Origin of the sequence: Halalkalicoccus sp. NIPERK01 (genome assembly GCF_030287405.1) — an archaeon.
Lineage (GTDB): Archaea > Halobacteriota > Halobacteria > Halobacteriales > Halalkalicoccaceae > Halalkalicoccus.
The window spans coordinates 114203-171873 of sequence record NZ_JASVVV010000006.1; the positions used below are offsets into that span (position 1 = coordinate 114203).

At 58.7% G+C, this 57671-nt stretch carries 56 protein-coding genes and 1 pseudogene (2 of these 57 running past the window's edge); 36 read left to right on the top strand and 21 right to left on the bottom strand.

Annotation, left to right across the window (positions count from 1 at the left end; translation table 11 throughout):
• The 11 genes from QRT08_RS15570 to QRT08_RS15620 form a co-directional block, all read left to right on the top strand.
• A protein-coding gene (locus QRT08_RS15570) for a TRAP transporter substrate-binding protein (RefSeq protein WP_286046889.1) crosses the window boundary here: on the top strand, positions 1-533 show its 3' portion. The gene continues 490 nt to the left of window position 1, outside the view; only the last 533 of its 1023 coding nucleotides appear in the window; its start codon lies beyond the left edge, outside the window; its stop codon occupies positions 531-533.
• 54 nt (positions 534-587) lie between these two features.
• Positions 588-1142 carry a TRAP transporter small permease gene (locus tag QRT08_RS15575; RefSeq protein ID WP_286046890.1) on the top strand — a complete coding sequence of 185 codons (555 nt, stop codon included), beginning with the start codon at positions 588-590 and terminating at the stop codon, positions 1140-1142.
• Entirely contained in the window at positions 1135-2439 is a 1305-nt protein-coding gene (locus QRT08_RS15580; RefSeq protein ID WP_286046891.1) for a TRAP transporter large permease, read from the top strand. The genes QRT08_RS15575 and QRT08_RS15580 overlap by 8 nt, the downstream gene beginning before the upstream one ends.
• 169 nt (positions 2440-2608) lie before the next feature.
• Positions 2609-3796 (top strand): UxaA family hydrolase, encoded by a 1188-nt coding sequence (locus tag QRT08_RS15585; protein WP_286046892.1) that lies wholly within the window; start codon positions 2609-2611, stop codon positions 3794-3796.
• Complete coding sequence (locus QRT08_RS15590; RefSeq protein WP_286046893.1) at positions 3793-4107, top strand: UxaA family hydrolase; 315 nt, start codon at positions 3793-3795, stop codon at positions 4105-4107. The genes QRT08_RS15585 and QRT08_RS15590 overlap by 4 nt, the downstream gene beginning before the upstream one ends.
• Positions 4107-5243, top strand: coding sequence for a UxaA family hydrolase (locus tag QRT08_RS15595; RefSeq protein ID WP_286046894.1), 1137 nt, complete (start codon positions 4107-4109; stop codon positions 5241-5243). The genes QRT08_RS15590 and QRT08_RS15595 overlap by 1 nt, the downstream gene beginning before the upstream one ends.
• Positions 5244-5411: 168 nt before the next feature.
• Entirely contained in the window at positions 5412-6437 is a 1026-nt protein-coding gene (locus QRT08_RS15600; protein ID WP_286046895.1) for an NAD(P)-dependent alcohol dehydrogenase, read from the top strand.
• 62 nt (positions 6438-6499) lie between these two features.
• The gene (locus QRT08_RS15605) at positions 6500-6928 is read left to right on the top strand and encodes a universal stress protein (RefSeq protein WP_286046896.1); all 429 of its coding nucleotides are present in this window, start codon (positions 6500-6502) and stop codon (positions 6926-6928) included.
• A gap of 106 nt (positions 6929-7034) precedes the next feature.
• A complete protein-coding gene (locus QRT08_RS15610; protein ID WP_286046897.1) occupies positions 7035-7547 on the top strand; it encodes an LUD domain-containing protein in 513 nt (170 codons plus the stop codon).
• A complete protein-coding gene (locus QRT08_RS15615; RefSeq protein WP_286046898.1) occupies positions 7540-9801 on the top strand; it encodes an LUD domain-containing protein in 2262 nt (753 codons plus the stop codon). The genes QRT08_RS15610 and QRT08_RS15615 overlap by 8 nt, the downstream gene beginning before the upstream one ends.
• Before the next feature lie 35 nt (positions 9802-9836).
• Positions 9837-10937 carry a mandelate racemase/muconate lactonizing enzyme family protein gene (locus tag QRT08_RS15620; protein ID WP_286046899.1) on the top strand — a complete coding sequence of 367 codons (1101 nt, stop codon included), beginning with the start codon at positions 9837-9839 and terminating at the stop codon, positions 10935-10937.
• 765 nt (positions 10938-11702) lie between these two features.
• Here the strand turns inward: QRT08_RS15620 and QRT08_RS15625 are convergent.
• The 9 genes from QRT08_RS15625 to QRT08_RS15665 all read right to left on the bottom strand — a co-directional run bounded on the left by QRT08_RS15625 (position 11703) and on the right by QRT08_RS15665 (position 21351).
• The gene (locus QRT08_RS15625; RefSeq protein ID WP_286046900.1) at positions 11703-12443 is read right to left on the bottom strand and encodes an MBL fold metallo-hydrolase; all 741 of its coding nucleotides are present in this window, start codon (positions 12441-12443) and stop codon (positions 11703-11705) included.
• Positions 12444-12455: 12 nt separating this feature from the next.
• A complete protein-coding gene (locus QRT08_RS15630; protein WP_286046901.1) occupies positions 12456-13193 on the bottom strand; it encodes an MBL fold metallo-hydrolase in 738 nt (245 codons plus the stop codon).
• Between the two features lie 67 nt (positions 13194-13260).
• Positions 13261-14610: a M20/M25/M40 family metallo-hydrolase gene (locus QRT08_RS15635; protein ID WP_286046902.1), complete on the bottom strand. Its 1350-nt coding sequence runs from the start codon at positions 14608-14610 to the stop codon at positions 13261-13263.
• Entirely contained in the window at positions 14603-15364 is a 762-nt protein-coding gene (locus tag QRT08_RS15640) for a creatininase family protein (protein WP_286046903.1), read from the bottom strand. Before QRT08_RS15640 ends, QRT08_RS15635 begins: the two co-directional genes overlap by 8 nt.
• A complete protein-coding gene (locus QRT08_RS15645; protein WP_483299971.1) occupies positions 15361-16425 on the bottom strand; it encodes an ABC transporter ATP-binding protein in 1065 nt (354 codons plus the stop codon). Before QRT08_RS15645 ends, QRT08_RS15640 begins: the two co-directional genes overlap by 4 nt.
• Positions 16406-17464, bottom strand: a complete 1059-nt coding sequence (locus tag QRT08_RS15650; RefSeq protein WP_286046905.1) for an ABC transporter ATP-binding protein — start codon at positions 17462-17464, stop codon at positions 16406-16408. Before QRT08_RS15650 ends, QRT08_RS15645 begins: the two co-directional genes overlap by 20 nt.
• Before the next feature lie 117 nt (positions 17465-17581).
• A complete protein-coding gene (locus QRT08_RS15655; RefSeq protein ID WP_286046906.1) occupies positions 17582-18526 on the bottom strand; it encodes an ABC transporter permease in 945 nt (314 codons plus the stop codon).
• A gap of 89 nt (positions 18527-18615) precedes the next feature.
• Positions 18616-19593 carry an ABC transporter permease gene (locus tag QRT08_RS15660; RefSeq protein ID WP_286046907.1) on the bottom strand — a complete coding sequence of 326 codons (978 nt, stop codon included), beginning with the start codon at positions 19591-19593 and terminating at the stop codon, positions 18616-18618.
• A 108-nt stretch (positions 19594-19701) separates the two neighbouring features.
• Positions 19702-21351 carry an ABC transporter substrate-binding protein gene (locus QRT08_RS15665; RefSeq protein WP_286046908.1) on the bottom strand — a complete coding sequence of 550 codons (1650 nt, stop codon included), beginning with the start codon at positions 21349-21351 and terminating at the stop codon, positions 19702-19704.
• Positions 21352-21567: 216 nt separating this feature from the next.
• Between QRT08_RS15665 and QRT08_RS15670 the strand changes: the two genes are divergently transcribed.
• Positions 21568-22068 (top strand): Lrp/AsnC family transcriptional regulator, encoded by a 501-nt coding sequence (locus QRT08_RS15670; RefSeq protein ID WP_286046909.1) that lies wholly within the window; start codon positions 21568-21570, stop codon positions 22066-22068.
• A 56-nt stretch (positions 22069-22124) separates the two neighbouring features.
• Here the strand turns inward: QRT08_RS15670 and QRT08_RS15675 are convergent, their stop codons facing one another.
• From QRT08_RS15675 to QRT08_RS18925, 3 genes are all read right to left on the bottom strand, one after another.
• Positions 22125-23486 (bottom strand): CapA family protein, encoded by a 1362-nt coding sequence (locus tag QRT08_RS15675; protein WP_286046910.1) that lies wholly within the window; start codon positions 23484-23486, stop codon positions 22125-22127.
• 49 nt (positions 23487-23535) lie between these two features.
• Positions 23536-25137 (bottom strand): N-acyl-D-amino-acid deacylase family protein, encoded by a 1602-nt coding sequence (locus tag QRT08_RS15680; RefSeq protein WP_286046911.1) that lies wholly within the window; start codon positions 25135-25137, stop codon positions 23536-23538.
• 73 nt (positions 25138-25210) lie between these two features.
• Entirely contained in the window at positions 25211-26347 is a 1137-nt protein-coding gene (locus tag QRT08_RS18925; protein WP_286046912.1) for an alanine racemase, read from the bottom strand.
• A 180-nt stretch (positions 26348-26527) separates the two neighbouring features.
• On the opposite strand from QRT08_RS18925, the gene QRT08_RS15690 reads away from it, so the two are divergent.
• Entirely contained in the window at positions 26528-28048 is a 1521-nt protein-coding gene (locus QRT08_RS15690) for a sodium:solute symporter family protein (RefSeq protein ID WP_286046913.1), read from the top strand.
• Positions 28049-28058: 10 nt separating this feature from the next.
• Here the strand turns inward: QRT08_RS15690 and QRT08_RS15695 are convergent, their stop codons facing one another.
• The gene (locus QRT08_RS15695) at positions 28059-28877 is read right to left on the bottom strand and encodes a creatininase family protein (RefSeq protein WP_286046914.1); all 819 of its coding nucleotides are present in this window, start codon (positions 28875-28877) and stop codon (positions 28059-28061) included.
• A 101-nt stretch (positions 28878-28978) separates the two neighbouring features.
• Between QRT08_RS15695 and QRT08_RS15700 the strand changes: the two genes are divergently transcribed.
• Complete coding sequence (locus tag QRT08_RS15700; protein ID WP_286046915.1) at positions 28979-30256, top strand: amidohydrolase; 1278 nt, start codon at positions 28979-28981, stop codon at positions 30254-30256.
• Positions 30257-30422: 166 nt separating this feature from the next.
• Here QRT08_RS15700 and gvpJ read toward each other — a convergent pair whose 3' ends face one another.
• Positions 30423-30644: a gas vesicle protein GvpJ gene (gene gvpJ / locus QRT08_RS15705; protein WP_286046916.1), complete on the bottom strand. Its 222-nt coding sequence runs from the start codon at positions 30642-30644 to the stop codon at positions 30423-30425.
• Between the two features lie 173 nt (positions 30645-30817).
• Here gvpJ and QRT08_RS15710 point away from each other — a divergent pair, with 173 nt between their 5' ends.
• The 4 genes and pseudogenes from QRT08_RS15710 to QRT08_RS15725 all read left to right on the top strand — a co-directional run bounded on the left by QRT08_RS15710 (position 30818) and on the right by QRT08_RS15725 (position 32985).
• Positions 30818-31051 carry a hypothetical protein gene (locus QRT08_RS15710; RefSeq protein ID WP_286046917.1) on the top strand — a complete coding sequence of 78 codons (234 nt, stop codon included), beginning with the start codon at positions 30818-30820 and terminating at the stop codon, positions 31049-31051.
• Between the two features lie 202 nt (positions 31052-31253).
• Entirely contained in the window at positions 31254-31535 is a 282-nt protein-coding gene (locus tag QRT08_RS15715; RefSeq protein ID WP_286046918.1) for a twin-arginine translocation signal domain-containing protein, read from the top strand.
• Between the two features lie 433 nt (positions 31536-31968).
• A pseudogene (locus QRT08_RS15720) lies at positions 31969-32694 on the top strand (Cdc6/Cdc18 family protein); the annotation flags it as partial.
• Between the two features lie 45 nt (positions 32695-32739).
• A complete protein-coding gene (locus tag QRT08_RS15725) occupies positions 32740-32985 on the top strand; it encodes a hypothetical protein (RefSeq protein WP_286046920.1) in 246 nt (81 codons plus the stop codon).
• 504 nt (positions 32986-33489) lie between these two features.
• Here QRT08_RS15725 and QRT08_RS15730 read toward each other — a convergent pair.
• The 3 genes from QRT08_RS15730 to QRT08_RS15740 are packed head-to-tail and all read right to left on the bottom strand — an operon-like array spanning position 33490 to position 34629.
• A complete protein-coding gene (locus QRT08_RS15730) occupies positions 33490-34110 on the bottom strand; it encodes a hypothetical protein (protein WP_286046921.1) in 621 nt (206 codons plus the stop codon).
• Positions 34097-34429 (bottom strand): DUF8112 family protein, encoded by a 333-nt coding sequence (locus tag QRT08_RS15735; RefSeq protein ID WP_286046922.1) that lies wholly within the window; start codon positions 34427-34429, stop codon positions 34097-34099. Before QRT08_RS15735 ends, QRT08_RS15730 begins: the two co-directional genes overlap by 14 nt.
• Complete coding sequence (locus QRT08_RS15740; RefSeq protein ID WP_286046923.1) at positions 34423-34629, bottom strand: DUF8118 domain-containing protein; 207 nt, start codon at positions 34627-34629, stop codon at positions 34423-34425. The genes QRT08_RS15735 and QRT08_RS15740 overlap by 7 nt, the downstream gene beginning before the upstream one ends.
• Before the next feature lie 569 nt (positions 34630-35198).
• Between QRT08_RS15740 and QRT08_RS15745 the strand changes: the two genes are divergently transcribed.
• The 3 genes from QRT08_RS15745 to QRT08_RS15755 all read left to right on the top strand — a co-directional run bounded on the left by QRT08_RS15745 (position 35199) and on the right by QRT08_RS15755 (position 36531).
• Positions 35199-35432, top strand: a complete 234-nt coding sequence (locus tag QRT08_RS15745; RefSeq protein WP_483299972.1) for a hypothetical protein — start codon at positions 35199-35201, stop codon at positions 35430-35432.
• Between the two features lie 180 nt (positions 35433-35612).
• Complete coding sequence (locus tag QRT08_RS15750) at positions 35613-36044, top strand: hypothetical protein (protein ID WP_286046925.1); 432 nt, start codon at positions 35613-35615, stop codon at positions 36042-36044.
• Entirely contained in the window at positions 35995-36531 is a 537-nt protein-coding gene (locus QRT08_RS15755; RefSeq protein ID WP_286046926.1) for a hypothetical protein, read from the top strand. The genes QRT08_RS15750 and QRT08_RS15755 overlap by 50 nt, the downstream gene beginning before the upstream one ends.
• A gap of 322 nt (positions 36532-36853) precedes the next feature.
• Here the strand turns inward: QRT08_RS15755 and QRT08_RS15760 are convergent, their stop codons facing one another.
• On the bottom strand, positions 36854-37840 hold the full coding sequence (locus tag QRT08_RS15760) for an SDR family NAD(P)-dependent oxidoreductase (RefSeq protein WP_286046927.1): 987 nt from the start codon (positions 37838-37840) through the stop codon (positions 36854-36856).
• Positions 37841-38068: 228 nt separating this feature from the next.
• On the opposite strand from QRT08_RS15760, the gene QRT08_RS15765 reads away from it, so the two are divergent.
• Positions 38069-39514 carry a sugar transferase gene (locus tag QRT08_RS15765; protein ID WP_286046928.1) on the top strand — a complete coding sequence of 482 codons (1446 nt, stop codon included), beginning with the start codon at positions 38069-38071 and terminating at the stop codon, positions 39512-39514.
• Between the two features lie 41 nt (positions 39515-39555).
• Positions 39556-40659, top strand: coding sequence for a glycosyltransferase family 4 protein (locus tag QRT08_RS15770; RefSeq protein ID WP_286046929.1), 1104 nt, complete (start codon positions 39556-39558; stop codon positions 40657-40659).
• A gap of 272 nt (positions 40660-40931) precedes the next feature.
• Here QRT08_RS15770 and QRT08_RS15775 read toward each other — a convergent pair whose 3' ends face one another.
• On the bottom strand, positions 40932-41342 hold the full coding sequence (locus tag QRT08_RS15775; RefSeq protein WP_286046930.1) for a helix-turn-helix domain-containing protein: 411 nt from the start codon (positions 41340-41342) through the stop codon (positions 40932-40934).
• Between the two features lie 121 nt (positions 41343-41463).
• Here QRT08_RS15775 and QRT08_RS15780 point away from each other — a divergent pair, with 121 nt between their 5' ends.
• Positions 41464-42036, top strand: coding sequence for a DUF8170 family protein (locus QRT08_RS15780; protein WP_286046931.1), 573 nt, complete (start codon positions 41464-41466; stop codon positions 42034-42036).
• Positions 42037-42270: 234 nt separating this feature from the next.
• On the opposite strand, the gene QRT08_RS15785 is transcribed toward QRT08_RS15780, so the two are convergent.
• On the bottom strand, positions 42271-43713 hold the full coding sequence (locus QRT08_RS15785) for a sulfatase family protein (RefSeq protein WP_286046932.1): 1443 nt from the start codon (positions 43711-43713) through the stop codon (positions 42271-42273).
• Positions 43714-43890: 177 nt separating this feature from the next.
• On the opposite strand from QRT08_RS15785, the gene QRT08_RS15790 reads away from it, so the two are divergent.
• The 8 genes from QRT08_RS15790 (at position 43891) to QRT08_RS15825 (ending at position 55112) form a co-directional block, all read left to right on the top strand.
• Positions 43891-45363 (top strand): sulfatase-like hydrolase/transferase, encoded by a 1473-nt coding sequence (locus tag QRT08_RS15790; RefSeq protein WP_286046933.1) that lies wholly within the window; start codon positions 43891-43893, stop codon positions 45361-45363.
• A gap of 53 nt (positions 45364-45416) precedes the next feature.
• The gene (locus QRT08_RS15795) at positions 45417-46556 is read left to right on the top strand and encodes a glycosyltransferase (protein WP_286046934.1); all 1140 of its coding nucleotides are present in this window, start codon (positions 45417-45419) and stop codon (positions 46554-46556) included.
• A 12-nt stretch (positions 46557-46568) separates the two neighbouring features.
• Positions 46569-48026 (top strand): sulfatase family protein, encoded by a 1458-nt coding sequence (locus QRT08_RS15800; RefSeq protein ID WP_286046935.1) that lies wholly within the window; start codon positions 46569-46571, stop codon positions 48024-48026.
• 84 nt (positions 48027-48110) lie between these two features.
• Positions 48111-49616 carry a hypothetical protein gene (locus QRT08_RS15805; RefSeq protein WP_286046936.1) on the top strand — a complete coding sequence of 502 codons (1506 nt, stop codon included), beginning with the start codon at positions 48111-48113 and terminating at the stop codon, positions 49614-49616.
• Between the two features lie 64 nt (positions 49617-49680).
• On the top strand, positions 49681-51123 hold the full coding sequence (locus QRT08_RS15810) for a flippase (protein WP_286046937.1): 1443 nt from the start codon (positions 49681-49683) through the stop codon (positions 51121-51123).
• Positions 51124-51221: 98 nt separating this feature from the next.
• The gene (locus QRT08_RS18940) at positions 51222-52745 is read left to right on the top strand and encodes an O-antigen ligase family protein (RefSeq protein WP_286046938.1); all 1524 of its coding nucleotides are present in this window, start codon (positions 51222-51224) and stop codon (positions 52743-52745) included.
• Between the two features lie 146 nt (positions 52746-52891).
• Complete coding sequence (locus tag QRT08_RS15820) at positions 52892-54076, top strand: polysaccharide pyruvyl transferase family protein (RefSeq protein WP_286046939.1); 1185 nt, start codon at positions 52892-52894, stop codon at positions 54074-54076.
• A gap of 88 nt (positions 54077-54164) precedes the next feature.
• Positions 54165-55112 (top strand): glycosyltransferase family 2 protein, encoded by a 948-nt coding sequence (locus QRT08_RS15825; RefSeq protein ID WP_286046940.1) that lies wholly within the window; start codon positions 54165-54167, stop codon positions 55110-55112.
• A 126-nt stretch (positions 55113-55238) separates the two neighbouring features.
• Here QRT08_RS15825 and QRT08_RS15830 read toward each other — a convergent pair whose 3' ends face one another.
• Positions 55239-56012: a class I SAM-dependent methyltransferase gene (locus QRT08_RS15830; RefSeq protein ID WP_286046941.1), complete on the bottom strand. Its 774-nt coding sequence runs from the start codon at positions 56010-56012 to the stop codon at positions 55239-55241.
• 264 nt (positions 56013-56276) lie between these two features.
• Between QRT08_RS15830 and QRT08_RS15835 the strand changes: the two genes are divergently transcribed.
• The 4 genes from QRT08_RS15835 to QRT08_RS15850 form a co-directional block, all read left to right on the top strand.
• Positions 56277-56522 carry an antitoxin VapB family protein gene (locus QRT08_RS15835; protein WP_286046942.1) on the top strand — a complete coding sequence of 82 codons (246 nt, stop codon included), beginning with the start codon at positions 56277-56279 and terminating at the stop codon, positions 56520-56522.
• A 252-nt stretch (positions 56523-56774) separates the two neighbouring features.
• Entirely contained in the window at positions 56775-57014 is a 240-nt protein-coding gene (locus QRT08_RS15840) for an antitoxin VapB family protein (protein WP_286046943.1), read from the top strand.
• The gene (locus QRT08_RS15845; protein ID WP_286046944.1) at positions 57011-57421 is read left to right on the top strand and encodes a type II toxin-antitoxin system VapC family toxin; all 411 of its coding nucleotides are present in this window, start codon (positions 57011-57013) and stop codon (positions 57419-57421) included. The genes QRT08_RS15840 and QRT08_RS15845 overlap by 4 nt, the downstream gene beginning before the upstream one ends.
• Before the next feature lie 196 nt (positions 57422-57617).
• Positions 57618-57671: the start of an E3 binding domain-containing protein gene (locus QRT08_RS15850; RefSeq protein WP_286046955.1), read on the top strand. It continues 1308 nt past the right edge of the window; the window shows 54 of its 1362 coding nt (coding positions 1-54); the start codon lies at positions 57618-57620; its stop codon lies beyond the right edge, outside the window.

Here is a 57671-nt window from a genome sequence, read left to right on the forward strand (position 1 = left end):
CTCGCCACTTCACGTCGAACACGCCGGTCCGAACCCCCGACGACGTCGGCGGCCTCGACCTGCGCCTCCCGGAGCTGGACCCGTGGGTCCAGACGTGGGAGTCCGTCGGTGCGTCGCCGACCCCGGTCGCACTGGACGAACTGTACAGCGCGCTCGAACAGGGCGTCGTCGACGCCTCGGAGGGTGGCGCAGAACAGATCAGCTCGTTCAACCTCCACGAGGTCCAGAGCCACCTGAGTCTGACGGGCCACCTGATCGCCAACGGGAACATCTACATCAACGAGACGTTCTACCAGGGCCTCGATCAGTCACAACAGGACATGGTCATGGAGGTCGGCCAGCAGGCGACGCAGGACGCCGCCGAGACGTCCCAGAACCGCGAGCAAGATCTCATCACCGAACTCGGCGATCAGGGCATGGAGATCGTCGAGGACGTGGACGCCGACGCGTTCCAGCAGGCCGCAGCCCCCGGTGTGGAGGAGCTGTTCGAAACCACCTGGGCCTTCGACTGGGAAACCGTCCGGAACATGTGAGACGATCCGAGGGTGTAGAGGTAAGTATCTGTAACCACCACTGGCTCACTGATCATGGAAATCGACCAATCACTCGACCTCGAACGCGATCACCTCTTCGACAGGATCGTCCTCTACAGCGCGACGGGGCTGTTCGCGATCACGATCGTCCTGACCACGATTCAGATCTTCGTTCGCTTGTTGGGCCTCCCCACGTTCGGGGTCCTCCACTGGACCGAACCGGCGGCGCGGTTCATCCTCATCGTCGCGACGTACATCGGCGCCGCCGTCGCCGTCCGAAACAGCGAACACATCTCGATCCAGTTCCTCCTCGAACGGCTCACGGGTTGGAACCCGCGAATCGGCCTGACGATACAGATCCTGGGCGAGCTGATCGTCATCGGGTTCCTCCTGGTCGCCCTCCGGGGGACCATCGGGACGGCCATCGGCAACTGGGCGACGTCGATCGGCGGCATCGGGTTCGTCACCGCGGGGAACCTCTACCTCGGAATCGCCATCGGTATCGCGTTGATGCTGGTCTATGCCGTGATCGACATCGTCACGTTGGCGAAGGGGATCACTGACGACACCGTACGCGGGCGGGTCGAGGAGGGGATGGCCGATGAGTGAGCTGCTCGTCATCGGCGCCCTGTTTCTCGGCACGCTCCTCGTGCTGTACGCGATCGGCGTCCCGGTCGGGATCGCCATGGGCGCGACGTGTGTCCTGGTGATGATGTCCTCCTTCGGCAACGGCATCAACTACGGCGTCATCTCTCAACAGTTGCTCTACGGCCTCAACAGCTTCACGCTGCTCGCGATCCCGTTTTACCTCCTGCTCGGACGGCTGATGAATCGCATCGGGATGACCCCCCGGATCTTCGATCTGGCGAACTCGATGGTCGGGCAGTTCCGCGGCGGACTCGCCCACGTCAACATCGTCGCCAGCATGATCTTCTCCGGGATGTCCGGTCTCGCCGTCGCCGATGCTGCGGGGCTTGGCCGCGTCGAGTACGCCGCGATGCGCGATCAGGGCTACGAGAAGGACATCTCGCTCGGCGTCACCGGGTCGTCGGCCATTATCGGGCCGATCATCCCGCCGAGCGTCCCGATCATCATCTACGCCGTGTTGGCCGAGGAGTCGATCGGGCAGCTGTTCCTCGGCGGCATCATCCCCGGGGTCCTCATCGGCGTCTTCCTCATGGTGCTCGTCCTCCTGTTCGTGTACCTCCGGGGATACGAGACCGAGGACTCCTTCGAGCTCGCGAAATTCTGGAGGTGCCTGAAGGAGGCGGTGTTCCCGCTGTTCGCGCCGATACTCATCATCGGCGGGATCCTCACCGGGACGTTCACCGCCACCGAGGCGGGCGCGATCGCCGTTGTGTACACCGTTCTGCTCGGCATGTTCGTCTACAAGGAGCTCACCCTCAGAGGGCTCTTCGAGGAGCTCCAGTACGGGATGGTCGAGACCTTCGCGCTGACGTTCATCGTCGGCGTCGCGTCGCTGTACGGTCTCGTTGCCCTCCAACTCCGCCTGCCGATCCTGATGGCCGAGTCGATCACGACCTTCTCCAGCGACCCCACGATCGTGATGCTCCTCCTGGTCGGGCTCCTCCTCGTCGTCGGGACGTTCATGGAGACGATCGCCGCGATCACGATCCTCGTGCCGATCTTCATGCCGATCCTCCAGCTCACCGGGATCGACCCGATCCACTTCGGGATCGTGATGATCCTGACGCTGATGCTCGGGCTGTTGACCCCGCCGTTCGGCGTCATTCTCTTCGTCCTCGAGAAGGTGACCGACGCGACGCTTGAGGAGACGATGAAGGCGGTCCTGCCCTACTACGTGCCGATCCTCCTGGTGTTGCTGCTCACCATCTTCGTCCCGGAGATCGTCATGTATCCGGCGACCGAGCTGATGGGGTCCTGAGGGAGTCGGTTTCCCCGCCGGTATCGGGTGGGTCTCGTCTCGATCCCCGATGGAGGTCTCGGAGGCCGCCACGGCGAAGCAGTGGCGGTGACACGTCCGGATGCGGTCGGCCTCTTCCCGTGCTGTACACCGACGAAACCTTTTTGTCACCCGTGAGAGAGTACCGACCATGGCAACGTTTCAGGGGTACCAGCGACCCGACGGTCCTGCTGGCGTCCGCAACTACGTCGCCGTAGTGCCGACATCGGTCGCGGCGTCCGCGGTCGCGGAAGCGGTCGCCGACCGCGCGACCGAAACCGTCCGGTCGACGCCCCATCAGATGGGGATCGACCCGCCGAAGGCGGCGCGCGAGCAGATCGAGCGAACGCTCGCGGGCGTCGGACGGAACCCGAACGTGGGGGCGGCGCTCGTCGTCAGTCTCGGCCCGGAAACGATCGACGCCGACGCGATCGCCGACGAGATCGCCGGCGCCGGACGGGACGTCGAGACGCTCTCGATCCGGGAGGCCGGCGGGACGGCGGCGACGGTCGAGGCGGGCGTCGCCCTCGCGCGCGACCTCTGGGACGGGATCGCCGATGCCCGACGCGAGGAACGGGACGCGAGCGAACTCGTCTTCGGCGTCGAGTGTGGCGGGTCGGACGCGACCAGCGGGATCGCGGCGAACCCCGCGGTCGGGGCCGCCTGCGATCGACTCGTCCGTGACGGTGGCACTGCGAGCTTCTCCGAGACGCCCGAGTTCATCGGCGCGGAACACATCCTCGCGGACAGATGCGTCGACGAGGAGGCCCGCGAGCGCCTCCTCGAACGCGTCGAGCGGCGCGAATCGGCCGCCCAGCTGATGGGGGTCGACCTCCGGGGCGCACAGCCGACCCCCGGAAACCAGGACGGCGGGTTGACGACCATCGAGGAAAAGAGCCTCGGGGCCATCTCGAAGGGCGGGACGACGCCCGTTCGCAGGATCGTCGACTACGCCGAATCGCTCCCCGTCGGCGGCGGCTTGGTGTTGATGGACACGCCGGGCTACGACATCGAGAGCGTCGTGGGGAAGGTCGCCGGCGGCGCGCAGATCGTCGCGTTCACGACGGGCCGTGGCTCGACGACCGGCAACCCCCTCGCGCCAGTGATCAAGGTAACGGGGAACCCGAAGACCGCGGACCGACTGGCCTCGAACATGGACGTCGACGCCAGCACGATCATCGACGGCGAGTCCATCGACGCGGTCGGCGAGCGAATTTACGAGACGCTGCTGGAGGTCGCGAGCGGCGCGCGGACCGCCGCGGAGCAGCGCCGTCTGGAGGAGTTCGCGATCAACGAGCTGCAACCGAACGAACTGGCGGAGCGACGGGGGGAGGCATGAAAGGCGAAGTACTGGGCGACTGTGGGTTGCACATGGCGCGGGCGGACAACGTCGTCACGGCCATCGCCGATCTCGAGGCGGGCACGGAGATCCCCTCCGACGGGGCGACGATCGAACTCGTCGAGGACGTCCCGTTCGGTCACAAGGTCGCGCTGGTCCCGATCGAGGCCGGCGACACCGTCGTCAAGTACGGGGAGCCGATCGGCGAGGCCGTCGAGTCGATCGCCCCCGGCGAGTGGGTTCACACGCACAACTGCGAGAGCGCCCGTGGCAGGGGTGATCGCGTCGTGATCGAGGAGGAGGCAGCCTGATGTCGCAGCCGATTCCGGAGGCGTCTCACGACCTGCGTGGAGAGGCGTTCACGGGATTCCGACGGGACGACGGCCGCGTCGGCGTCCGAAACCGGATCCTCGTCGCACCGTCCGTGATCTGTTCGCACATCGTCGCCGAGCGCATCGCAGATGCCAGCGAACACGCCGTCTGCACGCCGCACGATCACGGCTGCGCCCAGATCGGTGCCGACCACGACCAGACGGAACGGACCCTGTTGAACCTCGCACGGAATCCCAACGTCGCGGGGACGACCGTCGTGGGCCTGGGCTGTGAGCACCTCCAGAGCAGCCCCTTTGCCGATCGCATCGCCGCCGACGGCGTTCCCGTTCGCGAGACCGCCATCCAGGACGCCGGCGGAACGGAGGCCTGCGTCGAGGAGGGGATCGCCGCCACTGCGGACCTGACGCGGACCGCCCTGTCCGACGAGCGGGCCGACGCGACCCTCGCCGACCTCACCGTCGGCGTCGTGAGTTCGGATCTCGACCGATCGACCCGGGAGGTCGCGGACCCGCTCGTCGGCGAGACCGTCGACGCCCTGCTCGACGCCGGAGCACGCGTCGTCGTCGCCGGCACCGAACGGCTCGCCCCACACCCGGACGCCGCCTCCGCCCGCGGTGCGACCGACGCGGTCGCCGACGAGATCCGCGCGGCCTGCGAGCGCGACGGGGCCCGGCCCGGGAGTGCCCAGCGGATCACCCGATGTGCCGCGGACGCCGAGTTCGGATCGGTCGTCGGGACGTGGGGGACCGCTCGCGTCGACGAGTTCGTCCCCTACGGTGATCGGGTGAGCATCGACGAGGGGCTGGCGCTGATCGACTCCCCCTCTCGCTTCGAGGAGGCGGCGACGGGACTGGCGGCCGCCGGCGCGTCCGTCGTCGTCCACGTGACGGCGGACGGGATTCCGACGGGGCACCCGGTCGTTCCGGTGCTGAAGGTGACCGCCGACGAGACGACGGCAACAGCGCTCGCGACCGACATCGACCTCGACGCCCGTGCCGTCGGACCGGACGCCGTTCTCGACGAACTCCTGCGGGTGGCCGACGGCGGTCGAACCGCCACGGAGGAACACGGCCTGACCAAGTTCGCGATAAACCGCGTCGGACCGTCGCTATGACGTCGCCTCTCGGCCGGTTCCGGAGGAGCCGGTGATCGCGATGGCCGCACCACACTCGATGAGCGCCGATTCCACCACTAGCATGACGGGTACTACTCAGCCAGACGGAGTCACGACGAAGTCCCCTGTACCGGAAACGAACCATCGGTCCTCGCTCGAGCCAAGCGCATGAAATCGGTAGCACTCGTCGACGCGGGGACGTTCGAGGTCCGGTCCGGGGAGCCCCCCGAGCCGGCAGCAGCGGAGGTCCTCGTCGACGTGAGCGACGTCGGCATCTGTGGATCGGACCTCCACTGGTACGACCACGGCCGGATGGGCGAGCGGATCGTCGAGGAGCCGTTGGTGCTCGGCCACGAGAGCGCGGGCCGGGTCGTCGAGGTCGGTCGGGACGTCGAGCGCGTCGCCGTCGGCGACGAGGTCGCGATAGAGCCCGGCGTCCCGTGTGGACGCTGTGAGTACTGTCGAGGCGGTCGGTACAACCTGTGTCGGGACGTGGCGTTCATGGCGACGCCGGGCACCGACGGGGCCTTCAGGGAGTACGTCGCCTGGCCGGCGGAGTTCGTCCACGGGCTTCCGCCGGCCGTCTCGGCACGCGAGGGCGCGCTGTGCGAACCGATAAGCGTCGCCATTCAGGCCGTCCGGCGAGCCGACATCGACGTCGGCGACACCGTGCTCGTCATGGGCGCGGGGCCGATCGGGACCCTCGCGATGGACGTTGCAAGGGCGGCCGGCGCCGCGAACCTGGCCGTCGTCGACGTCGTTCCCTCGAAGTTGGACCGGGCCGTCGAACGGGGAGCCGGGTTGACGATCGACGCCCGCGAGACGAACGTCGCGGAGGCGGTCCGCGACGAGTTCGGCGCGGGTGCCGACGTTGCGATCGAGGCGACCGGGGCGCCACCGGCCATCGAGGCGACGCTCGACGTCCCGCGGCCGGACGGCACCGTGGTCCTGGTCGGTCTCGCCCCCGACGAGGCGGTCCCGGTGGACACGTTCGAACTCGTCCGACGCCAGATCGACGTCCGCGGGAGTTACCGGTTCGCGAACACGTACTCGACGGCGATCTCGCTGCTCGCGGCCGGCGAGGTCGACGCGGCGGGGATCGTGGACTTCGAGATGCCCCTCGACCGCCTCGGGGACGCCTTCGAACGGGCCAAGGAGCCCGACGTGATCAAGGGGATGGTCTCGGTGGACTGAGACGGCCGCTCGGCGGACCCGTTCAGGAGAACATTTAAACCGAAACGGACACCTCCCACCGTATGGTCATCGTCGTAGCGATCAGCGACTCCGAGCAGTCGAGAGCCGTCGCCGCACGGGCGGACGAACTGGCGCGAGCGTTCGACGACGAACTCGCCCTCATACACGTCATCGAGGAGACCGAATACACGAGGATCGTCGAGAAGCAGTCCACCGCCCGGGAGACCGGTACGGGGTCCGTAGAGGACACCGCCGCCGCCCAGGCGGCAGAGGGGCTCGATGAGGTCATGTCCGTCGACTACGACGTCATCGGCCGGGTCGGGAACCCCGGCAAGAAGGTCGTCGAGTACGCGGCGGAAGTCGACGCCCGGTATCTCGTCATCGGCGGGCGAGCACGATCTCCGGTGGGGAAAGCGCTCTTCGGAAGCGTGGCCCAGTCGATCCTCCTGAACACGGAACGCCCCGTCGTCGCGGTCCCGGCGGCCGAGTAGCGAGTTACGGACCGAACGACTGCAAGAACGCCTCGCCGCGGTCGATCGCTAGTCGACCGACGGGAGGAGTACAAGGTTTATCAGCGATGGTTACGTGTTCGATGATATGAGTGCGGGTTCGGTACGCGAGTTCCAGCAGTCACTGGCGGATTTAGATACGGCGTCGACCGTCGTCTCGCCCGATGAGTTCGAAACCGAACTCGAAGACATCATCGAGACCCCCGCGGTCGGTGCCGAGCTCCCCTTCGACGACCCCTCCCTGTCGGATCTCCCGGTACAGCTCGAGCCGTCCCCGGCGCAACTGCGCGAGGCGGTAACGGGCGTGACGGGCGCTCGGATGGGCATCGCCTCGCTGGGGACCGTTGCCGTCGAATCACGCTCACGGGGCGACGAGTTCGTCGCGCTCTACCCGGCGTGTCACGTCGTCGTCGTCCGGGAGCGCGACATTCGAGCGGACCTCTCGGACGCCTTTTCGTGGCTCCGGGCCGAGTTCGAGGCGGGCCGGCAGTCGCTCATCCTCGCGACCGGGCCGAGTTCGACCGGCGACATGGGTGCGCTCGTACAGGGTGTCCACGGGCCGGAGGAGGTCCACATCGTCATCATCAGAGACAATGAGTGAGTCAACACCAACACGACCGGAGGCCGACCGTATCCGCGCGTTGCTCGAGACGGAGAGCGACGAGATCAAGGAGAACACGCGCCTGTTCAACGCCGCGCGGTACGATGCGGTCGAGGCCGTCGGAGCGGAGACGCACGAGCAGTATCGAACCCGGGCGCGGGAGATAAAGGAGAAGTCGATCGAACGGCTGCCGGACCTCATTCACCGGACCAGAACGGCCGTCGAAGCCAACGGGGGGACGGTGTACGTCGCGGACGACGCCGAGGACGCGAACCGGTACATCACGAGGGTGGTAGCGGACGAAGGGGCCGACAGCGTCGTGAAATCGAAGTCGATGACGACCGAGGAGATCGATCTCAACGACGCCCTCGAGGCGGATGGCTTCGACGTCTGGGAGACGGATCTGGGCGAGTTCGTCATCCAGGTCGCCGAGGAGTCGCCCTCGCACATCGTCGGTCCCTCGCTGCACAAGTCCCGCGAGGAGATCACGGCCCTGTTCGAACGGGAGTTCGAGCCCGACGAGCCGCTCGACTCCGCACAGAAACTCACGGCGTTCGCGCGGGAGTTCCTCGGTGAACGCATCGACGAGGCGGACGTCGGCATCACGGGGGCGAACTTCGTCATGGCCGAGAGCGGATCGATCGCGCTGGTGACCAACGAGGGGAACGCGCGCAAGTGCGCCTCGATTCCCGACACGCACGTCGCCGTCGCCGGGATCGAGAAGATCATCCCCTCGATCGCCGAGCTCGAGCCGTTCGCGGGGCTCATCTCGCGGTCGGCGACGGGACAGGACGTCCCGCAGTACCTGTCGCTGCTGACGCCCCCGGTCGACACGCCGACGATCGACTTCGATCGGGCCGACGAACCGGGCTTCGGAGGCGGCGACGCGGACCGGGAGTTCCACCTCGTGCTCATCGACAACGGCCGACGCGCGATGCGCCGGGACGAGGAGTTGAGGGAGACGCTGTACTGCATCCGGTGTGGGGCGTGTGCGAACTCGTGTGCGAACTTCCAGTCGGTCGGCGGGCACGCCTTCGGCGGCGAGACGTACACCGGTGGCATCGCAACGGGCTGGGAGGCCGGCATCGAGGGGCTGGACGTCGCCGCGGAGTTCAACGACCTCTGTACGGGGTGTTCGCGCTGCGTGAACGCGTGTCCGGTGAAGATCGACATCCCCTGGATCAACACGGTCGTGCGCGACCGCATCAACCGCGGCAAGGACCCCGGCTTCGACGACCTGCTGGTCGACGGGCTCGTCCCCGACGAGGAGGGGAGCGGGACACCCCTCCGAAAGCGCTTCTTCGGGAACTTCGAGACCGTCGCGAGGCTCGGCAGCGCGACGGCCCCCCTCTCGAACGCCCTCGCGTCCACCGGCGTGGCCCGAAAATCGATGGAGTCGGTCCTCGGGGTGGACGCCAGACGCGACCTGCCGGCGTTCGAGCGGACCACGCTCCGGAAGTGGGCCCGCTCGCGGGACCCGAACGTCGAGGATCCGGTCCGTCGCGTCGTCCTGTATCCGGACGTGTACACGAACCACGTCCGGACCGAACGGGGCAAGGCCGCCGTTCGCGTTCTAGAGGCACTGGGCTGTGAGGTGGTCGTGCCGGACGTGGGTGGCTCCGGCCGCGCGCCGCTCTCACAGGGGATGATCGCGACGGCCGAAAGAAAGGCGAGGAGCGCCGCCGAGTCGCTGCTGCCCTACCTCGAGGACGGTTACGACGTGGTCGTCGTCGAACCGAGCGACATCGCGATGTTCCGACGCGAGTACGAGAAGCTGCTGCCTGCAGGGGCGTACGAACGGATCGACGAGGGGAGCTACGAGATACTGGAGTTCGTCTACGGGCTCTTGGAGAACGACGGGGACATCGACGCCCTCCCCGCCGGCAACGGCGCCGGGATCGCCTACCACAGTCACTGCCAACAGCGAACGCTCGGCCTCGAATCGTACACGGAGACGGTTCTGGAGCGACTCGGATACGACGTGCTCACCTCCGACGTGGAGTGTTGCGGAATGGCCGGGAGTTTCGGCTACAAGAGCGAGTACTACGACCTCAGTATGGACGTCGGCGAAACGCTCGCCGAGCAGTTCGAACCGGCCGCGGACGAGCGAACGGTCGTCGCCAGCGGGACGTCCTGTATGGAGCAGCTCGATTCCCTCCTCTCGCCGGGGACGCGCCATCCGATCGAGCTCCTCGATCCCGTCGGCAGGGAGGACGAGACACCGAACGGGACGAGTCCGCTGCGGAAGTCCTAAACTGTTTTGTACCGCGAATCCGTCTCGAACGAGGGATGAACGAATCAGCGTCCAGCGTCGGCAGCATCCGGACGATCGACACCAGCCTCTACCGAGTCCCGAACGAACAGACGCTCGAGGACGCGACCCAGTCGTTCGACACGCTGGAGATCGTCGCGCTCACCGCGGAATCCGACGGCGGGCATCGCGGCCTCGGCTTCACCTACACCATCGGCCGCGGGGGTGCGACGATCAAACGGTTCCTCGACGACGAACTCGTCCCGCTCCTGGAGGGGCAGCCGGTCGCGCCGCGCGCCGTGCGATCGGTCCTCCGGGACGAGACGACGTTCATCGGTCGCGAGGGGATCAGCGAGTTCGCCATCGCCGCGATCGACATCGCGGTCTGGGACCTGCTCGGCAAGCACGCCGGCCTGCCGCTGTGCGAACTCCTCGGCGGGACCAGGGAGCCGGTACCGATGTACGAAACGGACGGCGGGTGGCTCCAGTACGATGCCGACACGCTCGTCGAGAACGCACGGGAGATCGCCACCGAAGGATTCGCCGGCATGAAGATGAAAGTCGGATCGTCCATCGAACGCGACGTCGAACGCGTCCGCGCGGTTCGGGACGCACTGCCGGCGGATCGCCACCTGATGCTCGACGGCAACTGCTCGTATACGGTGCCGGAAGCGCGGCGGTTAACGAGCCGTCTCGATGACGTCGCGATAACGTGGTTCGAAGAACCACTGCCGAAAGGGGACTACGCCTCGTACGCCGACCTCCGACGCCGCGTCGACGTGCCGATCGCCACCGGCGAGAACTTCTACAACGAGACGCAGTTCCGGCAGGTGATCGATCGGAACGCCGTCGACTACCTGCAGCCGGACGTCTGTCGTGTCGGCGGAATAACGCCGTGGATGAGCGTTGCGGATCAGGCCGCTTCGGCCGGCCCCTCCGTCTCGCCACACTACATCGAACCGATCCACGCGCACCTCGCCTGCGCCGCCACCAACGTCCCGTACATCGAACACCACTCGACCGTGCTCGACGAGCTGCTCGCGAACCCGGTCGAAGCGGACAACGGACGGATCCTGCCGCCGAACCGCCCGGGTCACGGGATGTCGTTCGAGGATGCAGAACGGTATCAGGACGCCTGAGGACGATGGTTCGACGAGCGGCTCGGGCCGATAAATCAGCGGCGCTATCCTTCGACCGTGAAGCGGTTCAACACAATAGCTACTGCTCGACTCTCATTTTAGAGAAGAGTTTCAGTTTATCAGACTGTATTATTTGAATATGAATATTTGATATTCTTGTAGAAATACGAATAAAAGACGGTTAAATAGTTAGATATTCCTCGAATAGTAGAATATACTCTATGATATAGCAGCTAATAAGATATTTAGACTAAATACAGAAATAATTTTTTCGAATAGAAGTAGACATATGATCACATCTTCGTACAGACACATAGTTGGCATGTATGATCCCCGATCCACTAGGTTTTCTTCGATCGAGTTGCTCGAGAGACGCTCACAGCCGGTTACGAGAGGCGAGTTCTCGGCAAACTGCGGAGTGACGCCCCGTGAATGACGTCGTTTATTGGGGCTTGCTTCGGTCGATCAACCGGCCGGCCGCGGTGATGACCGCCCCGACCGCGGTTTCGGAGAGTTCCTCCGACGACTCCAGTCCCGACGCCCGTGCGAACAGGTTCGCCATCGATACGGGTGTTCGCACCCACCTCTTGGAGGAGTTGGTTCGTCCGCCCGAGGTCATCTGCGATAACGACGGCCCCTAATAGCCCGTCAACGTATCGCCGCTCGTCACGATACGTGTTTAGATGCAGTTGTGACGATCCACGTACAGTCATCTATCCAGAGACACATAAGATGCGTTGGCCGTAAATCAATCCGGCACAGACGTTATGTCACTGAATACTCCTCAGCGATATAGCGAGTAGCCTCGATTAACTTATCGAGAAACTCATCGAGATCGGTTCGATGGATGGGATGTCCATGAATCGGTGCGATATAAGAGATGTCATATGACCTGATGATCGAATCAAGGGCTGCGGCGAGTTTGTCAGCATCCACATACCGCAACCAAACGAGGTTATTCCGGTGGAACTCGAGTATCGATTCCTCAGGAATTCCGTCCGTGAATTCCTTTGACGTCTTGTCACAGTCCATTGGATCGTGGTAGGAGCCAAAGCCGTCTGCAGTGAACAGCACCTCAGACTGATGATCGTAGATCCACGTAGTGTGAGAGCGGTCGGCGAGTGGCGGATCAATAAAGCTAAACATGCGATTCTGGATCGAGAGCGACCCGCCGATCCGACACCGTCGTGCATCTGAGAGCCCCTGAATTTCGGGTGAGCCGGACGATGCAATCAACTCTACGTCATCCCATTCTTCACGGAATTCGGAGACGTTTCCGGAGTGTGGGTAATCAGAGTGGGAGAGTACAATGGCATCGATTCCATTCCCTTCAGTAGCGTCAACAATTTCCATCCGGATCGCCTCCCGGTGATAAAAAGACCCAGAGTCGATTAGAACGGTTCCCGAATCACCCCGGATTAGATACGTCGAGACGTGCTCATGGCGGTCACCGTGTGCGTAACACTCGTTTATCCAGACGACCTCGTCGGTGAGTTCTGTTGTCATGATAATTCCCAATTACCCGAGCGCTCCGATTCGGTCCCGTCGTTCGATCTCTGCGACGACATCCTTCAGTAATTCTATATATTTTCTTGGATTCTCCCTGATCACGAGTCCGTGTGCTGGAAGGATCACAGCCGGATCGTAGGTGTGTTTTACCTGCTCGATCTCCCGTTGGACTTTTTCGACATCCACGTACTGGTGCCAAAAGAGTACACGGCCATGGAACTGGAGTAACCGAGTGCCGTCGAGTTCCGCGTCCAGTTCGTCGACGAAACGCAGTTGCTCACTCTCAAGGTGTGGGAACCCCATCCAGTCGACGGTGAACAGCATCCTTTCGGTTCGTTCGCTCATCCAAAGTGAGACAGGAGCGTCAAGGAAGGTCGCCTCGTGGAAGTCAACGACGTACTCCCCTAGATCGATAGAATCTCCCTCTCCTACCAAGTAAGCGTCGTCGAGCCGATACAGTTCATGATCGTCGCCGTAACGTGGGGCGACGACAGTCGGATCGTACTCAGCACAGATTGCGCTCGTACCACCTGCGTGCGGGACATCAGGATGAGATACGACGAGGTAGTCGAGATCGTCCTCAAGGAGAACATCGAGTTCTGATAGGATCTGACCGGTGCTCGCTGGAGAGAGCGTGTCTAGTAAGAGTGTCGCGTCTCCACCGTCAAGGAGGTAGGCGCATTGGGGAATATGAACGGACTGTCCTTTATCGTACCAACTCGGAACCGGGTCCATCTCTTCGATCATTCCAGATCGATCTGGTCCCGGTTCATACAGCCAGTAAACACCCGGTCGAATTTCCCGGTGCATGGCGTTAGAGTTCCTCAGTATTGGGGGCCCGCTGCAGGAACTGTGCAGTCGTCTCGATTCCGTTCCGGAAACAGTCCAAGTCAAGGTGCTCATTCGGCGAATGATTCCCTTGATCAGGATTCGCATACGGGACGACCAGCACTGGAACGTTCAGTTCGGTTCGGAAATATGCCGCGGGAAGACTGCCTCCCAGTAATGGCATTTCGACTGGCTCTACACCCCACACCTCCGTGAGGGCCGTCGTGAGTGGTGTCGCCGCTGGCGTGTCAAGTGGGGTCTTCATCGGCGGAAACGACCCCATCTTCGTTACCTCAACGTTGGGATTCTCACGCTTGACATGGTCGGTGATCCGCTTAAAAACTCGCTCGGGGTCCTGATTCGGCACGAGCCGGGAGTCGAGCTTAGCGGTCGCTCGGTGGGGGATAATCGTCTTCTTCCCTTCACCTTCGTAGCCACTCGAGAGGCCATTGATAGTCAACGTTGGCTTCAACAGCAGCCGTTCGTAATACGGATCATCGGTGGCAAATTCGCTGATTCCGAGATCTCCCTTCAGAGCCTCCTCATCAACCGGAATGCCCGCAACCAGTTCGCGATCCGCAGCCGAAATAGCGACGTCTTCGTGGAATCCCTCGATCGTCACTTCATCACCATCGAACATCGAGGAGACGACAGCGATCAGCTCGTTGGCCGCATTCGGGATTGGCCCCCCGAAGTTGCCCGAATGCAAGTCTGCGTTCGCCGTTTCGAGATCGAGCTGGTAGGAGAGGATTCCCCGATTACCGTAGATGAGGGTCGGTCGCCGTGACGCGTGCATTGGTCCATCCGCGACGTAAACGAGGTCCGTGCCCCCAAGCTCCGTTGGAGCGTCACTGAGGTACTCAATCAGGCCACGACTCCCGCTTTCCTCGCCGCCCTCGATCACCAGTTTGACGTTGACCTCGAGATCACTGCCGGCGCGATTCAACGCGTCGATCGCGAAGACATGTGTGAGGAACTGGCCTTTGTTATCCCCAGCCCCACGAGCATATATCGAGTCATTGCGGATCGTCGGTTCGAACGCTGGCGACTCCCAGTCGTCCTGAGCCCCCGGTGGTTGTACGTCGTAGTGTCCATAGAACGTGACCGTCGGTAGCGACTCGTCACCACCGCGTTCGGCGTAGACGAGCGGGTACCTACTCGTCTCGATCCGCTGGACTCGATCGAACTGGTATCCGTCGAGCACCGACAGCAACAGCTCCGCGCAGCGTTCCATCCCTTCCCCTGTCGCACTGATGCTCGGTTGGGCCAATAGTTCGAACAGGTCGGATTGGTACGCCGAGAGCCGGTCATCTATCACGGCTGTTATCTCATTCATGGGAATCACCTCGTTCGGTTCGAATACGCTCGGAAAACGCGCTCACGAGTCGAGTCGTCACCTCTTTTCCGAGTTCGGGTGTCGCATAAGTCGGATCACCCATATGGCCCAATTCCGTCACCTCATCGAGGCCGTTCGTCATCAGTTTCGATGTCGAAACGTTACCAGTGAATCCCGGTGTGAACTCCTCTTCGAGCACGAGATCCGGACGCAGATGCAATACGGATGCAGTCACTGCCGCACCACCGTGTCCTCGAGCTTTGGAGGGGATGTCCATTTGAGCCAAACTTGCCATCAACGGGTCGATTAGTAGCTCCTTATCGAGTAGCGTGATGATCTGTGCATCGGCCTCGTCCGCGATGGACGGTAGGATCGCATTCATTGCTGGGAAGTTCCCGCCGTGGAGCGAAAACAGAACGATATGGTCGAAGCCATGGGAGTCGAGGCTCCGACAGTAGTCCTCTAGCACACGCATCAGTGTTTCCGGTCGGTAACTGATGGTCCCGCTGAAACCCATGTGGTGGTCCGAGCATCCTGGTCGGATGACGGGGGCAACAACTGCATCACCGAGATCCTTTGCCACCTCCACCCCGATAGCTTCGGCCCAGGCGGCGTCTTTCAGGATTCCGAGGTGTGGCCCGTGCTGTTCGACGGATCCAGCGGGAACGAGGACTGTCTTCACCCCGCGGTTGATCGCCGATTCGATTTCTACCCATGTCAACTCCTCCAGCAACTTCGATCTAAGTTCTATCATATCGATTTCGTTGTTTCAGCCGTCTCAGTAGCGTATTCATCGTAGAGAACACATCGTGCGTGTCGACCCTCGTCAACAGGGAACATGGGTGGTTCTCCATTCGTACAGTGTGGCATCGCCTCTGGACATCGATCGTAAAACCGACACCGGTTCATTGTCTCTGTCAAGTCTGGGACCTCTCCTTCTAGCTCGACAGGTTCACGATCGATATCGGGATCAATAATCGGCATCGAGCCGACCAGAGCCTGCGTGTACGGGTGTTTTGGATCGGAAATTATACTCTCCGTCGGGCCGACCTCAACGAGTTTTCCAGCGTACATGACACCGATCCGGTCACACATATGTTTTAATAGTGATAGGTCGTGGCTGATGTACACGGCCGTAAGTCCGAACTCCTTTTGGAGCCTCTCGAAGAGATCGAGAATACTCGCTCGGATACTCACGTCGAGCATGCTCGCCGGCTCGTCTGCGAGAAGGAATGAAGGATCCAGTGCCAGCGCGCGTGCGATACCAACCCGCTGGCGCTCTCCCCCGCTCAGTTCCGAGGGATATTCCTCAGCGTACGCCTGTGCTGGCCGGAGGCCGGCGTTTTCAAGGGTCTCGTAGACTTTGTTCGCTCGCTCCTCCGGTGTTCCGATATCATGGACATCGAGTGGTTCCTTCACCCACCGATAGACAGTCCACTTGGGATTCAGTGACTGATACGGATCTTGATGAATGATCTGTGCCTCTCGACGGAAATCAAACAGTTCATCGGCGGTGAATTCGCTTATATCTGTCCCGTCGAAGTAGATGTGTCCACTTGTTGGATCGTGGAGACGGATCGCTGTTTTTCCGAGAGTCGTCTTGCCGCACCCTGACTCGCCTGCCAGACCAAACGTCTCACCCTCTTTCACCGAGAGGGTGACGCCATCCACGGCGTGAACGTATTCCCGATCCCCGCGGTTGAAGAGCCGAGAAACGATGCCTTCGTTAACAGGGAAGTGCTTGACAAGGTTCTCGACAGCGAGTTTGGCCTCCTCAGGGACAACCTCGCGTCTGTCACTCATTGTTGCCTCCATCCGAAGCAGCTTCCTTCGTCCGCGTACGTAGCTTCTGCCACGTCTCGCGTTTGCTGGCCTCTTCGCGGAGGAGTTCGGTCTCGTCAGCTCGATGGCACTCAACGACGTGTCCACTCTCGAACTCCTCCGGTTCAGGTGTCTCCTCCCAGCATTGGTCCTCAGCGAACGGACATCTGGGGGCGAACCGGCAGCCTTCGTCAGGGTCGGTAAGCTCGGGCGGCGTTCCAGGGATCGATATCAGTTCCTGTGAATCTGCAGTTATGTCTGGAAACGCATTTCTAAGCCCAAGCGTGTACGGATGGCGAGGATTCCTGATAATTGTATCGGCATCAGCACACTCCACAACCCGGCCACCATACATCACCGCGATCCGATCACAGGTCTCCGAGACAACGGACATATCATGGGTGATCAGTATCATGGCGGTGTTGAACTCCTCTTGGAGTTCAGAGATGGTCTGCAGGATCCGGTCCTGAATCACAACGTCGAGTGCGGTCGTTGGTTCATCTGCGAGGACGACCGCGGGATTGACCGCCAGTGCAAGCGCGATCATCGCCCGCTGAGCCATCCCTCCGGAGAACTGGTGGGGATAATCGTCGATCCGGTCGCGGTCGAGACCGAGCTTTTCGAACAGCTCCTCTGCCCGTGCTCGAGCCTCGGCTTTGGACGTGTCAGATTCATGGGCCCGAATCACCTCGACGATCTGGTCGCAGACGGTATGAACGGGGTCGAACCCGTTCATCGCGTTCTGCGGAATCATCGAGATTTCCTTCCAACGAAGGTCTCGCCGGACCTCCTGCATCGACATCTCCGTGATGTCCTTTCCCCGATACTCGATCGTTCCCTCGACGATCTCCCCGTTGTCCGGGAGGAGTCGAATGATCGATTTAGCAACGGTCGTTTTGCCACTGCCACTCTCTCCAACGAGCCCGAGCGTCTCGTTGGGGGACACCGATAGAGACACACCGTCCACCGCGGCGACGTTGCCCCCCTCTGTTCGATAGTACGTCTTCAGTCCATCAATGCGTACTAGCGTCATTCGGATGGTCCCCTCCGCTGGGTTCGTGTTGAGTTTCTCGAGGCACTATGACGCGCCAGCGACTGTACTCGATTTCGGTCGGACGTTTTCGTCCGGTCAGTTCGTAGTATACTCATTTCATTCGGAATGACGGAGTTCTGGATTGGTAACCTGCTCAAGCGCACGTCCGATGAAGAACACAGACATCACCATCAGCATGATACAAATCCCGGGCGGTGCTACCCACCACCAAGCGAATCGAATAGCGTCAGCCGTGTAGGCGTTAAAGAGCATCTGGCCCCACGACGTCATGCTTGGATCACCGAATCCGAGGAACGAGATGCTCGCCTCCGCGATGACCGCCCATGCGACCGAGAACGAACCATAGAGGAAGGCTAACGGGAGCACATTCGGAAGAATATGGAGGTACATAATGCGGAGGTCACTCGCACCAATGGCCCGCGCTGATTCAACGTATGGGCGTTGCTTGTGACTGAGAACCTGTGATCGGATTACGCGGGCGGTCGAGCGCCAGAGGATTAGGCTGATAACGATAACGATGCTCCAAAGGCTCGGACCTAAGAGAAACACCAGCACGAGGACGAAGGGGAGGAAAGGCAGCCCATATGCGATATCCGCGAGACGCATCAGGCCGTCATCCACCCATCCGCCGAAATATCCGCTAACGAGCCCGATGTTCACACCGATAAATACGGAAACGAACGCGGCGAGGAATCCGATAAACAGTGACACTCGGGCACCAACGATGACCTGCGATGCGACATCGCGGCCAAGATTTGTCGTCCCCAATGGGTGGGTGAGAGACGGCTCTACAAGTCGAAGCGCGGAGCCATCGGCAGCACGGTTGATAGTGGTCGGATCGTGAGGGGCGAGGTATTGACCAAGTAGACCCATTAATACGAAGAAGAAGAGGATGGTCACGCCAGCCTGTCCCATCCGATTGTCGCGCAATGAGCCAATAATTTCGGACAACTGCTCGCCAAACCGGTCAGTTACAGCCAGTCCACGAGCACCTCCTAAAAGGGAATCGGAAATTCCAGTCCGCTCGCTGTCAGTTCCCATCGCTACATCCTCCCGTTGCCGTTACGATATCCGTTCGTCCTATCGTGTGTCGTCTACTCGTTATCGTATCTGTTCTGATCATGGTCGTCTCAGTCATACTGCACCCGCGGATCGAGATAGCCGTACGCGAGGTCGGCCACGAAGTTCATCATGATGACCACTGACCCCATAAGGAAGAACGTCCCCATGGCGACAGGGTAGTCATTGTAGTGAATGGACTCAACCATCTCTCGTCCCATTCCGGGCCAATTGAACACCGTTTCGATTATCAGGGAGCCGCCGATTGCTGTCCCAGAGACGATGGCCATCACGGTGACGAGTGGTAACACGGAATTTCTAGCCGCGTGGCGAAACAGGATTTGGTGTTCGGGTAGCCCTTCTGCCTTTTTGATTTCGATGAAGTCGGCCTTCAAGACGTCTAGCATCGTGTTTCGCATCAGCAGCATCGGAGTCGCCATGTAGTAGATGGCGCCAGCCATCATCGGCAGGATCATGTGATATACGAAGTCCCAAGCGAGATACCGTCCTACGAAACTGCCAGTTTCCGTTCCGATAGCACGCATCCCACCCGATGGGAACAAGCCAAGCCAGAAGGAAAAGATCGACAGGACGATAATGCCTGTCCAAAACTCCGGCGAGGAACGAGCCATCAGTGCGACAACAATTCCGCCCCGCTCAAACGTGGTCCCGCGATACCAGCCTAATAGTGCCCCGAACGTGATCCCGAGTACATATGCCACCACTAATGCGGAACCCATCAGGATGATCGTGTTCCAGAACTTCACAACGAGAATATCCCAGACGGGCTCGTTATATCGGAACGATGTCCCGAAATCTCCCGAGAGCAACTGACCGATGTAGTCGACGTACTGCGTGTGAAGGGGTTGATTCAATCCAAGACGCTCGATCGTTGCTTCGCGAGCTGCCGGAGACATCCCCTGAGTGACGTACATCGAGGTCGGGTCCCCAGGTGCGGCCCGAAAGAGGACGAAGAGGATAGTGACGAATACCCAGAAGGTGAGAATCAACTGAGCGATGCGTCGAACGACGAACTCTTGGAGCCCCATTACCGATCCTCCATTAGCGCATTTTCACGCGAGTGCCGCCTCCTTCGGATAGTCGATGATGGCGACTTTTCTGCGCTTGGGCGAACGAGTGACTCCGTTCTAGCCACGTCATTCCTCCGGATAGTATAGTCGGCCGTTTTCGAGCGTGTATCCGGCCTCCTCAAGGGTCGCCTGTGCCCTTCCGAGATCGTTTCCGAACTCCCGGACATCAGGGTTGTGCCAAAACTCGTTGACCTCCGCGATGAACGTGTGGGTCACAGTCGCCATCCCATCCATCACGATATCAACGATATCCTGTTTCGGTATTGCATCTGCCAGCGCGTGTCTAACGGCGACGTCATCGAACGGTGCACGGTCAAGCTGGTAGTTAATGTGATACCAGCCATGGCTGTCGATCGAACTGATACTGGCGTGGTCGACGTCTGATTCGAGTCTGTTGACCGTATCGGGGCCCGCAACCCATCCAATCATGTCCAACGATCCGTCTTCTAGTAATCTGACCAGGCTCGACATATCGGACCCGGGGACCTTGATCAGCTCTGGGATGTTTGGCGGATTGAAATGGTCCTCGTTTGCTCGGAGAACCATTTGTTCGTCGCGGTTCCACTCAACGAACTCGAACGGCCCGCTTCCAATGGGTTCGGGGTTCTCCCACTCAACCGGTTCCGAGACGTTGTCCAACCCGTCGGGAACATCCTCCCAGATATGCTGGGGGATAATGAACACTTGACCAAGTCCGATCGGAATGAACGGTGCGAATGGCTCTTCGAACGAAAATTCGACCGTTAGGTCGTCGATGATCTCAGTGGACTCAAGGGAATCGATGAACGAACCGAGGACGGCCGAGTGCTCCCCGAGATAATCGAAGGAGAACTTCACGTCCTCGATCGTCAAATCCTCGCCGTCGTGCCACTGTTGTCCGTCACGAATCGTCGCCCTGATCGTCGTTTCGTCGACCTCCTCGATCTCCTCGGCGAGCCAATTGCGTGGAGTGGCATCCGTGTCGATTCGGACGAGTTTGTCGTAGATGAGCCGCATTGTCTGCGTGTCGTGAGTCGCTGCCCCGTCAACTGGATTGAGGTTATTGACATCGGAAGGATAGCCGAGGCTAATATGCTCAACACCATCCGCCGGGACAGAATCGACAGCCGTCCAGAAGGACATCAGTCCCTCCCCCATCATGTTCACGACCTCGTCAAAACGGTCCTCAAGATAGGGCATCGCCTGCGTCTGATTCGCGATAGGTGTCCGGGGCTGGTCCTCGGCGAATATTTCTTGGCATCGCAGAACGGCTTCTTGCCGTTCGTTCTCGTCGTATGTCTCCCGCTGCATTTCTGCATACTCGTCGTACTCGGTATTTTCGTAGTTCACCTGGTTGTTCCCCCCGTTATCTGTTTGAGAGGAATGGTGGAGCGAGTAGCAAAAGACGTCAGGGTCCAGACGTTCAGCCCGTCCTGCCCAATTGAGCGTGAATGCATCGAAATCCTGCTGGTTCATTGCTTGGTCGACGATCGAATTCCACGCTGTCGGATTGACGTTAACCTCGAATCCTAGTTCTCGCCAGTTGTCGGCGATGAGGTTACCGAATTCGTACCGAACGGGATCGTAGTCCTGTGTTGTTACGATAAGTTCGATAGGCTCGACGGCTCCTTCTGCGCTACTTCCACCGAGACAGCCGGCCAGAGCAAGTGTCATGCCGCCCATGGCCCCTGCTGTACCTTGTAGTACTTCGCGACGGTTTTTGGTAACGTGTCGCATACGACGAGATGATATTGCTACTACTTATATTTTTTCATACTATAAGCTATAGTCCTTTGAGATAGTGAAGTGAATCACGTTTTCAGGAAGATCTTTACGATAGGATCCTCAAACACAGGGTATAACCCCTCTCACACATGATCACGTTCGCTGGTCGTATGACAGACTTGATGAAAACAGTGATGTTTGAAAGTTGGTAATAGAGACAGAGTTCCAATGGCAAAACAGACATTTGATTCGTTTGATGATATAGATGGAGTGATCCTCCAAGCGCTGGCGGAAAATCCGAGAATTCCGTACTCCGAGATCACAGATACCCTATCCGAAATGGGCTACGAGATGAGTCCAGAGGGGGTTAGATACCGAGTTGACAAAATTATCGATCTGACAACGGTATTCTTCTTGGTAGATCCTCAAACAGTGTCATGGGAGATCCTCCGTGTCGCAGTATCCACGAAAGACACTGAAAACTCCAAACGAGAGGCCTTCGATTTTCTCTGTGAGCAACCGTTTTGGCACGTTTCGCGCGGGGTCGGTACGTATGACTTGTATGCTGTCGGTAGCCTTCCTTCACTACGGGAGGTTGATGAACTCGTTACGAGGGTCAGGGAGGCCGAGTGTATTAGTAAAGTAGAGTATATCGTTGTAACAGGCCGAAACCAAGATATGACACAATATCTGAATATGGACTACCTTCCAACGCTTGAGGAAGAGTGAAGGTGTTATTACGTACGCTAGTATTCAATATTAACCGTCAAATACCTATAGATATTTTATATTTCGACAATACCAGTTCCGTCTTCGATGCTCACGGCCGTCCCATACGGACTCGAGAGGTCAGCCACGTCGGTAAGGATGCGCGTCGCCGTCTCTCCCGTAGCCAGCAGAGGTCGACCGCGTTGGCTGCGTGGCGCCTCGAACCCCAACTCGAGGGGGTATAATTCGATCCGATCAAGCACGCCGTCTTCGTACTCACAGACCGGAACGACGGTTTCCCAGAAGCCTTGATCGGAGAGAAAGCCGATTCGCGTTTCCTCCTCGTCGAAGACACGAGCGTCGAACAGATCCGCAGGGGTTGCGGTGGGATCTACGTCGTAGCGCTCGTAGAGTTCCGTCGGCAAGCGCGTAACGGTCTCGTTTTGCATGACGAAGTTGCCGAGACTGTAGAAGATCGGCGTTCCGTCATAAATCTCGATACCCCGGAGTAGATGAGAGCCGTGGCCCATGAAGAGATCGGCCCCCGTATCGATACAGGCACGTGCGAACTCCTCGTGGAAGTCGGGAACGACCCGATCGTTGAGGCCACCGGCTTCACCCTCGTGGCCATGTAGGCTCGCCACCACCCAATCGGATTGACGGCTCGCCTCGTCGATTCGACCGAGAATCGCCGCAACGTCGTCCTCGTTGGGCTCCATCCGAACGGTACTGTCTCCGTCATCGCTCTCGACGAACCGTACGTTCTCGCCATCGGCATTGATCAGGGTAAATCCCTCTTCGTCCTCGCCGGGAACGGGAAACCCCTGGTGCTTGGCGTCGCGCTTTATCCCCTCTAGACCGAGCGTCTCGCTGGTTTCTCGAAGCATCTCGATCGTCTCCGAGGGGACTTCGTACGCGGTGTCGAAGCGAAGCGGCGAAAGTCCGGGACGACCGCCCATATCGGAGCGCTGCTGGCCAGCCACGGTCCCAGGAACGACGGTCGAACACGCCGCCACAAGCCCAACTCGCCCGGCAGCAGTCTCTACATACGCCGGCTCGCGGGCGGTTGCCAAATTGTTGCCGAGCCCTGCGTAGGGAACGGCGCGATTCTCGAGGTGGGCCATCGTGGCTTCGATCCCGCCGATACCGAAGTCACCGGTATGATTGGTCGCTGCAGCAAACGCATCGAATCCGAACCACGTGAGCTCGTCGACAACCCACGGGGGAGCGCGCATATACGTCCCCCCGCTTTGAGCGGCTGGATAGCCATCGTCGTAGTCACAAAGCAGTACTTCGAGGTTCGCAAGGGAGACATCAGCGCTTCGGACGAGATCGACTACCTGGCGGAACGCGTCGACCTCACACGACGAGATCCGACGCGTCACGATCGCGTCGCCTGCAACGATCATCGAGAGGCGCTCCCCCTCAGTTCCGTACATGATCGTCATCCTTCAGCGCAGGCCGCATTACTCTGTCGTAGTCACACCGTTACGCACGAATAGCCACTCCCGGCGTCTCGCCGGTACTGCCCCCGTCTGCAACGACCGGGGTGCCGTCGACGAGCACGTGTGAGATCCCGGCCGGCTCCTGTCGTGGTGATTCATACGTCGCTCGATCCGTGACCAGTACCGGGTCGAAGACCACGAGATCGGCGTCCATCCCCTGTCGGACGAGTCCCTTGCGATCCAGCCCCAGTATTCGAGCCGGAAGCGACGTCATCTTCTGGATGGCCGTCTCCAAGGAAAGCAGGTCCTCCGCACGGACGTACTGACCGAGAATACGGGGATACGTTCCGTACACACGTGGATGGGGACGGCCGCCGAAGAGACCGTCGGTCCCCACCGCAACGAGCTCAGACTGGAGGATTTCGCGAACATCGTCCTCGTGAAGCTGATGAAGGATCATGCTGACGTTCAGCTCCTCCTCGACGAGGATATCACAAACTGCGGCGACGTGATCGGTGTCCCGTCGCTCGGCGATGTCAGCGATCGATAACCCCTCGATATCGGCGTTCTCCTCCGACTCGATATTCGTCACGACGATGTTCTCCCATCCAGTGTAGGGACCGCGATTTTCCCAGTCATCGATCCTCCACTCCTCGATATCGCGCCGAATCCGAGCGCGGGATGCAGGGTCCTGCAGTAGCTCGAGGAGTCGCTCGGGACCGTCGGTGTGAACCCACGGGGGGAGGAGATTCGAGAGCATCGTACTACCGGCCAAATACGGATACTGGTCGGCTGTGACGTCGATCCCACGTCGTCTCGCTGATTCGAGAACCGCGAGCGCCTGCCGAGCCCGTCCGTGGAGGAGTTCCCCCGGTAGCTTGAAGTGGGAGAGATGAAGCGGGATGTCCTCCTCAGCACCGATATCGAGGAATTCATCGAGCGCGCGCCAGATATGACGTCGTTCGTTCCGGATATGGGCAACGAAGGGTCGTCCGTACGGCCCCAAGCAGGCCGCGAGCTGACGGACTTCGTCGGTATCGGCGTGGATCTGCGGTGAATACACCAAGCCGGTCGAGAGACCGATCGCGCCCTCTTCTAATCCCTTCGCTACGAGGTCGGCCATCGCGGCTACTTCCTCCTCGGTCGGCAGGCGATCGGCCATCCCGAGGACTGCGTATCTGACCGTCCCATGGCCAACGAGTGTCGCGACGTTCGGTGCGATACCGTTTCTCTCGATCGCATCGAGATATTCCTCGACCGATCGCCACGTCCATTCCCCGTCGAAGTTCCCCGTGAGTCCACTCAGATGGCGTTGCCAAGCGTCGGTATCGCTGTCCTCGTAAAGCGGTGCCATCGAGAAGCCGTCCTGGCCGAGCACCTCGGTGGTGATCCCCTGTCTGACTTTCGGTTCCAGCGACGGGTCGTCGAAGAGCTCGAGATCGGAGTGCGAATGCGTATCGATGAAGCCGGGACACACGACTGAGTTAGCGGCGTCGATAACGCGTTGGGCGTCTTCGTCCGTGCCGACGTCGCCGCGAGTCACCGCGACGATGCGCCCCTCGTCGACGCCGATACACCCGTTGAACCACGGGGCACCAGTCCCATCGACGACGCGTGCGTTCTCGATGCGTAAATCGATCGTCATCGGAATGGCGTCCCGACGTGTACAGCCATGCCGTCCTGTCGACCGCTTCTGCCAGATCGGGAGTGGTTGTGTATCATTTCACTTTGCCACGGGCTTGAACGTTCCAAACGGCAGTAACGCGTCCCTCGCGGACACCGACGATCGTATCGTAGAGGTTGACCGTCGTACAGACGTGCGGGACGACGAGCGAGACGCGATCCCCGACCGTGAGCGGTTCGTCTCTATCGCTCGTATCGAGCCAGCCGTGTTCTTCGGACGAAGCGACGTACGTGACCCCATCTCGGTCTTTTACGACCGGCTGCTGGGGTTTATCCATGCCGAGGCTCTTGCTCCCTGCGTCGATCACGGCACGGCCGGAATCGGGAACCGAAATGACGGTCGAAAGCACCGTTGCGGCACAATCCCCGAATGACACCTCCCAGGGCCGGAGTTCGAGTTCGCCGACGTCCATGAACGGATACATCCCGGGATTGATCTCGGTTACGACCGGATGTGTCCCACTGTATAACGAGGTCGCGGTACCACCGACTTTGACCTCGGGAACGTCGATATCGTGCGCTTCGAGAGCGGCGACGATGGCTGCCGTGTCGTCCATCGCTTGCTCACAGAGTCGTTCGAAATCAGCCGCCGATTCGGCCTCGTGTTTGATATGCGCCTCGTACGCGAGGAGACCTCGAAACGAGAGGTTCGGCTGATCACTGATGTACGCGGCGAGTTCGATCGCCTGTTCGCGAGTCGGAACACCGGTCCGGCCCAGTCCGATGTCGATTTCCATGATCACATCGATGGTCGTACCGTAGTCCGCCGCGGCGGATTGAAGAGGGTCGACGTTCCCACGCCCATCGACCGTCGTAGCAAACGACGACAGCTCATCTGCGAGATACAGGAGTCGGTTCAGTTTGCGTTCGCCAACGACCATATACGAGAGATAGATATCGTCGATTCCACCGCTCGCCATCACCTCCGCCTCACTGAGGGTTTGACAGCAGATACCGCCGTTCGTCCGGTCGTGCTGCTTGTGCGCGAGTGCCGGCGTTTTGTGTGTTTTCACGTGTGATCGGAGGCGAACGCCGTGCTCCTCGGCGAAGGTAGCGTACCACTCGATGTTGCGATCCATTGCATCGAGATCAACGACTAACGCCGGGGTTTCGATCGCCTCGATCGGGGTTCCGAGCGTCGGTTGCGTATCGGTTGCGGTAGGTGTAGGCACGTTCCTACGTTTTCACGACCGAGTTATATTCCCATCGGAAACGATAACAGTACGCACACCAGAGCTCGTCCGATACCAAACAACGAGTATATTCAGAGGATTTCAAAATACCGATAAAATAACGCCGAATATAACGATCGGAAGGTATATCTCGGATTGTTTCGCATGGTTCGGCGTGACATGGTTCAAGTAATTTTAGTTGGCATCGTAATGATATATATCGTTGCGATGCTCGGTATCGGGTATTTCTTCCACAAAAAAGACATGAACAGCCTACAGGACTATTTTCTCGCCGGAAAAGGCGCAGGCTGGTATCTCGTCGCGATGTCGTTTTTCGCGACGGCGATCGGAGCGGGGGGGACCATCGGACTGACCGCATCCACCTTTAGCGAACAGAGTATTACCGCCTTTTGGAGCTACGGGATCTCTCTCGGAAGCGCGTTCGTCGTCGCTGTGTTGCTCGGTCATAAGCTCCCGAAAACGAAGAACATCACGATTCCCTCAATGCTCGAAGACCGGTACGACGAGAAGACACGGGTGGTCGCCATTCCGTTCTATCTGCTCCGATTTATCAGTACACTCGGGGCACAGTGGTTAGCGGCGGGGACGATCATCAGTTTCCTGTTCGCTGATCTGCTCACCGTTACACAAGCCGCAGTTATCGGTGCGATTATCATCACGACGTACACGGCAATGGGCGGGATGTCGGCCGTGATGTGGACCGACTTCATCCAAGGCGTGATCCTGTTTATCGGCCTCTGGATACTCACCGTCTTCGGGATCACCCAGTTCGGTGGGTGGTCGACGATGACGACGGAGGTGACGGCCGTTGCACCGGACGCGTTCAATCTCTTCTCGATGGAATGGACGCTCATCGCCGGATACATCGTCACGCTCGTTCCAACGCTCCTCGTTCGGCAGGGCTATCTCCAGCGGATCATGTCCGCGCGGAGTGGTCGTGACGGATTCATCGGAACAGTGCTAAACGGCGTTATCGGGTTCGCGTTCATCCCGATTCCACTCCTCATCGGTGTGATGGGTCTCGTCATGTATTCCGATATCGCCGATCCACAGCTCATCATGCCACAGATGGCCCTCGATATACTGCCGACGTGGCTCGCCGGGATCCTCCTCGCTGCCTTGGCGGCGGCAGTGATGAGTAGCGGTGACAGTTTCCTGCTATCGGGCTCCTCGAACATCGTCGACGACATCTACCTTCGATACATGAACCCGGAAGCAACGAACGAGCAACAACAACTGATCTCTCGAATTGCCGTGATCGGACTCATGGTGTTTTCGCTCGCTCTTGCTCTGGTAGTTCCGGGGATCATCGACCTCATCGTGTTCGGCGCTGTCGCTCTGAGTGGCGGTGTGCTCGTTCCCTGGCTCGCCGTGTTCTACTGGCCTCGCGGAACGGCGGACGCCGCTTTCTGGAGTCTCGCCATCGGTGCCGGAACGACCGTTATCTGGTGGTGGGCCGGTTATTTCGCGGATACCGCCGAGTACATGGGCCTCCATCCGGTCTTCGTCGGGTTGCCACTCTCCATTATCCTCTTTTTCGCCATCTCGTTCGTGCAGGAACCGGAGTACGAAGAGGCGTTGGAAACGGCCCGCAAACACAACCTCGAATCCTTGGAGAAGCGCACACTGAAAGCGATGGACGATCACCAAAAGAAGACGAGGACAGTTTCGGACGACTGAAGGGCGTTCGTCACTTCCGAGTGCTATTCTGGGTATGGATCTCGGATAAGAGATCGCTGAGCTCGGTTTCTATGTGCACGAACAGTCGCTTTCCTTTCTCGGCCGTGGCGAGTTCAGGCGCACCAATAGCTCCGGAGTGGCTGTACTCGTCGAAGGTCCTGTAAACCGAGAGCGGTCCATCCGCAAAGAGGTCCTGGCGACCGAGGTCATACGGCTCGTCGCGTTGCGTTCCCTCTAGCTGCGTCTCGTCAACGAGTTCCGGATAGAGATGCATCATGAGTGATGTCTCGAACTCGCCCCCGTGGGAAATACCCCCTGGGTCACTCTCACGAACCTCATCGATTACTGCGCGAGCGAGATGAAAGTACGACAACCCGAGGACTTCGCGGTCGGGATGTTCGTGTCCGGCGTCGCTGACAGCACTAGAGATGACCGGCATGTTTCCACCATGGCCGTTCAGAAAGAGTAACGCGTCGAAACCGTTTTCGAGCGCCCTCCCGGCGACGTCCGAGAGGACCTCGAGAAGCGTCGCTGTTTCTAACGAGATGGTCGCACCGAACGGGAGATGATGTGGGGAGCATCCCGACCAGATCGGCGGTGTGACGAGAACCGGAAGCGATTCGTGGACGTCTTCGGCCGCAGCATGAGCGACCGCGGTAGCCAGAAGTGTATCCGTTGCGACCGGGAGGTGGTAGCCATGCTGTTCGAGACTCCCGACGGGGACGATCAGTACCGAGCCGTCGTTTTCGGCGATATCGACGATTTCGGGATACGGCTTCGCCAGCCACGCAACGGGGGAAGCGAGATGCGAGTGAGAGCGGTGAATCATCGATCCAGGAGTCGATCCCACGGGAAACAAAGATATCGATACCCGGGTGTCCGAACACTCCCCTGAGAACGTTTATTAGTACAGGCTCAGCACTCGGGCGTATGGCTACGATCAGTGACCTTTCGCTGTCGGACTTGCGCCGAGAGCTTCACAAATATCCCGAAGCAGGGTGGAAGGAATTTCGGACGACAGCGTACGTCGCAGAGGAACTCGAAGAACGGGGATATACCGTCCATCTCGGAGAGGATGCGATCGACAGTACTGAGCGTCTCGGCGTGCCGGATCACGCCGAGATCGAGGGGGCTCGCACGCGCGCTCGCGACGAGGGAGCACCCGAGGCATATCTTGAGCGAATGGGGCATATTACGGGACTCGTTGCGGAGAAGACGTTCGGCGATGGACGCGGACCGGTCGTCGGGCTCCGAGTCGATATGGACGCGCTCGAGATGACCGAAGCGACCGGCTCGGACCACCGGCCTGCTAACGAGGGGTTCGCGAGCCGGCATCCGAACGAAATGCACGCCTGTGGCCATGACGGGCATACGAGTATCGGCGTGGGTGTCGCCCGTGCACTTGCCATCGATGGGGGATTCGATGGGACACTAAAGATATTCTTCCAGCCGGCAGAGGAAGGCGGACGTGGCGGCCTCCCGATGAGCAAAACGAAGCATCTCGACGACATCGAGTACTTCATCGCACTGCATCTGGGCTTGGACAACGAAACCGGGAAAATCATCGCGGGCTACGAACGTCCACTCTCGAACGCGAAGATCGACGTCGACTTTCGTGGTGAACCGGCGCACGCTGGAAAAGCGCCAAACGAGGGGCACAACGCGCTTCAGTCCGCGGCGACTGCGATTCAAAACCTCTACGCGATCCCTCGACACGAGGAGGGGGCCACGCGCATCAACGTCGGCCAAGTTCACTCACCGAACGCACAGAACGTGATCTCCGACCACGCTCGAATGCGAGTCGAAGTGCGTGGGGAGACCGCGGATTTGAATGAATACATGCTCGAGTCGGCTGATCGTGTTTTGGAGCACGCCGCAGGGATGTACGATACCGAATACAGCACGACACTCTACGGTAAGACGACGACGTTCGAAGCCGACGATGGACTCGTATCGGTAGTTGCTGACGCAGCACAGTCGGTCGAATCCGTAACGACGATCGTTGACCGAGAGGACATCGGAGCGAGTGAAGACGCATCGTATCTGATCAAACGCGTCCAGGAAAATGGGGGGGAGGCGACCTATATCGGGGTCGGTGCCAGTAATCCATCGGGACACCATACGTCGCGGTTCGACATCGACGAGGAAGCGCTCCAGATCGGCGTCGATGTCGTAGTCGAAACGGTTAGAAATCTGCCCTCGAACTAACTGGTCTCCACGTTTCACGACGGTCCTAGTACAAAGCAGTATGACAGCGACGAAAATACGGAGACGGGGTTGACTGCCTGAAGACCCGTTCGACCGGCCGAGGTTCCGGGTTCAAGAGTCGTAACATCGGGGCGAATGCCGCGGAATCGCTTTCAACGGCACTGATCTAGAGGTTACCGTAGGGTTCTGTCGTGGCTGCCATCGTTGAGATCGTCCTCGCGTAGGAGAGGAACGTCTCGATGGATCCGATCACGAGACGGGCTTCGACCGTGATGATCTCGAGCCCCAGTAGGGAGACACGATCCCGGAGATCAACGATAATTCCCTTATCGAGAATTCGGTCGAGCAGTTCCGCGAGGCTTGATCCGGTTGGCCGAGTCGAACTCATGGTCGCATCGTGAAGAGGTACCGTATCTGTAGCCCCTTAGCGTTTAGCGGATAGTTGCAGACATGAATCTGAAGCGTACGAATCACAACTGAACTCCGTCTCTGGGTGGATGTCCCGAATAGCAAGTCCCAATAGACTATAGTTACAGCGATACCCTTGTAGGGTGAAACAGGATGGCTCGCCTCCTCAACGATCTCCTAACGGTCGTACTCGTGGTGGCTATCGGTGCTGCAGCGTTAGCCGTCTACTACTATCCGGAGCTGTTCTTCTCGGCGTCGGATACCTCGACGATGTCGATCAAGGGAGTGGACACGGAGTACTGGCGGGATAACGTTCGGCTCGGGCTCATGGTCTGTGCTACCATCGCAGCCTACATCATGTCGAACTCGTTACGGGCGGGAGAATAGTTAGGAGTCACAGAAGAGAAAGAGACTGTATCACCGATCATTCCTAGTTCAGAATGTGACATAGGTCAACTAACTGACCCAGAATTCTCATCTCAGCCCTTCTTCGATACACATCGGTTTTTCGAATGCTGAAAACTCCGCGATGACGTTTAGATCTTAGAGGATAGTACTTAGTAGTGATACACCTATATCGTGACGTACTGTGTCATCAACCATAAACAGACGAACAGTTCTTAAGAATGCTGGTACAGGTGGCCTCCTTGCGACAGGCGGACTCGGCCTCATACTCATGACGGATAGGGCTACCGCAAGCGGCGAGATCACCGCTGACACGGCTTACGGGGAGGCGGCAGCATCGGACGACGGGACGATCGAGCGCATCTATATCGATCCTACGGGCGAGCTCTGGTGGGAGGACTTCGACGATCCGATCAGCCAGATCGGTGTCAGTGTCGAGTCACGCCTCTCTGAAGAGGCGACATAGGAGGAGAAGCTACCCGAAACGGTCGTCACCATTGAATCGCCGCGACAACCGGTATCTATTCCTCGCTCAGTAATGACCACGTATTGGACCTCTATACGGGCGCAGACACGGAACCGTTTCACGCCCAGGACGGGTCCTCGGCCTTGATTCGATCATTGAACAGTACGAGATCGACGGACGACCGCTGGTCGACCGCTACCCGTGGACGCGGTATGTCCTTGGGAGAGTCAGCGCCATCGACGAAGAGGTAGACATAGCGACGGGAGAGTGGCGCGGTGTTCGCCGGAGGAAAGTGGCATAGACAGCAGATCTTCGCTAGTGGTAGTGCTCACGTACCGATCCGGTCGGTTCCGGCGACGATCGATCGGAAGCGGTTTCGGCTTCGAGTATATACTCGTAATTCGTCTGGAAACTCGGTCAGTGAACCGCACCTATGTCACGCTACGATGATCTCTTCGACGATGTGGCCGCGGATGACTCGGTGTTCGCCGACAAGAGCGTACTCAATCCCCTGTCGGAGCCGGATGAGATTATCCCCCGAACCGACCAAGAGCGGGCGTTAGCGACGATCCTCACCGGCGTTACAGAGGGGTATCTCCCGACGACGGTGTCGATCTACGGGCCGCCAGGTACTGGGAAGACGACCACCACGAGACGGCTCTGTCAGGAGTTCGCCGCTCGACACTCCAAGTTCGGCGTCGAGTATGTCAACCTAAAGGAGTGTCGGTCGATCTTCAGTGTCGCCAATGAGATCCTGCTGGCGCTCGGCGGAGAGAAGCGCGGCTCACATGTGGGGGTCGATGGCGTGTTCGAGGCGATCTGGGATCGTCTCGAGGCGTACCCCGAGTGGACGGTGTTGATCCTCGACGAGATCGATCACATCCGCCACGACGCGAACTACGATCCCAGCGACTTCTTCTATCGACTCTTACGCGGGGAGGGCAAACTCGCGCGGGATCTCAACCTCTCGGTGTTTTTGATTAGCAACGAGCTGTTGACAGTCGACCTACGACTGGACAGTCGGGTCGAGAGCGCGATGGGCGGCGAGGAGGTGTTCTTCCCGCCCTACAACGAAACCGAACTGCGGGCAATCGTCGGGGCGCGAATCGACCGGGCGTTCATCGAGGGGGCGATGAGTGCGGACGCGATCGATCGTGGTCGACGCTGATCCCGACGCGGATCGCCAGTCGAGGGAGGCCGACGAATGACCTCGAAACGGGATCTCGAGAAACGCCTCGAACGGCTCGAAGCCCAGCGGGAGATGAAACGGACGGCGACGGAGAGATTCGACGGGGAGATCGGCGAGGCGGTCGTTGACGCGATCATCGAGTTCTCGTCCCTTCGACTCAGTGGGGCGTCCAACGCAGTAGTAGCTGACGCCGCTGCGTCGCTTCCAGCTGACGTCCAAGCGGTGTTCGAGGCGATCGACGAGGGAGCGGCGTCTCCGTAGTCGCTGGTTACAGCGTGGTGTGATTACGGATCGGAATCGCCCTCATCGCCATCGTTATCAGTAGCGGTGTGAAGACAGGGTGTTGTCTCCTCGGGTCCAGCGGTACGTTCCGGCCCGATACGTAGAGGCCACCGACTACGGGGATCGAGTGGTATCGGGAATGAAATTCTCGAGGAGACAGATCGGACGGATGAGACAGGGGACACTGAAGCGCTTGATTGGTTGATAGAACAGCGGTATAAAGGGCTAGTCGACACTTGGGAGCGTGCTATCGCACAGACGCCCTAACAGGAGTGGTGTCCGTTATGGCGGATTAAGAGGCGTCACTGGGTCGCGTTCATTGAAAGTAGCGAGAACGTGGCCGCAACCGCCTCGTATCGTCCATGCGAAGCGATACGAGGCGATGGATCCACCGCTCATCGACCGTTTAGTACAGACGGCAAGACAAGCGAGGGAGAGCCCTAGAACAAGGGCGGTGGGACGACGGGCTGAAACAGGGGCATCTCAGCGCACCTCGGTCGCGTCGTCGCTACTTTCGGCGACAGCGTTCTCCGTGCTTGCTTTCTCACCGGTGTCGGCGTCGTAGAGCTCCCAGAGGGCGTCGGGGATCGCCTCAGCGGTGGCGACGAGGCGCTTGTTCGCACCCTCTTTCGTGCCGCTGCCTGCCTGGAGTTCGAAGGCACCCCACTGGGTGGCGAGTGCGCGAAAGGCGTCACCCACGGTCTTGTGGGTGAACTCGACGCCCAGCGCGTGACCCATCGTGATCACCGTCGGAACGTCGACGGCTCCACCCTCGCCGATCGGGTTTGTATTTTGAGAGATCTGACGAAGCACCTCGTCGCGTGCGAGACGTTTGGCGCGTTCCTTCTTGGTGCCCGTACGCTGGTTGCGCTGGGCGCGCAGCTGGGCTTGCAGGTGATGGACCTCGGTCTCGAGCGTCTCGATGCGCTCGACGATCGCGTCGACCTTCGCGATCGGATCCGTGTCCGTCGAGGTGTCGTTCAACCCGTGGAGGAGTCGGCGGATGGCGGCCATCTCGAGTGAGTCCTGTCTGAGCATCTCGCGTTCCAGTCGCTCGAGACGGGTCTCGACTGTTTCTTCGGTGGGCTCCTCAGAGCGTGGCATGACCCTCCTCCGGGGCGCTCTTGGTGATCCGTTCGATACCCAGCAGTGTGAGGGCGGTCTGTTGGGTCGCGGCGTCCATCGTTACGCCGAGGTGGCCCGCAGCCAGCAGTTCGGTCGCGCCGAGCGTCGGGTCGGTGATGGTCGACTGGCAGTCCCGACAATAGAGACGGGGAATGGACCACTTCTCGTCGCCGGCGTACCGGACTGCGTAGGCGCTGACGGGGTCGCCCTCTCCAAGGGTACTCTTGCAGTAGCTACAGCGGGTTTCGAGGATCGGAATGCCAGTGAGGAGCTGGTCGGCGGGCGCGGTGATCAGCATTCGTGGACCTCGCAGTCAGCGGTGTGGAACGTGGGTCGGTAGAGGTCCTCTTCGCGGATGGACTCGCGGTTACAGGACGTACAGCGCCAGTAGGTGGTCGCGTTCGAGATCGACGGTAGTTCCCAATGCGGTCCCGTGACGTGCTGTTCGAGAGTTGGTGAGCCGATACTGTTTTCTGCGATTGGGTGGCTAGTGTTCATTGCTTCTCCTTCCATGAGAAGCACGGTCCGGTGTACTAGCACCGGGCCAGATCGATTCTGTGCTAGAACCGTGCTTCCGATTAACTAGACGATCACCGGTCTATTATATCTTGTGCAATACGCCCATCTTATAAGACAACATTGAAGGCCAATTCTTATTGCGCATAGACAACAACTATACTATATGCAACGACACGCAGAGACAATGGATGCCGACGATCTTACTAAGACAGATCAGGCTATCTTAGACGTGCTGAAACGAGGCCAAGGGGGTGATGAACCATGGGGACTCTGTACGAAGGGCTACTTAGTGGACGAAACGGGGTTCTCACGCAATAGTATATATAACCGGCTAGAACTTTTGGAGGCACACGGACATATTGAATTGGTACACGGTCCAACTCGTTTATTTGCGTTTGTAGATGATCCCCGAGACGCTTGATCAGATAGTAATGGCAATCGATTACCTGAACATCGATCCCTCGCCAGTCGCATACTGTTCGGCAACGTCCGTGTCTAATTCGACGCTGAGACCGGGTTTTTCGGGCACCTCGATATAGTCGTCCCCGATGAGCGGTTCGGAGCGCACCAGAAGGTCGCCTCACCACTTTGACGTCAAGCGTGCGTTTCGCGACGGAACTATGCCCGACGCCACGTTTGAGTATGGCGTCCGGAAGGCAGCCTACAACTGGGGCGACGCGCGGCAGGCGCTCTCGTTGGTTCGCCACGCGGGTGAACTGGCCAACGAACGTGGGCTCGATGAGGTCACCCGGCTGTGTCTCAACGATCCTGTGGAGGGATAGTTAAAAGAACAGCCTCGGTCGCCGATCGAGCGACCGGACCGAATCCATTTACAATGATATTTTCTAAACGGACGAGCTTTTTCGAACAGATAGTTTTCCTGAATATACTGTAAAAATAGATATTATTAACGATAGATAATGTTATATCTGTGTGAGTATTAAGGCTGTTGGAGCAAAACCATGCCAGCAGACAGAGAACAGGTCGAAAAGACCCTCTCCGAGGTTCTTGAAGTGATTACCTCCCGAGAGTACATCGATCAGATGAACAAAGTCCGGGAGGCACCCGTCGACGAACGCCTCGCCGCAGGGGCGAAATACCTAACACCGGAGGCGTTGCGCGAGGCAGGCGTCGACGTTCCGGAGGGATTTCGGATCAGTAGTCGCTACTTCGACGAGGAGCTGGGACGCGAACTCGAATTCGGGCAACCGTACGAACAGCCCAACGTGATCACTCGGCTGTCGGATATTGAACCCGACTTCCTGGATCGGATCCGGATCAAGGATCCGGCGCTGTTCGATGAGATGATCGAACTCCCCGAGCAGCCAAGTCCCATGGCTGCCTGTGGCTGTGGCGGAGCCTTCTCCGTCTGTGGTGGGGCCGGATGGGACTGAGGTGAACCCCATGCACGTAGAACCTACCGACCACCGCACCGAACAGAACGCATCCCTCACCAGAGACGACCTTCGAGCGAAGATGTGGGAGTACTACATGGAGCTCGTCGATTTCTTCTTTACCGAGGAGTTTCAGGCTGTGTACGAGGAGATGAACGAACTCCCTGAGACGGAGCGACCACAGTACGTAAAGGAAGTCCTCCTGAACGACGACGTCCTGAAAGAACGGGGCGTCGACGTTCCAGCAGGAATCTTGATCCAGCGGTCGTCGTTCGGTGATCGCCGCCCGACGCTGTTCTGCCTCAAGAAGTATCTCCCGAAAGCGTATCAAGACGCCTTCGTGTGGCAGAACGTGAACCTGACGTTCGACAACGACCACGATACGTGGCCGATCGCGGACGGAGAGAGCGCGTGGAACAAGCCGATCAACGTCGACCTCCAGGACCGAATCCACTCCGGAGAGTTCTCGGTGGAAACGTCCTCGTAAGAAAGGAGGGATTCGGTAAACGCGCTCGCAGAGACGACGAGCCGGTATGGGTTTCCCACCCGTTTCCGTCGCCCTGCCGTCGGGGAGCGCACTTTCGTGTACAGTCTCGCCGTAACAGCTCAGCAGTCGGGCCGTCAGTGATTTCCTCGACATGACCTCGCCAAACTCGGCGGTGGTCGACGCAGGAACGTGACGGGTAGGTGCCCGATGACCTAGTCGGGAACCACTTAATATAGTGGACGTTCGACGGACACCGGCTACGAAACGAGAGGGAGGCGAGTCCTTCGGCTATCGTACAGTTGGAATCACCATTAGAATCGATCTACGACTTCCGGACGAGCGGATCGTACCACTCCTCGTTGGCGCAGTACCAGTCGATGAACTGCGAGACGCCCTCGCGGATCGTCGTCGTCGGCTCGTAGCCCAGCAGGTCGTTGGCCTTCGAGATGTCGGCGTGGGTGTGCTCGGCGTCGGCGTCGTTTCGCTCGCCGTACTCGAGTTCGAGTTCGGGCGCGAGCTGATCACGCACGACCTCGGCCAGGGTCTTGATCTCGATGTTGTCCGTGCTTCCCACATTCATGATCTCGCCGTCGGCGACGTCGGTCTCCAACAGTTGCTCGTTCGCCCAGAGGATGTCGTCAGCGTAGGTGAAGTCCCTCGTCTGGGTGCCGTCGCCGTAGATGACCGGTGGCTCACCGTGGAGACACCGGGAGACGAAGTTCGAGATGGCCATGTTCGGCCGCATACGTGGACCGTAGACGGTGAAATACCGTAAGGACACGGTGGGAAGCCCGTAGACCTCATTGTAGACACGCGCGTACTGTTCGGTCGCGAGCTTCGAGACGCCGTAGGGGCTGACCGGCGTCGTGGGATGCTCCTCGTCGTAGGGGAGGTACTCGGGTTTTCCATAAACTGACGAGGAACTCGCGACGACCACCCGTTCGGTATCGCTGTTGCGCGCGGCCTCCAGTAGGTTGATCGTCCCGTCGACGTTGATCGCGTTGACCTTCTTCGGCTGCTCGACGCTCGTGCGCACGCCCGCCTGGGCGGCCTGGTGGTAGACGTACTCGGCCTCGCCGACGAGGTCGTCGACGACGTCGGCGTCGCGCAGGTCGGCGTCGACGAGGTCGTAGCTCCCCTCGCCCTCCGCAGCGAGTTCGCGACAACGCTCGACGGTGTGTTCCTTGATCCCGAGGTTGTAGTACGGCTCGAAGTTGTCGAGGACGACGACGTCGTGGCCTCGTTCGACGAATCGCTGGGCGATGTGGCCGCCGATGAAGCCGGCCCCGCCCGTGACGAGAATGCTCATATCTCCCTCGGCGTGACGTGATTTCAAAAAGCTGTCGAGATAGAGCTATAGGATTTACTAGTCAGGTAGTTGAAAACACTCGTGATCGGCTTCGTTGAACCGTCTTCCATCCCGTTGATAAGTTTCAACCAGTTGTCTGAACCCGCATCCTATCCTGTCAACGAGTTGGATGAAGTATCCAACTGTCGTACATAATACTTATTACACCGACGATACTTCTTTCAGCTGATGCTCTCGGGGTGGCAATATAGGGTGGTGAGCACTGGGGGGGTGATCGCCGCCACGACGCTCGCGTTGCTGGTCGCGAACCACGCGATCACGCAGGCGTTCGTGACGGGATATCTCCCGCTGGTTCGTCGGCTCGACCCCGTCGTGCTCTCCGGGACGGGGCTGCTCGTCGCGCTCGCGTTGAGCGTCGCGGTCGTCTTCGTCTGTCTGATCCCCCTGTACAAGCCCCGCCCCCGGCGCGCGCTCGATACGATATTCCTCGCCGAAAAACGCGTGCTCACGGCGCTGTTCGCGCTCGCGACGATCGGCTACTTCAACTGGTCGTACCGCCTCCCGCGCGCGACGCTGTTCGTCACGGGAGCGATCCTGTTCCTCGTCCTTCCGGCGTGGTTCCTCGCGATCAGGAACCGGCCGTCGACCCGCGCGGGCCGGGCGCTCGTCGTCGGCGACGACCCCGATAGGATAGAGCAGGCGATGAAGGCGGTCGACATGCCGGTCATCGGCTATCTCGCGCCGCCGATCACCGTCGAGGCTGGCGCGACCGAACCGACGGTGATGGCCGACGGTGGCGTCCTCCAGACGCGGATCGGGAACGTCGAGTGCCTCGGCGGGATCTCCCGGCTCGAGCAGGTGCTGATCAGGTACAACGTCGATACGGTCGTCCTCGCGTTCGAGAACACGGATCGCGGGGAGTTCTTCGGCGTCCTCGAGGTGTGTCACCAGCACGGTGTCGAGGCCAAGGTCCTTCGGGAACACGCCGACAGCGTGTTGCTCTCCGAGGAGACCGCCGGCGACCTGATGACCGTCGACCTCGAACCGTGGGACTGGCAGGACCGCCTTTTCAAACGCGGGTTCGACATCGCCTTCTCGTCGGTCGGGTTGCTCGTCTTCGGGCCCGTGCTCGGCCTGATCGCGCTCGCGATCAGACTCGACAGCCCCGGCCCGGTCTTCTACACGCAGAGTCGCACCGCCGGACTGGGGGGTACCTTCGAGGTTCGGAAGTTCCGGACGATGCTTCCGGATAGCGAAGCAGTAGACCCCGTCGACGACGAGGAGAACGATCGGATCACCCGCGTCGGACGGCTCCTCCGGAAGTCACACCTCGACGAGCTGCCACAGCTCTGGGCGATCTTCACCGGCGAGATGAGCGTCGTCGGCCCGCGTGCGGTGTGGACCGACGAGGAGGAGCTGCTCGAACGGCAGGCCGTCCAGTGGCGAAAACGCTGGTTCGTCAAGCCCGGCCTCACCGGCCTCGCACAGATCAACGAGGTCTCGAGCACGGACCCCGAAGGGAAGTTGCGGTACGACCTCGAGTACATCCGCCGCCAGTCGTTCTGGTTCGACCTGAAGATCGTGCTCCGGCAGGTGTGGCTCGCCGTGACGGACGTCTACGCGCTGGTCCGCGGCCGGGATCCGGACGCCGACACGGGCGACCCGGCGGAATAGAACAACGGCAGATTGATTTCAACTAAGGATCCAACGTCGGTATGCGAATTCTCCGCGTCGCTCAGAAGACCTATCCGGACGTCAAGGGAGGCGGGCCCTACCACGTCCACGCGATAAGCCGGGATCAGGCCGCAATGGGCCACGACGTGGCCGTCCTGACCGTGGATAGCGGTTCCGAGAAACGGCACGTCGAGGAGCGCGCGGGCTACACGCTGATCCGGTATCCGTCGACGGTCGAACTCCTCGGAAACGACATCTCGGCCGGTATCGGACAGCACCTGCTCGACGCCGAGGGGTTCGACGTGTTGCACGCACACTCGCACCTGTACTTCTCGACGAACCTCGCGGCGCTCAAGCGCCGGTTCGGCGACGTCCCACTCGCGATCACGAACCACGGGCTGTACTCACAGAACGCACCCGAGTGGGTCTTCGATTGGTATCTGAAGAGTATCGGACGCTGGACGTTCAACCGGGCCGATACGGTGTTTTGCTACACGGAAGAGGACAGGGATCGGGTACGGGGGTTCGGCGTCGAAAGTTACATCGAGGTGGTGTCGAACGGCGTCGACACCGAGCGGTTCACACCTGCAGGACCGACAAGCGAGCGGATCGATCACGACGGGCCCGTCGTGCTGTTCGTCGGGCGGCTGGTCGAAGGCAAACGACCCGGGGACGCGATCGCGGCCCTCGAACGGGTCCGCGAGGAGTTCCCCGACGCGCGACTGTACCTGTGTGGCGAGGGACCGATGCGTGCGGCGCTCGAAGCACAGGTCGCGGATCGAGGATTGGAGGATGTAGTTCGGTTCCTCGGACAGGTGGAGTACGACGAGATGCCCGCGCTGTACCGGACGGGCGACGTGCTCGTATTGCCGAGTCGGGCCGAGGGGCTTCCACGGACGGTGTTGGAGGCGATGGCGTGCAACGTTCCTGTAGTGTGTTCGGACTTGGAGCAGGTCACTCCCGTGATTGACGGGGCTGGGACGACAGTGACAGTGGGCGACGTCGACGGGTTCGCTCGGGCGATAGATCGCGCGCTCTCGGGCCACTACGGTGATGGCAGAGAGATCGTCGAGGAAAAGTTCACCTGGAGCGACACCGTCGAGCGGACGACGAGGACGCTCGAACGACTGTCTGCAGACGGATAGCCGGCGAACGGATCGAGTGGAATACGTCGTACGCTACGGATAAACGACACGTGTCAACATAGAACATCCGACGGCCGGGTGACTCGTCGGTTCACTGAAACACGTAATCAGTATTCAACGAACGATCCCCCTTCGGCCTCGGAAAACTCGGCGCGCTGCTCTCACCCGAGACGTAGATGAACGGTGATACCGAGGGGGTTCGAACCGATCTGATGTCGTTATCGAAATACGACGGGATCGGTAGAACAGGAGAATAGGCGACCGTGGGTCGGCTACCGTCCGGGACGGGGCGCGTTTTCGTATCGTTCGATCGCATCCGTTTTCTCGACGTGTGCATAGATTTCCCGGAGCGTGTCTTCGGCACGCAGTAGTTTGTGGGCTTCGAGGAACTGGCGTCCCTCCTCGCTCAGACCGTAGAACCGGTAAGGGAGGTCGTTCCGGCGGCGGTCCTCGGACAGGGAGACCACCTCGAGGACGTCGGTGTCGACGAGCCGTTCGAGGTGCTGGCGGATCGTCGTCTGGCTCTTGCTCGGATTCACGTAATCGAGTTCCTTCAGGGTCGGAAGCCCGCTCGGATGGCCCAGTACGTCCTGAATTAACGAAAAGCGCGTCTCCTGTGTCACGACGTTTAGCCGCTCGCGCTCACGGTTCAGATCGGCTGGCGTCCGATCGGGGATGCTCATCACGTAGTACTACACTATACAGCGCACAAAAATGTTTCGCCTGTAGACGAATCGGTAAAATACGATGTGGGTAACGAATCGGTAGCAACATTAAAGAGATGAGGACGGATCGATACGTCCGATGGAAGAGCCACGTCTCGAGGAGATGGTCGAGAAAGCGGAGGGATATCTCCACGACCGCTTGCTCATACCCGAGGAGTACGAGGCGCTCAAACAAGCCGTCGGCGAGCTCTCGGCGATCTTCACCACCGATCGCGCGTACTTCGTTCTGGGGAGCTACGGCCGCCCGGAGATCTACCGGCTACAACTCGTCAAAGACCGTCTCAACCGTCGCGAAAACGCGTATGCGTTTCTGATGGTCGATATCCGTGGCGAGTGGACCAATACCTATCTCAAGTTCCGTCTCCTCGCGGATTACACCGACTACATCGTCGGTATCGCCGAACACAGTCGGGGCGGGTTTCTCGTCGAACAGGGGTACTTTACCGCGCTCGAACGGTATTTCGCCAAAACACACGTGTTCAAACGCGACTATCAGGGATTGGATCCGAACGAGCTCGATACGGACGTCGATCCCGAAAACCCCTATAGCGGGATGCAAACCGCGATCTTTGACCTTCTCGACGGGGCCGGACGGCTCTGTGAGTGGACGACGGAAGACGATCTGATCGAGTGTGTCGACGGGGTTCCGTAACGACAGACAGCACTGGTCTTCGAGATACTGCTCGACGATCAACGAGCGAAACGACAATCGCGAGTCGGGCGGCGTCAACATTCCTTGGGTGTACTCACGACATGGTCGATTCCGAAATATCGAGTCGATCACGGACTATGCGCAGACACACGGCTCCGGACGGAGTGTTGCGCTGATTGCCCGGCTACCGGTCGAAGGCGCTACAACGGATCGGAGACGAGGGGTCGTCCGCTCTTATTGCAAGTAACCGAGATCCTCCAGGCGGTCCTTCGTCGATCGGGACATCGAGACCGACCCGCTCGCATCGGCGTGTTCGAACGAGTCGAGCCAGTCGTCGAGTTCGGTTTCGAGGTCGTTTTCGATCTCCGGGTTCTCGCCGACGACGTCGGTCCGTTCTCCTGGGTCGGTCGCCACGTGATAGAGTTCGCGCGAGCCATCCGATCCGCGGATGAACTTGTACTCGGTGGTGCGAATCGCCCGCAGCGAGCGGTCGTACTCGGAGACCTCCTCGGGGAGATCACCGACGCGTTTTTCCAGCGCCTCCATCGAGGGCTGGGGAGCCATGTACTCCGCGATGGCGTATTCGCGTGGGTCAGTGTCGGCGTCCGGGTGGAACGAGACGCCCTGGAACCCCTCGCGTGCCTCGGGTGCATCGATTCCCGCAGCGTCGAGGAGGGTCGGGGCGAGATCCGTGAGCTGGACCAGCCGATTGCTCTGGCCGCCGCCCGTGAACGCACCGCCGTGGACGATCAGCGGGACGTGCAACAGGGTGTCGTAGAGGCAGTACTGGTGGTCCATCAGCCCGTGATCCCCGATGTTCTCGCCGTGATCGCCCGTGACGACGAAGATCGTGTCCTCCCACTCGCCGGCCGCTTCGAGCGAAGCCTTTAGTTCGCCGATGCGGTGATCGAGGTAGGCAAGCTCGGCGCGATAGAGCCCACGGAGGATCTTGAACTCCCGATCGGTCATCTCGGTCTTACCGGCGATGTATGCCCACGCGTTCTGTGGGACGTCCATCGCCTCGTCGTAGGAGACGCCCGCGGGAAGGAATCGCTCGGCGAACTCCTCGGGCGGGCGGTATTCGAGATGAGGTTCGAGGTAGTTGACGAAGAGGAAGAATGGACGGGAGCCATCGCGCGAATCGAGCCACTCTCCGATCCACTCGTTGGTCGCGCGCGCGCCGTCGTCTTGCTGTCTTCGGAGGAACCGCCCGTAGATCGCGTTCGCGACGTTGGTCAGCGGGTTGCCCTCGGTGAGTTTGCTCGCGACGGCCCGGAGCTTCTCGGTCCCTTCCTTGGTTCGCGCGATCTCGCCGAGGTCGGTGTCGGATTGGACGTACTGCCAGGTCTTGTGGAACGTCTCGAACCCGCGGGCGAAGCCGAACTCCTCGCTGATCCACGTGTTGTTCGAGACGGCGACGGTCTCGTAGCCCTCGTCGGCGAGGACCTCGGCGAGGGTCGTGGGTTCCGTAGAGAGTTTCTTGTGGCCCGCGTGTGCGCCGTGTTTCGAAGAGTGAGTGCCGGTGAACAGCGATGCGTGTGAGGGGAGCGACCACGGAGAGGCGGCAAACGTATTGAGATATCGTCGTTCCTCGGCTAGTGATCCGATACCTGACTCGGAAAGAACATCCGCTCTCGCGGTATCCATGACGATTAATACGATATTTTTATCTGTCATCTTGAGAGTCGTTGTCCGTTCTGATCAGTAGATATCGCATAGTGGTAAAAATACCCTATTGTCGATCTTGCGGGGAATTAACGCCTTAGTCGCTACGGAGGAGATAGAGACTAGAAAAACGAAGATGGATGGGTATCGTAAGTTAACCTTATACGTCCCAGAAGAAGTTGAGAGTATATGACGCAGCCAGATATATTTGTCCTGATCGGGGATTGTTTGCGAGCCTCGAGCGTTGATCAGAGGACGATGCCGTTCTCGATCACTAGTTCCGAAGCTACGTTCGAACGGTGTTACGCGCCGAGCACGTGGACGCTACCCTCCCATGCCTCGCTTTACTCTCGAAAAACCCCAGTCGAACACGATGTAACACGCAGGGGAGAGGGGGTTTCGAAGAACCAAGCAACACTTCCAAAGATCGCACGAGAGGAGGGGTATCGGACAGCACTGTTCAGTGAAAACCCAACGTTCAGCGCCCACTTCGGCTTTCATCACAACATCGATTACGTAGACGACTTCATCAATTCGAAACTGTTCAGTTCGGACTTCGCACTCGAACACGCTGTCGACGAGATAACGGCCGACAACGCGCTCGAAGCGCTTCGAGCACTCGCATCACATCCGAATCGAGCGCGTAACATACCCAACGCGTTGTACGGCCCGATCTCGTATGCGGCCTCGAAATCGAAGACCCGGTATCCGCACCACGGGGATCGAGTGTTCTCCCATCTCGATTCGTACACGGAGAACACTTCGTCCGAACCGGTTCTCTGTGCAGTGAACCTGCTGGATACGCACAACCCCCACAACGCACCGCCGAAGGCGGGCGAGAAGGGGGTCGGCATCTCGGTCTCCTCACGCGAACGAAAGGCGCTGTCGGCGTTGAAGGACAACAAGATCTACCTCTTCAAGGAACCCGATTCACCGCCGACCGACTCACAGGACGTGTATCACTCCTGGGACGACGTGTTTGCACGCAAAAGAGATGTCTACGACGCACAGATTCGCTATCTCGACATCCAGATAGAGCGGTGGATCACCGGTCTGGACGAGGAAGCTGTTCGTGACTCCCTGTTCGTCATCACCGGTGATCATGGACAGCTGTTCGGTGAGGAGGAGATGGTCGGGCATCACACATCCCTGCATCCCGCTGGGGTCCATGTCCCCCTGTTCGTACGGTTTCCCGATTCGTGGGAGGGAGGACGAACGTCCGTTACGGAGCCGGTGAGTTGGCTCGGACTCTCGAAAGCTATCGAACGAACTACGACGGGCGAGATCACGAGTAGCGACGAGTTCGTTCAGTGTGTTCAAACCGAGAGTACGACAGACGGGGCGGTGATCATGACCGCCGACGGACCGACGTGGAACGTCTCGAAGCTTCGCGAGCGGTACGATTCGCCCATGATCGACGAACTCGCCACCCGAAAGGTCGGCGTGATAGACGGCGATCGGCAGATCGTGTACGAATCGAAGTGGGCCGACGAAGAGATCACGCGACGTGACTACGAACTCGTGGATGGGGGCCGCGAGGAGATCGAGGGTGGAAGTACTGTAGACCTCTCTCCCGAGCAGGAACAGTGGTTGGTACGAAAATCGGAAGGTGACGTCGACGCATCGGTGTCTGCCAGACTCGAACAGCTCGGATACCTATGAGCGAAAGCATCTCTACACGGAAGCACTCATCCTCGCAGGATCGGATTAACGTAGTGTTCTTCCAGACGGCATCGGAGTCGTTCGGTGGCGGGTCGAAGATGCTGCTTCGGCTGATCAGGGACATCGACAAGGAGCGGTTCGACGTAACGGTATTGTCCCAGTTCGAGGACGAACTGTGTCGCCGACTTGATTTAGAGGAGGCGACGGTCACGATCGTTCCCTATCGTGGTGCGCTAGACGTGTACGACAAAGGGTTGTTGAGACACCCGATTCATAAGAAATTCGCGAGTCTCGGACGGCTCCTCCAATTCAACATCGAAGCGCGGGAGACCCTCTCCGATGCCGACGTCATCTGGTGTGATTGTCTACGATCCGTACTGACGATCGCTCCCTATGGGACGATATCCCCGACACCGGTGATATTGAACATCGGGCTCGGGTACGAATCGACAGGGATCCGTAGGGCACTCAACACCGCGGCACTCACGGTTGCGGATCACGTGTTCATCGAATCGGACCACCAAGCGAGACGACTCTTTACCGAGAGGCAGTATCGAAACAATCGCGAGAAGTTCACGATATTCCACAAGGGAATAGACACGTCCGAGTTTTGCCCGAAAGAGTCCGCCTCGAAAGACGACGAACTTCACGTCGGCACGGCAGCCACGATCACCCCACGAAAAGGCCACGAGTACTTCGTCGAGGCGGCATCGCGAATACTGAAGGAGCGCGATTACGTTCGGTTCTCGATCGCAGGTGACGTGACTAGTGAGGGAGACCGAGAGTACGAACGGATGCTCAAGCAGCGCATCGAACGGGAAGGAATCGGCGATCGCGTTCAGTTCCGTGGCTGGATCGATGACATGCCGGCGTACCTCAACGAATTGGACGTGTTCGTCCTGTCCTCGCTGAACGAGGGGATCCCGGGTGCGGTGCGGGAGGCATTAGCGATGGAAGTCCCAGTGGTCGCAACCGACGTTGGTGGGACCGCGGACGTGGTGATCGACGGCGAGACGGGCTATCTCGTCGAATCGGAGGACAGCGAACAGTTGGCGACTGCAATCGAACGACTGCTTGAGGATCGAGAGAGGCGCGAACGATTCGGAAAGGCGGGTCGAAAACGGATCGTCGACGAGTTCTCGATCGAACAGTACGTCAACAGGTACGAAGAATTTTTATCCCGAGTTGCCTAATTCATGACAACAATGGAACAACCGAATATACTACTGGTCGTACTCGATACCGCACGGGCGGAGGCAGTAATCGATCGGCCCGACGTGACGCCGAATATTCACGAGATCGCGTCCGAAGGAACCACGTTCTCCAACGCGTTTACGACCGCTCCGTGGACGCTACCCTCCCATGCCTCGATGTTCACGGGACAGTATACGTCCGATCACGGCACACACGCAGGCACGAAACGATTCGATCCGGACGTTCCAACAGTTGCAGAGCGACTACAGTCGAACGGGTACCAGACCGTCGCGTTCTCGAACAACACGTGGGTCAGCCCGGAGTTCGGGTTCGACCGTGGATTCGAGGAGTTCAATGTGGGATGGCAGCTGTTCGACGGTGGGGCGGATCTGGCACGGATCGCAAAAGAGAAACAGGGCGTTGTAGATCAATCACGAGCCGTTGGAAAGAAGCTCTTTCGGCGCGATGGATACAAAACGTTGTGTAACGCGCTTTATACGCAGTTCCTTCGCAAGCGATACGACGACGGCGCATGGATGACGAACAAGCGGGTCAAGTGGTGGTTCGACAAGACACGCGACGAAAACCGTCCGTTCTTCATGTTCATCAACTACCTCGAACCTCATCTCGAATACCATCCGCCACGCAAGTTCCGTGAGCAGTTTCTACCAGACGGGGTTGATTGGTCCGACGCCCAATCAGTGAATCAAGACGCATGGGCGTACATCGCCGGAAACGTCGATATGGACGAGGAGGACTTCGAGATCCTGAGAGGACTCTATCTGGCGGAACTACGATATTTGGATCATCGGATCGGACAGCTCTGGACCCGAATGGAATCGCAAGGGGTAGCGGACGAAACCGCCCTCATCATCGTTGGGGATCACGGCGAGAATCTAGGAGAACACGGGCTAATGGATCACCAGTACTGCCTCTACGACACCCTGATCCACGTTCCGCTGGTCGTCCGATATCCGGAACTGTTTGAGGCAGGAACACGGAATGAGGGATTGGTCGAACTGCGAGATCTGTATCCGACGATGCTTGATATTGCAGATATCGATGGTTCCACTGAGGAAGATCTGTCAGCAAATAGTATCGCGAACGACGATCAAACACGAGAGCACATAATTGCCGAGTATGTTACTCCCCAGCCTTCGATGAACGCATTAGAGAGTCGTGTTGGAGAAAGTTCGGAGATATATCAGTATGATCGGGGACTACGCTGTCTCCGCACTCCAGACTGGAAATACATTGAGGGAACCGATGGTTCAACTACACTTTATAACGTCTCCAACGATCCAGATGAACAAATCGACGTTTCGGGAAGTAATGCCGATACGCACATCAAACTTAAAACACGATTAGAGGGGAGAGACGGGAAAATACGGCAGATCGAGGGTCAAACGGCCACAGGTATGAAGAAAAAGACTCAACAGCGGCTTGAAGACTTAGGATATTTACAATAAATGGAGAGGAAAACAAAATTTTGGTTTTACTACCAGTTTTGTCATATCGATAATCATTTAAGAGGATATAAGAATAGATAAACTATGCAAGTAAGCAATCAAATGCGACGATGGGGTGGGACGTTTCTATTACTTGCTCTCGTGATAATAATCTCCAGTGGGATTTACATAACCATTACAGTGGAAGATCAATTTGCGGCGTTGACAGCCATTCTATTAGCATCAATACTGTTCCCCTTGTATCTCTCACTGCGCGCAAGTAGGTTCGAATTATTTGAGCCAATCATTTTCCATAGTATATTTTTTACTATGATTGTTATTGGTTGGATAGAACGAGTATATGTAACTAGAACAGACATCAGTTACGAATTCGTCAATCGAACGTTTACTGAAGGATTCCTCCTCGTAGGAATCGTTCTACTCGTCTTGTTTGTATCAATTATGGCGGGCTATTACACGCTTGGGCCAGCAGTTGCACAATGGTTCGAAAATCGAGGCCACACGATACAAACCATCCTTCAAACCGTTAGCCCCTCCTCTGGGAGAGCTTTTCGGGTAGTTGGTGGGGGGTATATACTTATTGGCCTGCTCAGTATTTTAAGTGCTATTCTGCTGGTTTTCCCGCCTGGCGAAATCTTTTACTTGTACACAACGACTGAGCCGCGAAGCGAGGTTTTTGCCGAAAACGGCGTGTTCATTCTGTTTTCACGCGCACTCTACATCGGTTATCTACTCTGGTTGAGTGGAGCGATCATGGATGGAAGAACGCCATCGATGATCGAGTTCGCATCCGCTATTCCGTTCGCCGGAGCCTTTCTACTGCTCGGCGGCCGCGGGCGTGCAGTCTCGATAATAATTATAGCGATTATATTTTTCTATTATTCCGTAATTGAGGACCTGTTCTCCCTGGAACGGGGTGATTTCGCTCGACTAACGAAACACGTCCCACCTGGCGTACTCATCGTTTGCCTGCCGATCGTAGGTCTCGTCATGGCGATAGGAATCGTGCTTTTGCGAGTGATCCGGCTATCCCAGTCACCAATAGAAGCGCTTACCAGTATCAACCCGTTCTCGATATTGACTGCGGGCGTTCACACGGGAATCTACGATAACTTCCTTGGTCTAGTAGAGATCGTACCGGAGCAGGTCGGGTATTTTTATGGGCTGTTCTACGCTCGCGTCCCGTTAAACTTCGTGCCACGATCGATCTGGCCCGAGAAACCCGTCTCGACATCCGGTGGGCTGTTTCGCCGTATCGCCCTTCCGGACGCCTCGGGAGGACGGCCGCCGGGAGCGATGGGGGAGTACTACCTCAACTTCGGCTATCCAGGTATTCCGCTCATGGGTGCCTTGTACGGCATTCTTCTGTATCTGACGTGGCAACTGATCAACCGTGATCGGGTATCCGTGCTGTCGTTCGTCGTATTCACGCTCCTGTTGATTACTATCGGTAAGAACGGATTGGTGAACAACACGTTGTTTCCGTTGGTCAGTGACCTCGTTCTGCTCATCCCAGCCCTCTTTTTCTTAATGGGCTGGCAGCGCATCTCGTCACCGACGGTTTACAGTCGTCATCACGATGAATCCTAACGGTCGAACCAGTAGCCACTAATGGCAGGACGGATATTCGTTCATAGTTGAGGGACAACACCGAATGGCTCTTAGCGAGAAACTCTCGTCGGATATCATCGTCACTACCTTGGTTAATTTCTCCCAGAAAATCCGCGGGATTGTCTTTATCCCCTTGATCACCCGACTTCTCGGGACGGCCTCGTACGGTGCGTTCATTCAGGTAGAAGTCATTGCGCGAATGTGTGCGGCGATCGCTCGGTTGGGGTTGGAAAACGCACTCATCAAGTTCTCTCAGGAACGAGACGGCTCTCAACTGTATATCACGCTCACGTCCGTCGCCCTCGTTCTCGGTAGCGTCGTCACAGTGAGCGTCTTTCTCACGGCAGAGTCAATCTCCCGTCTGTTTCTCAGTTCGGCCGAGTACACCGCGCTCTTTCAGATCGGATCACTCCTCGTTCCAATCTACATCGCCCAAGACATGGGGCAGAACTACTATCGCGCGGAGATGCGCGTCAAGAGGTTCTCGATTCTAGAGGGTATCAAAACGTACCTGAACGTCGGAACCGTGATCGCCGTTCTCCTCGTGATGAACGGAGGATTGTTCGAGATCGTTGGGGCCGTCACGTTCGTCGAGCTGGCGTTCGCGCTCGTCCTTCAGGGGACCGTATTGCGGGCAACCGGGCTCCATAGGCCGTCGATCTCGGACGTCGGTCCGAGCGTTCGCTACTCAGTTCCGATCATGGTCGGCGACGTATCCGGGATGTTTCAGGACCGGGTGGATCGACTCCTGCTCGGCTTCTTCATCGGTGCGAACGCGGTCGGAATCTATTCGATCGCCTACTCCGTCGCGAAACTCCTCCGTATGTACGCCCTGCCGCTCCGTGTTACGTTCTTCCCCGAATTCAGCCGTCTGTGGGAGGAGGGCGACCAGGAGAGCTGTTATCAGTACCTCGCAAACGGGACTCGCTATCTGGTCGGGCTGGCGGTGCCTTCGGTCGTCGGTCTCTACTTGATCGGTGAACAGCTCATCGGGCTGCTCTCGACGCCCGAGGCCGCGGCCTACGCACCCACGCTCCTACCGATCATCGCGGCCGGAATCATGCTGATCGGGCTGGATACGCTGTACCGTCAGTTATTCTTCGCGTCCGGAAAAACGCTTCTAGTATCGCTTATTCGCGTTGGAGCCTCGCTATTGAACGTCGGGTTGAACGTCGTGCTGATACCGGAGATGGGAGTTATCGGTGCGGCGCTTGCGACGTTGCTGACCTTCATCATTGGATTCAGCGTTTTGTATGGTCTGACCCTCCGAAATTACGAGATCATAGTCGAATGGAAGTTCGCACTCAAGACGCTCGGTGCAGCAGCAGTTATGCTTGCCATCGGTGTTCTGTCCGGTATTCAGAGTCTCGTACTCTTGCTCGTCCTCTGTCCGGTCGTGTACTTCACAGTGCTCATCGGAATAAAGGGAATACGGCCACACGAAGCGCGATTCATTCTCGACTCTATCGGGGCGACGTTTTCCTAAAAAGGCGATTATATATCACGATTGTAAAAGATGTCTATTATACATCACTACATAGAGGTTTTCACAACGTTTATTTCACCTATGTATAATGAGATAGTGTGTCCTTTCCGATAGAATTCATTGCAGAAACGTACACCAGTCCTCAATCTTATTTCTCTAATTATGACACTAATCCGTGGATAGTTTTAAAACTCGCTACTGTGCTCCTTGTGACATTACTTTGGTTAGTTCCAGTCACCCATTTCGTGACCGAACTACACTTACTCGCCCTTTCTGGTCTCATCCTTGTAGGGTATCTCATTGCTATCATCGTCATCAACCGTCCTATTGAGGGAGTAATAGGCGGAATACTCGGACTATCGACTTCTTCGGCGTCGATTCCACTCATTTATGCCGAGACATCACGAGTCAATCTCACACTTAACATAGCGGACCCCTTCGTCGGCCTTTTTCTTGTCATCTGCGGTTATTGGATATATCGAGGTAATTTCCAGCGGCCAACAGGCTTCATCGCAGTTGCTAGTGGTCTGTTGTGGGTGTGCTGGGCTATGCTTGCCGCCGTATTCGGAGCGGGACCGTCGCCGATGACAGCCGCGTTCTTTGCGATTGGTCAAGCGAGATGGATCATCTATCTCCTCGCAAGTATATGTCTAATTTCGGTAATACCACTTCGGATCGGGGTCGTAACCGTCGCTATAGCGGGTGTAATCCATACACCGGTTGCGATCACACAATCGATAATCATCGGTCCACTCGGACTTAGTGCGCTCGGAAGTTCGGCTCGCGAGGCACCGATCACGATGACGCTACTCGGGCAGACGGTCGAAACCGGCTATCCCATCGGAGGCTTTGCGGGTAACGCGACCGCACTAGCAACGATCACGCTCCTCTCGCTTGCCGTTAGTTTGTTCTATCTCGTCCGTGGTGCGAGATGGCAACGTAGTGTTTCGGTAATCGCTCTGCCGTGGATTATCCTGTCGCTCGTGTTATCTGGAAGCGATACTACACTTATCGCGGGAGTTGTCGTTGTTCTTGGAACGGTCGCCACTCTCATCTGGCAGCGCATTCCGAACAGTATTCGAAATACAGTAGCTCGCTCTCGGCTGCTGTTCGGTAGTGCGGGTATCGTCGGAGGTATCGCGATCATTTTCAGCGCATGGCACGTCGGTATTGAATCCCTCTTTACCTACGTCCCCCTCGCTGACGGTGACAATCTCGATACACGGGTAGAAAAATATCAAGCAGCAGTTGATATCGCGCGTGAGTATCCGCTGTTTGGTCTCGGTGGTGCAAACTTCGAACTCGTCGCCGACAAATATATTGACGGTCCGGTGAATGCGATTCATAGTACACCCTTTGAGTTCCTCGCTGGAACCGGCGTAATTGGGCTCCTGCTTTACCTCGTGCTATTAGTTGTAGTGGCACGGTATACCATCCGTGCGATTGATGATCCGAGTACAGATCATCCAATGATGCTTTTGCTGTGTGTTTGGGCTGTCGGGTTTACTATGCTTTCGATGCTGAACCTGATATGGCCGGTACAGACGAGTAACAGTGTATTTTGGATACTTGCAGGGATGGTTGTCGCCAGTAGAGAAGCTCCAGCCATCAGTTCGGTATGAGAATGAATCCATCAATACCAATAGGTAGCTACTCTTCCACCTAATTCGAAATCATCCCCAATCTAGGATATTGTCGTTAAGCACGGCACAGCCCGGAATCGCATGAAAAGAACATCCATATATGGTTTTAGACATTATTTATAGATATGTCTAAAACAATCCTTCTTGATGGCTACTACGGTGCACGGAACATAGGGGATGAGTTGATCCTCACATCGCTCATCCAACTCATCCAGCAGTATAGCGACAGGACCGATACCGATTACCGGATCATCGCCGGTTCGCACAATCCGAACCATACAGTAACACACCACGACGTTGACGCGGCTGTTCCGCGATTCACCCCGTCAATCGACGACCACCGTGCATGGCTTCGGGCTGCCCGCGAGGCTGATGAGTTCTGGATCGGCGGAGGAGGGCTGTTCGGCCCTCGTAAGATGCTGAAATATGCCGCATCAGCGTCCGTCGCACGTTCATTCGGAACGAGAGTCGCAACTGTCGGTATCGGCGTCAGACCGTTCCATGACGGACCGGAACACTCCCGCAGAGTCGCACGTGAATTGTTGCGCCACACCGATACAATCACCGTTCGTGATCGGGACTCGGCGACTTCCCTCTCTGATATCGGCGTGGATCAGCCGATTCACACGCTTGCCGATCCGGTTTTTGGTTACGATATCGTTGCGGATAGGTATGCCTCGATTCCGGCGAGCGTTGACCGGCAGTTGGATGACGAAACGCTCGTTGTTTCCGTTCGCGAGCCGGAGGTACGGAATCTCGATAAAACGGCACTAGCCGAGACATTAGATAGAACACTTGAGTCGACGGGATGCTCAATACTGTTCGTGCCGTTTCAGACGAACCGAACACCGAGTGATGTTACTGTCGCCGTGGGCATCGCGAATCGAATGAAAAGTAATCAGATATCCGTCGTTGAAGAAGAGATTGGATTCCGAGAGATGGTGCAGGTACTAGAGGCTGCGCCGCTCGTTATCGGGATGCGCCTTCACAGCATTATAACTGCTGCCGTTGTTGACACACCTGTTCTCGGCCTAGCTTATCATCCGAAATGCGAATCTATTCTCCGTCAACTTGGACAGGACCCGATCATTTGGTGCGACGCGATCGACACCGACCGTCTTTCGACGGCGATCATCGGCGCCTGGGAGGAGGGAACACCCTACGTTTCGGAAGCGAAGGCTACCTTGCGGCAGGACGCTCAGTCCCTAATCGAAACCGTCGAAAAGGGGCAATCGGCGTGTTCACCGGTTCGGATACCGCTGTTGACCGCCGAGGTCGTCCGAGCAGGAACCGAGAAACTCCTCTCGTAGATGATCGGAGAGATCGACGAAATATGGATAGCTGTAGTTGGTCCTATAGAACAGTAGGTTGATACCAGTTCGAACATCAGATGAAATTATGACTACCTCGAAGCGCTCCGTCTCGGTTATCATTCCTACGTATAACGATCCCGAATTTCTCGATCAGTCGATAACGAGCGTTCTCTCCCAGACCGACACGGACGCCAGCGTCGAGGTGATCATCGTCGATTCGAGCGACGACGACCGCGTGAAACGAATTGCCGAGGGATACGGATCGGACGTTCGCTACTCGTGGATCGAACCGGACGGCGTCGCGAGCGCCCGAAACCACGGTCTCGATCTGGCGACGGGCGATATCGTCGGTTTCTGTGACGCCGACGACTACTGGCACACCGAGAAGCTCGCACACCAGTTACCGGAGCTAGTGGACGGCACGGATATCGTCTATTCCGACGAATATCTGGTCGACAACGAAACGACGTATCGGCTTTCGTCGCTTCCTGTACGCTCACCGGAAACCCATCACGTGAACTACTTTCGCAACGGTGGCGTCGGGTCGCGCTCCGTGCTCGCACGAACCGAGTGTTTCGACGCCGAACGCTTCGACGAGCGGTTCCAACTGCGCGAGGACCCCCACCTGTGGACGCGGCTGTTCGCACAGTTTCGGCCCGCCCGTGTCGACGAAGCGCTCTCGTACAAACGACGGCGGACGGGGTCAATTACGGATGATATCGATCTCGCATACGAGATGAAGATGTTAGAGATAAGTGATCTCGTTAAACGCTATCCTGAATTAGAACCCTATCGAAAGGAGCGAGAGATGCAGGCGAAACATGAATACGGAAAGCGTCTTCTCTCCGATACGAATCGAGTAGCGGAGGCGCGCACACATCTTCGAGATGTCCTCCAAAGTGACCACTACAACCAACGGACAGTACTGCTCTACATGATCACGTTACTCCCACGCGGTAACAGAACGGTGGTGCGCACGATACAACATGGCAAGTGGAGATTTTCAAAAATAAAAGAGATACTCCAGCACTAGGCTGGCACACCTACGATGAACTCCAGTTGGGACCGAAAAGCCGTACGGGGACGATGACTGCCGCGCCGAAGCGACCGAGTGGCTCGGCTGCCTGCCTTCTCAGTTCGTGACCGTCACGGTTCCGAGCTACTGATCGGCCAACTCCTTCGATTCGTCTTCCTCAACCTGTGAACCATCAACCGAGTAGTGAGCGAGATAGAGCAGGTGGTTCCGTACGTCCTTCGAGAGCACGTACTCCAGCGCGACGAACAGGACGTGGACCGGCAGCCACCGGGTGTACGCCGTCGGTCCAGTATAGGTATCGATCGACTCGACCGTCCAGCCCTCGACGTCCCAGAGGTCCTCGTACCGTCCCCAGCGGTAGTACGTCGGGTAGTGATCCCGCCGGACCTCCGACTCGCCCTGGAGCGTGAGGTAAAACACGTGGAACCAAAACGGCGTGAGGGCGGCCACCGTGGCGTAGTAGTGTGCCGGGTTCGGCACCAGCAGGACGACCTCGCCGCCCGGCCGGAGCACGCGATCGATCTCGGCCAACGCGCGGGCGGGATCCTCGAGGTGCTCGAAGACGTACTCCGAGAACACGAGGTCGAACGAGTCGTCCGCGAACGGCAACCGCCCGCCACAGCCGACCACCCGATCGCGCACGCCGTGCTCGGCGAGCGTCGAGCGGTTCGTATCGAGGGCCACGACCCGTCCGCCCGTCGCCGAGGCACGTTCACCGACCCGGTAGGTGTCGCGCCCGGCACCGAGGTGGAGCGCGCGCTCGAACGAACGGGCGGCGACGCGGGCCCGGTACTCGCGCAGACAGTCGCCACGCCCCCCGCCGTCCATCCCGACCGCGCTCTCCAGTCGCTCGTTGAGCGTTTTCATCCGCTCGCGCAGACCACCCAGCGCCTCCATCACTTGTGATATGATGTGGGAAATCAGTGACAGTATATAAATCATGCTGTCGAAGCGATCGGTGCTGCTTCGTGACCGTTCACCTCACATCAGGCGGGATCGACTCCGAGATCCGGCCCCGACCGTGGCGCGATCACCGACTCTCTCCGATCGCCTGAACTGTTCGAATCGGCTCTATCCTCTTCGTACAAAGAGCACACACGGTCGCTCAGTCCCCGTGAACTCGCCGACACGCCTACCACTGAGGACATACACGGACACGATATGAGAACTAAAACGATCTCGCTCACCGAGGAAGCCTCCGAGCGGCTCGAAGCCGCGAAGAAGGACGGGGAGAGCTTCTCGGACGTCGTCAATCGGATCTCGCCCGGCGTTCGCCTCGAGAACCACTGCGGACCCTTGACGACGAGGCGGCCGAAGACCTCCGGGAGGCGATCACGGAGGGGAGAGAACACCGACGGACGACCCGAAGTGCGCGCCGCGATCCGATCACCCCCAATTGTCGAGTGACGAGTCCAAACGGTGGTCTTCGATATAACGCGGATCGAGACTGAAGACGTGTGCATCGCGGCGACGGCGCTCCAGACCGAGACCACGGTATTGACGCGCAACACGATCACGTCGGCCGGATTCCCGGCGTCACTGTCGAATCGAACGACGAAACCAGCCACGAGGACCACGAACGGATCGCCGTCCCCGACACCGACCCGGGATCGAAGGCCTTCCCGAAGTATTTTGCGTATAGGTACCCATACGTAACTCATGAGCAAGAACATCGCGATTTCCGACGAGGTCTATGAGGCGCTCAAACGCGAGAAGGGAGAGCGGAGTTTCAGCGAGGTCATCGAGGCGAAGCTCGAAACCGGCGGGAAGATCGCGGACGTCACGGGGGCGAAGATCCTCGAGCGGGAAACGTCCAAAGCGGTGACGGACGATATCGGGAGGATGAGTCGGGGTACCGTCGCGCGTATCGACGAAACCACCGACGACCGCGCTCGATGAAGCTCCTCGATACGTCGGTACTCGTCGATATCGATCGTGGCGGCGTCGGCGAACGGGTGCGGAAGCTCGACGACGCTGGACGCCATGCCATCAGCATCGTGAGCGTTACCGAACTCCAGCTGGGGATCGAAAAGCAGTACGGGGACGACGACAGCCGCGACGAAGCGACCGAGGAGTTCGAACGCCTGCTCTCCCGGTTCGAGATCCTCCCGCTCACCAGACCGATCGCGACCGATGCCGCAACCATCATCGCCGATCTCCAACGCCGGGGCGAGCCGCTACACGACCTTCACGACGTCTACATCGGCGCGACCGCACGGACCGAACGGCTCGCCGTCCTCACCGCGAACGTCGATCACTTCGACCGGATGGACGACGTGCGGGTCATCGACTGGCACGGGTTTTGATCCGTCCACTACAGCGAGCGTCGCCCGATCCGAATCGGGAGCACGACCCATCCGTAGCCGCCTCTCGACGGTCGCGTTTCTCATACCGAACTGAGTGATCTGGTCTACGAGGTCGGTGACGCGGTCGACCCCGGTCGAGGAACGGGATTTTTATCACCGGCCCTCGTCCGGTGTTGTCATGGGATATGTTGTCAAGATGCCGAAGTTGGGACTCGAAATGGAACAGGGAACCCTCCTCGAATGGTATCTC

Bases quoted from the DNA above. Each gene is read 5' to 3' on its own strand.
- QRT08_RS15575 (WP_286046890.1), top strand. From the start codon at position 588: ATGGAAATCGACCAATCACTCGACCTCGAACGCGATCACCTCTTCGAC.
- QRT08_RS15580 (WP_286046891.1), top strand. From the start codon at position 1,135: ATGAGTGAGCTGCTCGTCATCGGCGCCCTGTTTCTCGGCACGCTCCTC.
- QRT08_RS15585 (WP_286046892.1), top strand. From the start codon at position 2,609: ATGGCAACGTTTCAGGGGTACCAGCGACCCGACGGTCCTGCTGGCGTC.
- QRT08_RS15590 (WP_286046893.1), top strand. From the start codon at position 3,793: ATGAAAGGCGAAGTACTGGGCGACTGTGGGTTGCACATGGCGCGGGCG.
- QRT08_RS15595 (WP_286046894.1), top strand. From the start codon at position 4,107: ATGTCGCAGCCGATTCCGGAGGCGTCTCACGACCTGCGTGGAGAGGCG.
- QRT08_RS15600 (WP_286046895.1), top strand. From the start codon at position 5,412: ATGAAATCGGTAGCACTCGTCGACGCGGGGACGTTCGAGGTCCGGTCC.
- QRT08_RS15605 (WP_286046896.1), top strand. From the start codon at position 6,500: ATGGTCATCGTCGTAGCGATCAGCGACTCCGAGCAGTCGAGAGCCGTC.
- QRT08_RS15610 (WP_286046897.1), top strand. From the start codon at position 7,035: ATGAGTGCGGGTTCGGTACGCGAGTTCCAGCAGTCACTGGCGGATTTA.
- QRT08_RS15615 (WP_286046898.1), top strand. From the start codon at position 7,540: ATGAGTGAGTCAACACCAACACGACCGGAGGCCGACCGTATCCGCGCG.
- QRT08_RS15620 (WP_286046899.1), top strand. From the start codon at position 9,837: ATGAACGAATCAGCGTCCAGCGTCGGCAGCATCCGGACGATCGACACC.
- QRT08_RS15625 (WP_286046900.1), bottom strand. From the start codon at position 12,443: ATGACAACAGAACTCACCGACGAGGTCGTCTGGATAAACGAGTGTTAC.
- QRT08_RS15630 (WP_286046901.1), bottom strand. From the start codon at position 13,193: ATGATCGAAGAGATGGACCCGGTTCCGAGTTGGTACGATAAAGGACAG.
- QRT08_RS15635 (WP_286046902.1), bottom strand. From the start codon at position 14,610: ATGAATGAGATAACAGCCGTGATAGATGACCGGCTCTCGGCGTACCAA.
- QRT08_RS15640 (WP_286046903.1), bottom strand. From the start codon at position 15,364: ATGATAGAACTTAGATCGAAGTTGCTGGAGGAGTTGACATGGGTAGAA.
- QRT08_RS15645 (WP_483299971.1), bottom strand. From the start codon at position 16,425: ATGGAGGCAACAATGAGTGACAGACGCGAGGTTGTCCCTGAGGAGGCC.
- QRT08_RS15650 (WP_286046905.1), bottom strand. From the start codon at position 17,464: ATGACGCTAGTACGCATTGATGGACTGAAGACGTACTATCGAACAGAG.
- QRT08_RS15655 (WP_286046906.1), bottom strand. From the start codon at position 18,526: ATGGGAACTGACAGCGAGCGGACTGGAATTTCCGATTCCCTTTTAGGA.
- QRT08_RS15660 (WP_286046907.1), bottom strand. From the start codon at position 19,593: ATGGGGCTCCAAGAGTTCGTCGTTCGACGCATCGCTCAGTTGATTCTC.
- QRT08_RS15665 (WP_286046908.1), bottom strand. From the start codon at position 21,351: ATGCGACACGTTACCAAAAACCGTCGCGAAGTACTACAAGGTACAGCA.
- QRT08_RS15670 (WP_286046909.1), top strand. From the start codon at position 21,568: ATGGCAAAACAGACATTTGATTCGTTTGATGATATAGATGGAGTGATC.
- QRT08_RS15675 (WP_286046910.1), bottom strand. From the start codon at position 23,486: ATGTACGGAACTGAGGGGGAGCGCCTCTCGATGATCGTTGCAGGCGAC.
- QRT08_RS15680 (WP_286046911.1), bottom strand. From the start codon at position 25,137: ATGACGATCGATTTACGCATCGAGAACGCACGCGTCGTCGATGGGACT.
- QRT08_RS15690 (WP_286046913.1), top strand. From the start codon at position 26,528: ATGGTTCAAGTAATTTTAGTTGGCATCGTAATGATATATATCGTTGCG.
- QRT08_RS15695 (WP_286046914.1), bottom strand. From the start codon at position 28,877: ATGATTCACCGCTCTCACTCGCATCTCGCTTCCCCCGTTGCGTGGCTG.
- QRT08_RS15700 (WP_286046915.1), top strand. From the start codon at position 28,979: ATGGCTACGATCAGTGACCTTTCGCTGTCGGACTTGCGCCGAGAGCTT.
- gvpJ (WP_286046916.1), bottom strand. From the start codon at position 30,644: ATGAGTTCGACTCGGCCAACCGGATCAAGCCTCGCGGAACTGCTCGAC.
- QRT08_RS15710 (WP_286046917.1), top strand. From the start codon at position 30,818: ATGGCTCGCCTCCTCAACGATCTCCTAACGGTCGTACTCGTGGTGGCT.
- QRT08_RS15725 (WP_286046920.1), top strand. From the start codon at position 32,740: ATGACCTCGAAACGGGATCTCGAGAAACGCCTCGAACGGCTCGAAGCC.
- QRT08_RS15730 (WP_286046921.1), bottom strand. From the start codon at position 34,110: ATGCCACGCTCTGAGGAGCCCACCGAAGAAACAGTCGAGACCCGTCTC.
- QRT08_RS15735 (WP_286046922.1), bottom strand. From the start codon at position 34,429: ATGCTGATCACCGCGCCCGCCGACCAGCTCCTCACTGGCATTCCGATC.
- QRT08_RS15740 (WP_286046923.1), bottom strand. From the start codon at position 34,629: ATGAACACTAGCCACCCAATCGCAGAAAACAGTATCGGCTCACCAACT.
- QRT08_RS15745 (WP_483299972.1), top strand. From the start codon at position 35,199: ATGAGCGGTTCGGAGCGCACCAGAAGGTCGCCTCACCACTTTGACGTC.
- QRT08_RS15750 (WP_286046925.1), top strand. From the start codon at position 35,613: ATGCCAGCAGACAGAGAACAGGTCGAAAAGACCCTCTCCGAGGTTCTT.
- QRT08_RS15760 (WP_286046927.1), bottom strand. From the start codon at position 37,840: ATGAGCATTCTCGTCACGGGCGGGGCCGGCTTCATCGGCGGCCACATC.
- QRT08_RS15765 (WP_286046928.1), top strand. From the start codon at position 38,069: ATGCTCTCGGGGTGGCAATATAGGGTGGTGAGCACTGGGGGGGTGATC.
- QRT08_RS15770 (WP_286046929.1), top strand. From the start codon at position 39,556: ATGCGAATTCTCCGCGTCGCTCAGAAGACCTATCCGGACGTCAAGGGA.
- QRT08_RS15775 (WP_286046930.1), bottom strand. From the start codon at position 41,342: ATGAGCATCCCCGATCGGACGCCAGCCGATCTGAACCGTGAGCGCGAG.
- QRT08_RS15780 (WP_286046931.1), top strand. From the start codon at position 41,464: ATGGAAGAGCCACGTCTCGAGGAGATGGTCGAGAAAGCGGAGGGATAT.
- QRT08_RS15785 (WP_286046932.1), bottom strand. From the start codon at position 43,713: ATGACAGATAAAAATATCGTATTAATCGTCATGGATACCGCGAGAGCG.
- QRT08_RS15790 (WP_286046933.1), top strand. From the start codon at position 43,891: ATGACGCAGCCAGATATATTTGTCCTGATCGGGGATTGTTTGCGAGCC.
- QRT08_RS15800 (WP_286046935.1), top strand. From the start codon at position 46,569: ATGGAACAACCGAATATACTACTGGTCGTACTCGATACCGCACGGGCG.
- QRT08_RS15805 (WP_286046936.1), top strand. From the start codon at position 48,111: ATGCAAGTAAGCAATCAAATGCGACGATGGGGTGGGACGTTTCTATTA.
- QRT08_RS15810 (WP_286046937.1), top strand. From the start codon at position 49,681: ATGGCTCTTAGCGAGAAACTCTCGTCGGATATCATCGTCACTACCTTG.
- QRT08_RS15820 (WP_286046939.1), top strand. From the start codon at position 52,892: ATGTCTAAAACAATCCTTCTTGATGGCTACTACGGTGCACGGAACATA.
- QRT08_RS15825 (WP_286046940.1), top strand. From the start codon at position 54,165: ATGACTACCTCGAAGCGCTCCGTCTCGGTTATCATTCCTACGTATAAC.
- QRT08_RS15830 (WP_286046941.1), bottom strand. From the start codon at position 56,012: ATGGAGGCGCTGGGTGGTCTGCGCGAGCGGATGAAAACGCTCAACGAG.
- QRT08_RS15835 (WP_286046942.1), top strand. From the start codon at position 56,277: ATGAGAACTAAAACGATCTCGCTCACCGAGGAAGCCTCCGAGCGGCTC.
- QRT08_RS15840 (WP_286046943.1), top strand. From the start codon at position 56,775: ATGAGCAAGAACATCGCGATTTCCGACGAGGTCTATGAGGCGCTCAAA.
- QRT08_RS15845 (WP_286046944.1), top strand. From the start codon at position 57,011: ATGAAGCTCCTCGATACGTCGGTACTCGTCGATATCGATCGTGGCGGC.